Source organism: Microbacterium sp. P26 (assembly GCF_023712585.1).
In the GTDB taxonomy this organism is placed as follows: Bacteria; Actinomycetota; Actinomycetes; order Actinomycetales; family Microbacteriaceae; genus Microbacterium; species Microbacterium algihabitans_A.
The window spans coordinates 454,285-511,955 of sequence record NZ_JAMAXZ010000002.1 but is presented as its reverse complement, the minus strand read 5'-3'; the positions used below and the strand labels follow the sequence as shown (position 1 = coordinate 511,955).

The window sequence follows — 57,671 nt, the reverse complement described above, 5'->3', positions numbered from 1 at the left end:
GGATCTGCTTGCCGGTGAGCTTCTCGAGGTCGGCGCGGATGCGCTCGGCCTCGGCGCCGCGGCGACCGATCACGATGCCCGGACGGGCGGTGTGGATGTCGACGCGAACGCGGTCACGCGTGCGCTCGATCTCGATGTTGCTGACACCGGCGCGGTCGAGCGAGGTGGTCAGCAGGCGACGGATCTTGATGTCCTCGGCGAGGTAGTCGGCGTAACGCTGACCGGGCTTCGTCGAGTCCGAGAACCACCGCGACACGTGGTCGGTGGTGATGCCGAGGCGGAAGCCGTACGGGTTGACCTTCTGTCCCATTACTTGCTCGCCTTCTTGTTGGCGCGAGCCGGGGCCGCCTCAGCGGTCTCGGGCGTCGCGAGCACGACCGTGATGTGGCTCGTGCGCTTCTTGATCTGGAAGGCGCGACCCTGAGCGCGGGGCTGGAAACGCTTGAGCGTCGTGCCCTCGTCGACGTACGCGTTCTTCACGTACAGGTCGGCGTCATCCAGGTATTCGTTCGTCTTGTCGGCGGTGACGCGAGCGTTCGCGATCGCCGAGGCGACGAGCTTGTAGATCGGCTCGCTCGCGCCCTGCGGCGCGAACTTCAGGATCGCGAGGGCCTCTTCGGCCTGCTTGCCCTTGATGAGCGCGACGACGCGACGAGCCTTCTGAGGGGTCACGCGGATGTGTCGCACACGTGCGATGGACTCCACCATTTCTCTCTCCTCCTCGGTCGCCTTAACGGCGACGGCCCTTCTTGTCGTCCTTCACGTGGCCGCGGAAGGTGCGGGTGGGCGAGAACTCGCCCAGCTTGTGGCCGACCATGGTCTCGGTCACGAACACGGGGATGTGCTTGCGACCGTCGTGCACGGCGATGGTGTGTCCCAGCATGGCGGGGATGATCATCGAACGGCGCGACCAGGTCTTGATGACGTTCTTCGAACCGGCTTCGTTCTGCGAGACGACCTTGCGAAGCAGGTGCTCGTCGACGAAGGGGCCCTTCTTAAGGCTGCGAGGCATCTTCCTCTACTCCTACTTGCGCTTCTTGCCGGCGGTGCGACGGCGGACGATGAGCTTGTCGCTCTCCTTGTTCGCGTGGCGGGTGCGGCCCTCGGCCTTACCCCACGGCGAAACAGGGTGACGACCACCGGAGGTCTTACCCTCACCACCACCGTGCGGGTGGTCGACCGGGTTCATGGCGACACCACGCACGGTCGGGCGAACGCCCTTCCAGCGCATGCGGCCGGCCTTGCCCCAGTTGATGTTCGACTGCTCGGCGTTGCCGACCTCGCCGATCGTGGCGCGGCAGCGCACGTCGACGTTGCGGATCTCGCCGGAGGGCAGACGCAGCTGCGCGTAGGGGCCGTCCTTCGCGACCAGACGCACCGAGGCGCCGGCCGAACGGGCCATCTTCGCGCCGCCACCGGGGCGGAGCTCGATCGCGTGGATCACGGTACCGGTGGGGATGTTGCGCAGGGGCAGGTTGTTGCCCGGCTTGATGTCAGCGCCGGCACCCGACTCGACGACGTCGCCCTGCGACAGCTTCGCGGGAGCGAGGATGTAGCGCTTCTCGCCGTCCGCGTAGTGCAGCAGCGCGATGCGCGCGGTGCGGTTGGGGTCGTACTCGATGTGAGCGACCTTCGCGTCGATGCCGTCCTTGTCGTTACGACGGAAGTCGATCAGACGGTACTGACGCTTGTGTCCACCACCGATGTGACGCGTGGTGATGCGGCCCTGGTTGTTGCGGCCACCGGTCTTCGACAGCGGGCGCAGCAGCGACTTCTCGGGCGTCGATCGGGTGATCTCGGCGAAGTCGGCCACCGACGAGCCGCGGCGACCGGGGGTCGTGGGCTTGTACTTGCGAATAGCCATTGTTGTTGTCCTCTATCCCGACCGTCAGCCGACAGACGTGAAGATGTCGATGGTGCCCGACTTGAGCGACACGATGGCGCGCTTGGTGTCCTTGCGCTTGCCGATGCCGAAGCGGGTGCGACGGGCCTTGCCCACGCGGTTGATCGTGTTGACCGAAGCCACCTTGACGCCGAAGATCTTCTCGATCGCGAGCTTGATCTCGGTCTTCGACGAACGGGGGTCCACCAGGAAGGTGTACTTGCCCTCGTCGATGAGCGAGTAGCTCTTCTCGGAGACGACCGGCTTCAGGATGATGTCGCGCGGGTCCTTGTTGACGGCGGTCATGCCGAGACCTCCTCGGTGGCCGCAGCCTTCGACGCGACGAACGCGTCGTAGGCGGCCTTGGTGAAGACGATGTCGTCGGAGACGAGCACGTCGTAGGTGTTCAGCTGGCCGACGGTCAGCACGTGGACGTACGCGAGGTTGCGCACGCTCTTGATCGTGAGCTCGTCGTCGCGGTCGATGACCACGAGGACGTTCTTGACGGCACCGAAGGCCTTCAGCGCGGCGGCAGCAGTCTTGGTCGAGGGCGCGCCCTCGATGGCGAAGCTGTCGACGATGTGCAGACGCTGGCCACGAGCACGGTCGCTGAGCGCACCCAGGAGGGCGGCGGCGATCATCTTCTTGGGGGTGCGCTGGCTGTAGTCGCGGGGCTTGGGGCCGTGGACGATGCCACCACCGGTCATGTGCGGCGCGCGGATCGAGCCCTGACGGGCGTTACCGGTGCCCTTCTGCTTGAAGGGCTTGCGGCCGGCACCGGAGACCTCGCCACGACGCTTGGTCGAGTGCGTGCCCTGGCGAGCCGCGGCGCGCTGCGCCACGACGACCTGGTGGATGAGGGGGATGTTCGTCTTGACGTCGAAGAGAGCGGCGGGCAGCTCGACGGAGCCTGCCTTCTTGCCGTCTGCCTTCACGACGTCGAGCGCGAGAGTCGAGTCAGCCATGTTCAGGCACCCTTCACTGCGTTGCGGACGTAGACGATGCGGCCACGAGCACCGGGGACGGCGCCCTTGACGAGCATCAGACCCTTCTCGGCGTCGACGGCGTGCACCGTGAGGTTGAGGACGGTCACGCGCTCGCCACCCATACGGCCGGCCATGCGCATGCCCTTGAAGACGCGGCTCGGGGTCGACGATGCGCCGATCGAGCCGGGCTTGCGGTGGTTGCGGTGCGAACCGTGCGAAGCGGAGACGCCCTTGAAGTTGTGACGCTTCATGACACCCGCGGTGCCCTTGCCCTTGCTGGTGCCGACGACGTCGACCAGCTGGCCGGCCTCGAAGAGGCCGTCGACGGTGAGCTCCTGGCCCAGCGCGTATTCGGCGGCATCCGCCGTGCGCACCTCGGTGAGGTGGCGGCGCGGGGTGACGCCCGCGGCGTCGAAGTGAGCCGTGAGGGGCTTGTTCACCTTGCGGGGGTCGATCTGGCCGTAGCCGATCTGAACGGCGTTGTAGCCGTCCTTCTCGAGCGAGCGGAGCTGGGTCACGACGTTCGGGGCGACCTCGATGACGGTGACGGGAACGAGCTTGCCGTTCTCGTCCCACACCTGGGTCATGCCGAGCTTGGTGCCGAGGAGGCCCTTGGAGATCTTGGAGTTGATGTCAGCCATGTCGAACCTCAGAGCTTGATCTCGATGTTGACATCGGCAGGAAGGTCGAGGCGCATCAGCGAGTCGACGGCCTTGGGCGTCGGGTCGATGATGTCGATGAGGCGCTTGTGGGTGCGCATCTCGAAGTGCTCGCGGCTGTCCTTGTACTTGTGGGGCGACCGGATGACGCACACGACGTTCTTCTCGGTCGGCAGGGGAACCGGGCCCACCACGGTGGCACCGGCACGGGTCACGGTGTCGACGATCTTGCGCGCCGACGAGTCGAGCCCGGCGTGATCGTACGACTTCAGGCGAATGCGGATCTTCTGTCCCGCCATTGTCTGCTCTCTCTCTTTCTCGCGTCTTACCCGACCTGGGGCATTGGACGCACGGTGGCGCTCTCGCGCCCTGGCACTTCCCCTCGCTTGCGCGAGAGATGCTGCACCGCTGTTCAGCTGTCAAACCGGATGCCATGGCTTCCGGCCCACCCCTCGTGCGCACGCGCACGAATCCCGGGAAGGATGAGGGGTTCGGTGTCTGTTCTGCTGCCCGCGGCCCAGGACCCTGCGCTTCCGCGCCGCCTGTGCACTGCCGAGACAGTGATCCTGGCGCGCGCCGAGCGCGCACCGGAATGTGGAACTGAACTAGTCTACGGACCGCCCGCGCGTGTCGCAAACCCGGGCGTGTCGCGTGCGGCGTATCCTCAGCAATTCTTCCCCGAACGCGACGACGCCGCCCCCGATTCCCCGGGGACGGCGCCGATCGTAGGACGTGACGTCAGGCGTTGCCGATGTTCTTGTCGACGTTCTCGCGGACCTCGTCGACCTTGGCGTGCTGCTCGGCCGGAACGACCTTCTTGATGGCCTCGGTTGCACCGTCGAGGATCTTGTCGCTCACCTCTTCGGCCTTCTCGCTCTTGAGCGCCTCTTCGATTTTGTCGCGGTTCTCGTCGAGCAGCTTCTTGCCCTTGGCGATGATGTCGTCCACACCCATGGTGATCCCCCTCGCTGACGGGGCCGACGGTGGTGTCGGCCGTGCCCTCATTCTGGAGGGACCGCCCGGCGCGGGGAAGCCCCTTCCGGTCAGTGCGCGGTCTCGCCCGGCGCGACGACGGCGCGGAACGTGCGCAGGAGGATGACGATGTCCTGCGTGAACGACCAGTTCTCGACGTAGTAGAGGTCGAGGCGCAGCGAGTCCTCCCACGACAGCGTCGAACGCCCGCTGACCTGCCACAGGCCGCTCATTCCCGGCTTCACGAGCAGACGACGGTGAGCGGCGTCGTCGTAGAGCTCGACCTCGGCTTGGCGCTGGGGTCGGGGACCGACGAGGCTCATGTCGCCGAGCAGCACGTTGATCAGCTGGGGGAGCTCGTCGAGCGAATATCGGCGCAGGATGCGCCCGACGCGCGTGACGCGCGGGTCGTTGGCCACCTTGAACAGGGGCTTGTCGGTGGTGCCCTGCTGGTCGAGCAGGCCCGCGAGCTGATCATCGGCGTTGGCCACCATCGAGCGGAACTTCAACATGCCGAACGGTCGTCCGCGACGCCCGATGCGCTCCTGCGAGTAGAAGAGGGGCCCGGTGCTGGTGAGCTTCACCGCGAGCGCGACGACGATCATGACGGGCGAAAGCAGGAGGAGCAGCAGCGCGGAGCCGACGATGTCGAAGGAGCGCTTCGCCATGCGATTGATGCCCTCGAGCTTGGGGAAGGAGACGTGCACGAGCGGCAGACCCGCGACGGGGCGCGCGTGGATGCGGGGGCCGGCGACGTCGGTCAGTGCGGGCGCGACGATCCATGCCACGTCGCGGTCGGCCATGGCCCATCCCAGCTCGCGCATGGCCTGCGGGTCGAGGTCGTCGGCACCGGCGACGATGACGGTGTCGGCCTTGACGCTGTCGACCGTCTGCTCGGCCTCGGCGTACGAGCCGAGGACGGGGACCGATTCGATCTCCGCCCGGGTCCCGCGCTCGGTGACGGCGCCGACGATGTGGTAACCGGCGCGCGACGCGCGCTGGATGGACCGGATGACGTGCCCCACCTTCGCGCGCTCGCCGATCACGACGGCGCGGTGGACGTCTTTGCCCTGCAACTGTCGGCGGTGCAGCCACCGGCGCCAGAGCGAACGCGACACGATCAGCAGCACCGCACCGATGGGGAGGGCGAGCACGAACAGCGATCGAGCGAGATCGATGCGCAGGAAGAACGCGATGACGAGAGCCAGGCCGAACGCGAGCAGGGATGCCCTGACGATGCGCTGGTACTCGGCGAACCCCTCGCTGACCGTGTGGCGGTCGCGCGAGTCGACGACGTCGAGACAGATCAGCCAGATGACGCCGAGGACGACCAGCGCCAGCGCGTACGAGATGCGCGGACCGCCGTCCCAGGCCACGGGGAGACTCAGCTCGGGCAACGCGAGGAGAGCGTAGATCGAGAACGACAGCGCGATCACGAGGGCGTCGCTGTAGAAGAGCCTGCTCGCGTAGCGCTCGGGCCACCGGGCGACGCGCTTGCCCGACGGGCGGTGCTCGCCCGCCCCGGGGGCGGGATTCCGTGCATCGTCGACCCCGGCGCCGGGTACGGCCGAGGATGGATCTCGATGCTGCATTGCCGGTGCGGCGTGTCGCGTCACGATGGGCTCCCATGTCGTCGGCAGACGTCAATCATACGTCGCGCTAAGCACTCCCCCAGGCTCGCCGCGCGACGGCGGCGGACCAGCCCGCAGAAATACACCTCACAGACGAGGAACCCGCACGTTACGCTCACCCCATGTCCTGGGGGAGAGAAATCAACACGACGCGCCGTCGAGCACTGCTCGGCATCGCCGCAGCGGCCACGGCCGTCACCGTCGCCGCACCCGCTCAGCGCGCATCGGCGGCCGACCCCGCCGACGTCGTGACCAAGCAGCAGGTGCACGGTGTCCGCAACATCCTCGAGTTCGGCGACTCGAGCATGACCGACGAAGCACGCCTGCGCCTGGCGCTCTCGAGCTTCGTCTCGTCTCGCGAGGAGGTGCGACTGACGATCTCGCGCCGCATGGTGATCACCGACACGATCACCGTGGACACCTCCTACGTCTCGCTCGACTTCACCCAGGGCACCGTCGACGCCCGCGGGGTGAAGAACAAACCCGCCTTCGTCTTCACCGGCAGCAGCAACGCCGGCTACCCCAACACCCGTTGCACCGTGACGGGTCTGCGCATCCTCGGCCCGGGCTCGGCGGCGACGACGGCTCCGGGAGTCGTCTTCGAAGGGACAGCCACCACCGACGTGCGCGGGGTCGGGATCTTCGGCATGGAGCTCTCCGGCTTCGCGACGGGGATCGAGTTCCGCTCCAACGCGTTCCTGCTCAGCTTCTTCAACTGCCACGTCTATCGCTGCAACGTGGGCATCTCGATGCCCGGAGGACTGCGCAACTACGGCGAGAACATCAAGTTCATCGGCGGCGGCATCGGCACCTGCGATCTCGCGGTGCAGAACTCCAACCCCGACGGCAATTTCCACCTGATCTCCACCTCGATCGACTTCTGCCGACGTGCCGTCGAGGCCCTCGCCGGCGGTGTCTTCATCGATGCCCCGCACATCGAGTTCAACGAGACGGGGGCGCGGTCCACCGACGCCCACTTCGTCACGGGCTCCGACTCGAGCGCGAAGATCATCCTGACCAGTGGCCACATCTTCTTCCACGAGGACCCCGTGGCCCCCGCGATCTTCGAGACCCGCAACCCCAGCTGGGGTGGCGGCATCCACCTCATCAGCACCGCCCTCATGCGCACCAGCACGACCTCCGGCTTCCTGTGCGGGGGAACGGGTCAGATCACCATCAGCGATCCCGTCGTGTACGACGGAGGCGCGTCCGGCTCCTCCATGGGCGCCCTCATGCCCAGCCCGCAGGCCAACGTCCTCGTCGACGGCAGCTTCGAGCAGAGCACCGTCGTCGAGGCCTACGTCAACAACACCGACCGGACCTCGCGCACGGCCAACCCGGGCATCTCCCTGCGCGTGGCCTCGGGCAACCTGGTCGTCAAGAGACTCAGCACCACCAAGCCCGGCACGGTGGCGTTCGACGTGCCGGTCGCTTACGGCAAGCTCTACGCGATGGCCATCACCTTCGGCTCGACGACCTCGACCGGTTCGCTCGAACTGATCGAGTCGTTCGTCGCCCTGCGCGGCGAGACGACGGCGGGAGTGCCGAACGTGCTGCGAAATCAAGCGCGGGGAGCCACGTCGATCCCTCTCAAGACGATCGCCGGCACGGCCAACTATCGGCGCGTCTTCGGCGCCGGCACGTGGGACCGCCGTGCACCCGCCTGGGCCACGCACTTCCGCCTGCGGTTGCTGTTCGACAAGACCGGGCTGGGTGAGACCCAGATCCAGGAGATCGTCATCACGGCGTTGTGACCGCGAAGCCCCGTTCACTCGGGGCGTCGAGCGGCTGACCTTTGAGCCCGCCCTCGGGCAGGAGATCGGTCGGCGGCGCCTTGGCGGTCGGCGTCGTGGCGAGCAGGGCCACCGCGAACCAGATGGGCAGCACCGTCCACGACGGCGCGGCGTTCAGACCGACGGCGAGGAAGACCGCCATCGCCAGCACGCTGCGGGGCGATCGCAGGTTGCGCAGGATCAGCGTGAGGATGAGTCCGATCAGACACGCGACGGCGACCACGCCGACCTCGGCGAGGACCTGCGCGTAGGCGTTGTTCGCGATACCGCGGTTGCCGATGGCCGCCGCGGTGTCGCTGAACGCATCGTCCCAGTACCCGTACCGACCCGGGCCCACGCCGAGCCACGGGAAGACCTCGGACATGTCGATCGCTCGCTGGATGGACGACGTGCGGTTGTTGAGCGAGTATTCGATGCTCGCGCCGAGTGACGCGTCGCTGATGAGGCCGAGCTTGCCGAGCTGGCGCGTGATGTACACCGCGACCACGTCGACGGTGGAGACCACGATGATCCCGACCAGGGCGACGAAGGCCAGGACGCCGACGACACGACCGGCCGGTCGCAACACCGCGACGGCCAGCACGCCGACCACCACGCCCACGAGGGCGACGGTCGACTGCGAATACAGGAGGCAACCGGCCGCGGCGGCGACGCCCCACCAGTCGCGGCGACGGAGAACGACGAAGAGCGCGATACCCGCGAAGAAGCCGAGGTAGTTGCCCTCGAGGAAGGGGCCGTTGCGCGGGAGGCCCACGCCGTACGCGGCGCCGATCTGTACCGTGGCGTGGACCTCGCGCAGGATCGACGCGGCTCCCACGAAGTAGAGCGCCACCTGCAGCAGGCTCCAGGCCGCGGCGAGCTTGACGGCTACGCCGAAGCCGCGGGCGATCCAGTCCGGTCCGAGTCGCGTTCCGGCGAAGTAGGAGAGGACGATGACGAGCGCCGCATAGACGAAGTACAGCAGCATGTCGGCGTTCATCCCGCGCTCGTACCCGAGTGCGGTCTCGCGGGGCGGTCCCATGATCAGCCACAGCGTGGTGGACAGGTAGACCAGGGCGAGCAGGGCCCACTGCAGCGGCGCGCCGAAGTACCGCCGACGCTCACCCGTGCGCTCACTGGTCATGTAGAGCACGACCGCCAGGATGCCGGTGATCTCACTGATCTTCAGCGGGAATCCGGCGTCGATGGTCAACGCCTGCTGGAAGGGCACCGCGCACACCGCGATGAACATGAGCTTGGACGCGAGAGTCGGGGGAAGGCGCTCCGCCAACGCTGCTCTCACATCACTCACCGCGTCAGCGTACCCAACCGGGCGCGGATCGGACGAATGACGTCGCTCATATCAATGCGCTGACGTCCATTGCTCAGAAAGGCGCCCGACGTGGGAGCACATAGACTGGAGGCCATGACCGAAATGCCTGGCCCCGGCCATTGCTCGGGGACAGATCGGTGAGGGTCGTCTTTCTGAGCCACACGGCGCCCAGTGGTGTGTTCCGTGTCGGAAGCCACCATCTTTCCCGCGAGATCGCGCGTCTCGGACATTCCGTGGCGCACGTCGCGACGCCCGTGTCGCTCGCCCACCTCGGAAAAGCGATGCGTGATGAGGACGTGCGCGCGCGTCTCGAATCGGCGCGCGCCCCTCGGTCCGACGCCGACGGGGTCCGTCAGTTCGTCCCCCTCGTCCCCGCACCACTCGGCTCGGTGCCCACCGCCGTGAACGAGGCGCAGTTGCGCCTGACAGGTCCCTGGCGTCGCCGCCGTCTCGGTGCCTTCCGATCAGCCGACGTGGTGTTCGTGGACCAGCCCCTGCTCGGCCCGGCGATCGCGGACTTCCCCCGGGCGAAGATCATCTACCGCCCCACGGACGCGCACCACGACCCGCGCGCCCGCGCGGCCGAGGTGCGGCTGCTCGAGCGGGCCGACGGGATCTCCGCCGCCTCCGCCTCGACCCTCGAGCAGGTCACCGCGGGCACCGGATGGACGGGACCCTCGACCGTCATCGAGAACGGCGTGGAGTACGACCGGTTCGCTTCCGCGGGCGACGGTGGAGACCGATCAGGTGTCGTCTATCTGGGCGCCCTCGACGCGCGCTTCGACTGGGCTCTCGTGGCCGACCTCGCCCGGGCGCTTCCCGACGTGTCGTTCACCATCGCCGGCCCCCGCCCCGCGGTCGTCCCGGCGCTCCCCACCAACGTCGCCCTGGTCGGTGCCGTCCCGTACGCGCAGGCGCCCGCGCTGCTCGCCCGTCACGCCATCGGACTGCTCCCGCTCTCGGACCACCCTGGGAATGCCGGTCGCAGCCCGATGAAGTACTACGAGTACCTCGCCGCCGGTCTCTCCGTCGTGGCGCGCTCCTCCGACGAGCTGCGCCGCCGCGCCGACACGAACGTCCACCTCTACGACGACGTCGTCGGCGCCGCGCGCGCCGTCACCTCGGCCGCGGCGGCCGGCGAGGCCGAGCGCGCGGCCGGGCGTCGCGCCGCTCAGGACATGGGCTGGGCCGACCGGGCGAAGCGTCTTCTCACCTTCGCGGACTCGGCGCACAGGGGTTCGGCGACGTGAGCACCTCCTCTGCGCCGTTCTCTCGGCGCCGCTCGATCAAGAGCGGCGTCTGGGCGACGATCCAGCAGTTCGTCACCCTCGGCAGCACGGCCATCACCGGCATCATCCTCGCGCGCACGGTCAGTGTGTCGGATCTGGGGGTGTTCAGCTTCGCGACGAACCTCGCCAGCATCGGCACGGCGATCCTGACCGCGGGTCTCGCCGGTATCGCCATCAAGGCGTTCGTCGACAAGCCGGCATCCGCCCATCGCACGATGACGGCGCTGATCCTCATCCGCGAGTTCTTCGCGATCCTGGCGTACCTGGTGCTCCTGCCGATCTCGGCCCTGGTCGGCGACGCCGCCGTCGTCGGTGCCACGGCGATCGCACTGCTGGTGCTGTTCGCCCGCGCCCTCGATGCCAGCGAACTGTGGTTCCAGGCCCAGGCGCGCAGCGGGAGTACCGCGCCGGTGCGCATCGCCGTCGTCCTGGTGATGCTCGGCATCCGACTGGTCCTCGCCTTCACGGGCGCCGATCTGATGACCTTCGTCATCCTGTACGTCGTCGAAGCGGTCGTCGTCTCGAGCCTGCTCCTGGTGCGGTACGCCCGTGACCGCGACTCCCCCAAGTTCGCCAAGCCCGAGATCGAGACCCCGCGCGCTCTGCTGGGCAGCTCGTGGATCCTGATGCTGGCGAGCCTGGCCACCCAGATCAACTCCCGCGGCGACGTCGTGGTCATCCAGGCATTGCTGGGCAGCTCGGCCGTCGGCCTGTACTCCGCCGCGGCACGCCTGTCGGAGATGGCGTACTTCCTCCCCGTCGTGTTCATGACGGCGACCTTCCCCCGCCTGCTGCAGGTGCGGCGGGAGTACGGCCAGAAGAGCCGGCAGTACAAGCAGGAGCTGCAGGCCAGTTACGACCGCGCGTTCTGGGCCGGGGTGCTCATCGCCGTGGTGATCCTGCTGATCGGCCCGTGGGTTCTCACCACCCTGTACGGCGCGAAGTACGAGGCATCCGGTCCCGTGCTGCAGATCCACGTGCTCGCTCTGCCGTTCGTCTTCATGGCGGCGGTGTTCAGCAAGTTCATCATCGCCGAGAACGCCCTTTTCGCCTCGCTGACCAGAAATACGCTCGGCGCCGTCCTCAACATCGCCCTGAATTTCCTTCTCATCCCGCATTGGGGAATCCTAGGAAGCGCGTGGGCGACGGTGTTCTCGTATTTCGTCGCCTCCTATCTTTCGTGTTTCGCGACGAAGACGACACGTGTCGCGGGCGTTCAGATGACGTTGGCGTTCATTTATCCGCTCCGACTCCTCGCCTCCGCTGTGCGCGGAACGCGAAAGAAAGGCAGCCATGAAGAAGAAGCTCCGTAAGGCCGCAGGTCGTCTGCGGGAGCGCCTGCGCGTTCGCCTTCGCAAGGGCAACGCCCTCGAGCGCTCGATCTACTTCACGTTCTGGAGCGACGCCTACCGGCGCGAGCGCCTCGTGGTCGCCCGCGGCAACCAGGAGTACTGGCGCCGCCTCGAAGACGGCAAGCTCGAGTTCCTCCTGCGCCGCAACATCCACATGGCTGAAAAAGGTCTCACCATGCGCCCCCGGCGCGAGACCTTCGCCGTGGCGTACATCGAAGAGACCGTCACCCTCGCCGGCCGTCTGACCCAGGCGATGCCCCCGATCATCTCGGCCGAGGTGGAACTGTGGGCGCGAGAGGTGCTCGAGCGCTACTTCGAGGCGACGGCGTCGAGCTCCGACCCCACGATCGCGCGTGCCCGCGAGAACTTCGGCCGCATCTCGTGGAACATCGAGCGCGACAACACCAGCGGCCCGCACGCCCCCTTCGTGGACGCCCCGCCGGTCGAGATCGAGGCGCTGACCGCTCTCGCCAAGCGCCGCAAGTCGGTGCGGTGGTTCGAGCAGCGGCCCGTTCCGCATGAGGTCGTCGACAAGGCCATGCTCGTTGCCGCCGAGGCCCCCACCGCGTGCAATCGCCAGCCGTTCTCGTTCCGCTTCTTCGACGACCCCGAGCAGGTCGCCAAGGTCGCCAAGGTGCCGATGGGCACCGCCGGATACGGCCAGAACCTCCCCGGCATCGCCGTGATCGTCGGCGACATGTCGGCCTTCATCGACGAGCGCGACCGCCACCTCATCTACACCGACGGCTGCCTCGCGGCGATGTCCTTCATCCTCGGCCTCGAGTCGCAGGGCGTTGCCTCGGTCTGCATCAACTGGCCCGACATCGCCTCGCGCGACGAGAAGATGAGCCGCCTTCTCGGCCTCCAGTCCCACGAACGGGTGGTCATGCTGGTCGGCTACGGCTACGCGGACGAGCAGGGCACGACGCCCTACTCCGCGAAGCGCCACCTCGACGCCCTAAGGAGCTACAACTCGCTATGACCGCTGAGTGGATCGAACTGCGTGGCGTCAACACGCACAACAAGGGTGCCCATCTGATGATGATCGCCGTGGCGAATCGACTGCAGGGTCGGGCGAAGCTGACCGTCTCGCCCAACGGCAGCGACTTCGACGAGCGCGGGGCTCTCGGCTTCCACCAGACCCTCCTGCTGAACCAGCTGCCCGCCGTGTCGGGCGCCGTGGGCGGTCTGATCCCGGCCTCGGTCAAGGACGCGTTCGGCCTGGTCGCCTCGAAGGACGTGGGTGGTGTGCTCGACGCCGCCGGCTTCGCGTACAGCGACTCCTTCAGCATCCAGCGCAGCAAGCGCGAGGCCAAGATCAGCGCGGCCTGGAAGAAGCGCGGCGTTCCGCGTGTCTTCCTCCCGCAGGCGTTCGGTCCGTTCACGAATCCCGAGCAGGCGAAGTGGACCCGCGAGCTGCTCGACGGCGCCGCCCTCGTCTACGCCCGCGACCGGCAGAGCCTCGACTACGTCACGGCCCTCGGCGCCAAGACCGAGGTGCGCCTCGCCCCCGACTTCACCATCGGCCTCAAGCCCGGTGGCATCCCCTCGCCCCTCACCGGCGAGTTCGGCGCCATCGTGCCCAACGCGAAGATGCTCAGCCACACCAAGCTCTCGCTCGAGGAGTACACCCAGTTCCTCGCCGACGGTGCGGCGGAGTTCCGCGCTCAGGGGCTGCGCGCCGTCGTGGTCGTGCACGAGCACAACGACCGCGCCCTCGCCAAGGCGCTGTCCGAGCGCAGCGAGGTCGAGATCTTCGAGAGCCCCGACCCCCTGGTGCTCAAGCGCGTGCTCTCGGACGCGCGGATCGTGGTGGCCAGTCGCTTCCACGCGCTCGTCAGCGCCCTCTCGTCGCGCACGCCCGTCGTCGCGCTGGGGTGGTCGCACAAGTACGCCGAGCTCCTCGAGGACTTCGGGGCCGGTGCGTGGATGACGGACGGGTCGGATGCCATCGCCGCACGCATCCGCCACACACTGACCGACACCGAGACCGCCGCCCGCCTGGACGAACGGGTGCCCGAGCTGCTCGCGCAGAACGAGCGCATGTGGACCGAGGTCGAGTCGGTCCTCGGGATCCGTTCGTGACCGCCGGGAGCGGCTCGTCGCGCCTGCGCGTGCTGATGCCGTCGCGCTTCGTCGACCGTCACGTCGGCGGCAACACGACCTACGCGCGGTACATCGCCACGGGCCTCGAGGCTCGGGGGGTGCCCGTCGGGCGCATCGCTGCCGCCTCGCACCCGGTCGCGACCGCCGCACTCGAGACCGCCGCGGGGCTGCGCCGGCACGCCGCGGGCGATGTGCTCCACTACGTCGGAGACACGGGGCCCCTGCTCGGCACCCGGACCCCGACCGTGGTCACGGTGCACGGCGTCGCCAGTCGATGGATCGACGTCGCACGTCGTCCCGCGCAGGAGAAGGCGTGGCGTTTCCGCGTCGGCCGCGCGATCAGCGCCGCCGACCACGTCATCACGGTGTCGAACTCCAGCGCGCGCGATGTCGCCGAGGTCTTCGGCGTCGAGCCCGAGCGTCTGACGACCATCGAGCACGGCATCGACGTGGAGCGGTTCTCGACTCCCGTGGAGCTGTCAGCCGAGGTGCGCGCGAAGCTCCCCGAGCGTTTCGCCCTGTACCTGGGCAACATCGAGCCGCGCAAGAACCTCGTCTCGCTGGTGCGGGCCTTCGCGACCCCCGAGGTGCGCGCGCTCGGCCTGCCCCTCGTCATCGCCGGCAAGGCGGCGTGGAACGCCGACGACTCGCTCGGCGAGATCCGCGACTCCCCCGACGTCATCTCGCTCGGGTTCGTCAGCGACGAGGACCGCGCCGCTCTCATGCAGGCGTGCGAGGTCTTCCTCTTCCCCTCGCTGTACGAGGGCTTCGGCTTCCCCGTGCTGGAGGCCCTCGCCGCCGGCGCCGTCGTGGCCACCTCGGATCGCGGATCGCTCGCCGAGGTCGCGGGCCCGTCGCTGCGCCTGCCGGGTCTGGAGCCCGAGGCGATCGCCGCCGGCATCGTCTCGGCGGTCACCGACGACACCGCCCGCGCGCAGTGCCGCGCAGAGGGCCTGGCGTGGGCGAGCCGCTTCACGTGGGACGCCAGCGTCGACAAACATCTCGAGGTCTACCGGCGGGTGCTGCGATGAACCGTTCCCCTCGCGTGCTGATCCTGCACGCCTATTCCGCCGACAATGCCGGCGACGGTCTGCTCGTGCGCGAGACGCTGGCTCTGCTCGAGGACGCCTTCGGTGCGGTGGATGCCACGATGCTCGCCTCGCGCCCGGACAGCTTCGCCGACCTGGGCATCCCGACCTTCCCCACCGTGCCGACCCGACGCGGATGGGACCGGCGCACGCGCGCCGTGCTCTCGCGCATCGACGACTTCGACCTCGTGGTCGGCGTCGGCGGTGGATATCTGCGCGCGGGCACCCCCGTCGAGTTGCTGAAGTCCGCACTCGTCATGGGACCGCAGCTGTGGGCGGCCTCGCGCTCGAGCACGCCGTCGGTCTACCTCCCGCAGAGCATCGGGCCCGCCCGTTTCGGCACGCGCCGCGTGCTGACGCGCCTGCTCCGCGACATCGACGTGGTCATGGTGCGCGACGACCGCACCTTCCTCGAGGTCGCGGGACCCACCCTCGTTCGCACGCCCGATCTGGCCGCGGCGTCCATCGCCGACGCCCGCAAGGCCGGCACCACGGTGGAGCCCCGCCCCGTCCTGTCGATCCGCAGCGTCCACGGTCGCATCAACCCCGACATCTACGCGCTGGCCGAGCGCATGACGCCCTACGACGGGTACATCCAGAGCACGATCGGCGGTAACGACGACCGCCCGGCATCCGCGACCCTGAGCCCCGCACGCACCCTCGAGCGCAGCGAGCTGATGGGCGCCGGGAGCGCTCCGCGTGTGGTGGTGGCCGTGCGTCTGCACGCCGCCCTGATGGCTCTTGCCGCGGGTCACTACGTCGTGCACCTCGCGTACGAGCGCAAGGGCTTCGGTGCCTTCGACGACCTCGGGATCTCGCCCTGGGTGCACCGCGTCAACGGCTTCGACGTCGACACCGTCGCCACCCAGGTCGCCGACCTGCTGAACGATGCGGCGGTGCGCGATGACTACGACGCGCGCCTGATGAACTCGTCGGCGCGCATCCGCGATGCCCGCGCGGACATCGTCCTCGCCCTGCAGAACGCGATCGGAGACTAAGTGCGCCGGTCCGACCCGGCCGACCCCTCCTCCGTGCGGCGGCGTCCGCGTACGCGCCTCGCCGCAGCGCTCGGCCTGCTCGCGGCCGTGGCCGTCGGTGCTGCCGGGTGCGTGGCGGGTCCGCCCGCCCCTCCCGAGCCCGCTCCCTCGACCGAGATCGTCGCCACGATCGACGACGCCATCCAGGAATGGTGGATCGGTCCCGTCGTGCAGCAGCAGTCGGACTGGTACTCCACCGCGGCGCTGAGCGAGACCGGCGAGGTGGAGGCCGTCGACATCGACGACACGGGCGCCACCTCCCGCACCGTGGTCGCCACCGCCCCGGTGGACGACCACAACGTGCCGGCGCGCATCATGCTCCCCGGACGCGGATCCCTCGTGCAGTGGACGCACCACGGCACCGAGGAGGGCTTCTACGTGTCCGTCGCCCCCGGGTCGGGACGCGCCGAGACGTTCGCCGACCGTCCGGTGACCGAGATCACCGTGGGCAGCAAGGTCTCGTACGGCCAGATCCTGCATATTCCCGATGCCCAGACCGCCGACACCGACACGTTCTGGGTGCTCCTGCGCAACGACCTCAACTGGGGCATCGCGGAACTGGTCGTGAACTGGTCCACCGGCGAGGCGAGCTACTCCGGCAAGTACCGCCGTCTGGTCACGTTCCCCGAGCAGGCGTACCTCACCTCGACCTTCGACGACACGTCGGCGGGGACCGTGCGCATCGCCGCGGGGTACAACCCCGCCGTCGGTCGCAGCGAGGTCTATCTGCTCGAACTCGACCTGCGCACCGGCATCCTGACGGATCTGATGAAGCCCCGCACGACGCACGACATCACGTCGTCGACCTACCTGTCGGCGGAGGAGCTCACCCCGGTGCTCGGGCAGACCTCCGGCACCCGCCGTCTCCTCGACGTCCGTCCCTCCCCCGCCGCACCCGCGGTCCTGACCGTGGAGTACCCGGGAGACGTCTCCCCCGACGGCGTGTACACCGAGACCGCCGTCGATGAGAACGGCCTGACGACGTCGCGCACCTTCGGGAAGACGGGTGCCCACCTCGAGCGCTATCCGTGCGGTGCGTCCTATGGCGTCGACGGTTCGGTCTGGCACTGCGGCGAGGACGGGGGGACGTCCTCCCTGTGGCGCGACGACCGGAAGATCCTCGACTCCGAAGCGCCGCTGTTCCGTCCGATGCCGACTCCGGGCGGGCCGGTCTCCGTGCTCGTCGGAAGGATCGAGCGGTACGAGGACTACACGAGCTGGAGCGGGAGCTCACTGCTGGCCGTCGCGGTGCGCTGACCGCACGACGAGGGGGGCGGATGCCGCGGGGCTCAGATCCCGCGCCAGACTGCGTCGAGCGCGTCGGCCTGGGTCGTGGGGTTCATCTGCGCGAGCATGCGTTCGCCGCGCTCCTGCGCGTCGCGCAGCGCCGCCGGATCGTCGAGGAGTCGGCGCACGGCGGCCGCCCCGTCGGAAGCGGAATCGAAGGTGAGCAGACCCACCTCGTCGAGCGAGGGGATGCGGCGTCCGAGGACCGGGATGCCGCGAGCCGCGGCATCGAGCACGCTGAGGGGGAAGCCCTCGTACGAGGCCGTGTGCACGTAGAGCGAGAGGGCGTCGAGCTCGCGCGTGACCTCGTCTTTGCTTAGCCACCCGGTGACCCGCACACCCGCCTCCTGCAGACGCTGCGTCCAGGCGTCGTCGCCGCCGCCGATCCAGACCGCCTCGACGGGAGCGGGGCCTGCGGCAAGTTCGCGCGCGAGAGCCATCAGCATCGCCGGGTCCTTCTGCCCCGCGAGGCGCCCGACCATGCCGATGCGTCGGGGAGCGTCCTCCGCGTGCGCACGAGGCGCGCGGGGAGGCACCGAGGCGGTGTTGGGTACGCGCGCCACGCGCGCCCCTGCGCCCAGCTGACGGGCCAGATCAGCCTCGTGCCCGGACAGGACCGCGAAGACGTCCGTCCGGCGCGCCAGGAGGCGCTCAGCGCCGCGGACGGCGGTTCGCAGCGCCCGCGACACGCTCGGGTCGTCGAACTTGAAGCAGTGCGGCGAGTAGACCACGGGGATGCCGGACGGCCTGACCAGTCGCACGAAGGCACCGGGGAAGCTCGAGTGCGCGTGGATCACATCGGCGTCGCTTCCGCGCAGGGCCGCGCGCGTGCGCACCGGCTGGCGCAGACGCGATGCGCCCAGGTCGAGATGCGCCGCGTCGACGTCGTCCCAGATCGGCGACGGCCGGCCCTCGACCCACGGCGACAGGATCGTGTGCCGGATGCCGCGGGGCGAGTTGCGGATGTAGTCGCACACCGCGACCGGGACGCCGCCGGTAAGACGATCGACCACGTGCACGACGGACGTGGAGTGATCGACCTCGGAACTCACTTCGCGGAGACCTTGCGCTTCTTCTTCGGACGCGACGAGGCGCGCTTTCCCGAACGCTTCGACGAGGAGCCCGACGAGGAGCCGGTCTCGGCGTCGCCGCCGTAGGAGTAGGCGCCGTAGCCGTAGCTGTCGGGGCCGCGGGTCGGGAGCATCGTCATGATGACGCCGACCAGGCGGCCACCCGCCGTCTGCAGAGTGCGCAGCGCGCCCTCGAACTCCTGCTTCTTGGCCTTGCCGGACGCGGCGACCATGATCGCCCCGCGCGTGACCTTGCTGAGGACGGCGGCATCGGTGACCAGCAGCAGCGGGGGCGCGTCGATGAGGACGTAGTCGAAGTGCTCGGTCAGGGTGGCGAGCAGCTGCGACATCGCGGCGGAGCCCAGGAGCTCGGCCGGGTTCGGCGGGACGGGCCCCGAGGGGAGCACGAACAGCTGACCGCGACCCCACTTCTGCAGCACGTCCGCGACGTCGACGCGGCCAATGAGCACGTCGGTCAGGCCGACGCCACCCTCGATGCCCATGTAGTCGGCGATACGCGGCAGGCGCAGGTCGCCGTCGAGCAGAGCAACGCGCGCCCCGGTCTCGGCGAGAGCGATCGCGAGGTTGGCCGTGGTGGTCGACTTGCCCTCACCGGGGCCGGAGCTGGTGACGACGAAGAGCTTGGGGCCGCCTTCGACGTTGAGGAACTGCAGGTTGGTGCGCAGTGCGCGGAAGGACTCCGACCGCGGGCTGCGAGGGTCTTCCTGCACGATGAGCGGACGCTTGGTCGCCTCGGGGTCGAACGCGATGCCACCGAGCAGTGGTGCCTCGGTGAGCGACTCGAGGTCTTTCAGCGTGCGCACGCGGGTGTCGAGGGCGTTGCGAAGGATCGACAGCAGCACGGCGACGACGAGGCCGAAGAGGGCCGCGACGACGACGATCACCGGGATGCGCGGGCTGAAGGGGGTCGAGGGCTCGACCGCGGGCTGGACGACCGTCAGACGCACCGGGCTGGCCGCCCCCTCGCTGACCGGCGGCTCGAGCGTGGTCTGGACGGCGTCCACCAGGCTCGAGGCGATCGCGTCGGCGAGCGTGGCGCTCTGCGCGCCGCTCGTGGAGGTGACGGTGATGTTGATGTTGACCGTGTTCAGCGGGGCCTCGGCCGTAACCTTCGAGGCGAGCGCGCCCACCGAGGTGTCGAGGTTGAGGTCGTCGATGACGGGCTGGAGCACGAGCGCGCTCGTGACGACGTCGACGTAGCTCGCGACGATCTGCCGGGCGAACGTGGTGCCCTGCACCAGGTCGCCCGTGGCGGGGTCGGCGCTATCGGCCTGCACCGACACGTACAGGCGCGTGGTGGACTGGTACTGGGGCGTCTGCGTCGCCGCGTAGCCGAATCCGCCGGCTCCGCCGAGGATCGTGAGCACCAGGATGAGCACCCAATTTCGGTGCAGGATCCGGATGTAGTCGCGCAACTCCACGGTGAATTCCCTCAATCACAGTCGTGGGGCACAGCTGTCGCGCCCCTTTTGTATCCTGTCATACCCCCATCGGGCAGACGTCATGCGTCGGTCGGCTGGTGCGTCATGCCGTATGTGTAGGCGCCGTACCCGTAGGTGTCGGGCCCTCGGGTCGGCAGCTTGGTCAGGATGACGCCGAGCAGGCGGACATCGGCCGCCGCCAGCGCCTTCGCGGCATCGGCGAGCTGGGGCTTGCGGGTGGATCCGGATGCCGCGACCAGGATGGCCCCGGTGGCGAAGCGCGCCAGCACGGCGGCGTCGGTCACCGGCAGCACCGGCGGGCAGTCGACGATCACGTAGTCGAAGGCCTGACGCAGCGTGTCGAGCGTCGCCTCCATCGTCGGCGAGCCCACCAGCTCCGCCGGGTTCGGCGGCTGCGCGCCGGCGGGGAGCACGAACAGACGCCCGGAGCCGTACGGCTGCAGCAGGGCGGACAGCGGCGCGGCACCCGCCAGGACGGTCGACAGTCCGGCGCCGCCTTCGATGCCAAAGATCTGCGCGGTGCGCGGCTTGCGCATGTCGGCGTCGACGAGCGCGACGCTCGAGCCGTCTTCGGCGAGGGCCAGGGCCAGGTTCGCGCTGGTGGTCGACTTGCCCTCGCCCGGGTTGGCGCTGGTGACCACGTAGACGGGCGCGCGTCCGTCGAGATTGACGAACTGCAGCGCCGTGCGTGCACGACGGAACGCCTCGGACCGTGGATCGCGGGGCGACTCCTGCACGATCAGGGGCCGCTTGGAGGCGTCGGGGTCGAAGGGGATGCCGCCGAGGATCGGGGCCGACAGGATCGACTCGACGCTGGCGGCCGTGTGGATGCGGGTGTCGATGATCGTGCGGATGATCGCCAGGATGATGCCGGCGCCGGCTCCGAGCGCGAGGCCCAGGAGCAGGTTCAGACGGTAGTCCGGGGCGGAAGGCTCCAGCGGAACGCGCGCGGGGCTGACCGTCTCGACGCGGAGCAGTCCCACGCCCTCGGTTCCGCGAGGAGCCTGGAGCTGTTTCTCGACGACGGTCGTGAAGCTCTCGGCGACCGCATTGGCCAATTGCGATGCCTCGCTGGGAACGGCATCCGTCGCCGTGATGACGATCGTCTGCGTACTCGGCGGATTCTCAGCCGAAATGCGGCTTTCGACATTGTCGTCATTGCCGGAGAGCCCGAGTTGAGCGATGACGGGGTCGACGACGACGGCGCTCGAGACGAGGTCGACGAAGCTCTCGAGCGACTGGCGGACATAGCTGCGTCCCTGGATCAGGCCGTTCGGCGTGCCATTCGTCTCGGCCGCCACGTACAACTCGACCGAGGCCTTGTAGGTGGTGGGCGTCAGCACGGCGAGAGCCGTGCCGGCCGCGGCGCCGATCGCCATGCAAGCGACGACGAGCAGCCAGCCGCGCCGAATAGCAGCGAGCACGTCACGCAAAAGCAAAAGCAAATCCTCCGAGCGCTGAACGGGACCGTCCGCCCCGGTTAGCATTGAATGCCGACGCACGATCTTTTCACACTACGCGCCAAGAAAATTCTCATGACTCGAATGCAGGACCTCTTCGCTTCTCAGCGGCGACGCGACGAACGCGTCCGCACCACTCTCGGCGACCCTGCGACCGATCGGCGCCTCGAGGAGATGTTCGATGGCGCGCCCCGCGTCACCTCGGCGCCCACCGACTTCGCCGACGAGGTGCAGGCGTTGACCTCCCTCATCGGCAGCCGTCGCGTCGCCGAGCCCGAGCTGCGCGGAGTGAAGAAGCCCGGCCGCCTGCGCCGCAGCCGCAGCAGCCGCGACTGGCTGTCGATCGGCGCCGCCGCCCTCGCCATCGTCTCGGTCGTGTCGGCCTCGACCCTGGTGGGCATCTCCGTGGCGTCCGCCTCCCCCGCCTCGGATGCCCTCAACACCCTCACGGCGAACGAGGCGGTGCTGGCCAACAGCATCGAACGGGTGAACAGCAGCATCTCGGCCCTCGAGCAGTCCCGCCAGACGGCGAAGAGCGACGCCGAGGCTCTCGCCGCGCCTCTCGCCTCACTCGCCCAGATCGCCGAGATCCCCGCCGTCGCCACCGCCGAGACCGCGCGTGAGGCGCTGCTGGCGGAGATCGACGGCGTGAAGATGCCCGATCAGCTCGCCGCGTACCGACGTCCCGCGATCGACGGCGACTCGCTCGAGTCCGTCGGAACCGCGATCGACCTCGTCGACACCCGCACGCGCGAGGCGCAGGAGGCGTCGGCGCAGCTGGACGACCTGCGCACGACGCTGGAGAAGACGGTGCAGCCCTTCGAGGAGGCCGTCGCCGGAGTCGGCCGCGAGCTGCCCGCCGTGGCCACCACGCTCGTCACCGAGAACGACCTGGCCGACGAGACGCTGCGCACCAACGTCACCAGCCTCGCCGCGCGCGTGGCCACCGTCGAGAGCCACACCTCGCCCAGCGCCATCAGCGACTTCGTGAACGCCGTTGCCGCGCTGAAGACGGGGCAGCGCACGGCGGAGATCGAAGAAGCCGACCGACAGGCCGCCGCCGAAGCGGAGCGTCGTCGTCAGCAGGAGCTGCAGCGTCAGCAGCAGCTGCGGGAACAGCAGGAGCAGCAGGAACAGCAGCCGCAGCCGTCGACACCGCCCGCGTCACCCGCTCCCAGCCAGCCTGCGCCGGACCCGGTCGAGTCGACGCCGGAACCGTCGCAGCCGTCGACCGACCCCGGCACTGGCACCGGAACCGGAACTGGAACCGGAACGACTATCGGTCAGTAGCCCCCGAACGCCACGCCACTGCGGCCCGCACCCTCACCGAGGGTCGCGGGCCGCAGTCGTCTGACGGTGGTCGGGTCAGCGCGTGAGCGCGAGCCGCACGACGCGGACGACCTGCTCCACGGCGGGGGCCAGCTGCGACGCGGTGAGCTCGTAGGTCTCCCACGACCGGCGGTACGGGTCGACGATGTCGTCGTCGGCCGGGTCCGCGGGAGGAGGCGTCAGACCGCGCACCCCGGTCACCGCGTCGATGGCCGCCTTCAGCCGCCGCGAGTCGTCGTCGCCCGCGGCAGCCGCATCGCCGACGATGTCGGCATCCGGAACCTCCGCCGCGAGCCGCGCGAACTCACGCAGCGTCAGCGTCGACCGCAGCCGTGCCGGGTTGAGCTCGACGATGCGGCGTCGGTGCTCACGACTCATCGCGAGGATGAGGTCGGGGGCGCGCAGGTGGGCTTCGGTGAGGTAGGTCGCCCGGTGGCCCTCGATCAGCGCGGGATCGACGGCCAGCTGCGCCGCGAGGCGCTTCGTCTCGTCGGTCATCGACTCGCCCTGCAGTCCGTACGTGCCGGCGCTGGTGACCTGCACGTCGAGGTCGGCGAGCCGGGTCGCCAGCATCGTGGCGGCCAGGGGCGAACGGCACACGTTGCCCGTGCACACGGTCATGATCTCGATCATCGGAACTCCGTCTTCGTTCGCGCGCGATTCGATCGGCGCGCGGGGATGGGGGTGGGGGAAAAGGCACGCGCGGATGCCGAGAACGAGGCCGTCATCGGCGATCCGCCCGCGGCGCACCGGGGCGGGGGCCCGCGGCATCCGGTCGAGGAGGGACGGCGGCGCGCTGGGCATTCATCATCGCGACGTTGCGTTCCCACAACGCCCGGGCCACGATCTTGCGGTCACGACCCTCGACGAACACGCGCAGCACGATCACGATCGCGACACCGATGTACCCGCCGATCGTGTTGGCGAGCACGTCGAACACGCTCGCGAAGCGCTGCGAGAGGAAGAGCCCCTGCAGCACCTCGATCACCGTGGAGGTCGCCGGCACGATCACGAGCGCGAGCCAGAAGAGCCGGCGCGGGACCAGGAGACCGACGAGGAAGCCCAGGGGGACGAACATGGCGATGTTGGCGCTGAACTCCAACTGCGGGTACCCGAACCACTCCGGCACACCGTTGCGGTGCAGCACGGCGAGGAAGCGCGAGATCGCGCCCTGGTATCCGCGGTCCAACGGCGTGGGCGACATGGTCATCGCCGCCACGACCGCCGCGTAGATCAACAGCAGCACCGACGCGCTCCCCACGCGCGCGTGGCTGCGCGGCGGGGCCTGTCCGGGGAGGGGAAGCAGAGCAGCCTCCATCATTCGGGAGCGGGTCGAAGCTCGCTGGCGTACGAGACAGTCACACTACCGGCCCGCCGGGAGCGACCCGCGCACGCCGGTGCACGCGTCACTGCCCGAACAGCGAACCGCACGAGGCGTCGACGGTCACCGAGGTGTCGGTGGCGGTCGGCGAATGCCGCAGCTCGAGCGGGCCGAGCGGACCGTCGGGCAGCTTCACGGTCGAGGTGAGCGTCCGGGTCTCCCCCGTCGGCAGGACGACCAGTCGATTCACCGCGGTGTTGCCCTTCTCCGTGCCCGACCGGTCGAAACCACCCCGATCGCTCGACGCGGGATCGGTCGAGACGATCTCTCCCCCGGGAGGGGCGAAGAACAGCACGTTCAACATCATCGAGGTCGCGGGCAGACCGTTCGCCGCGTTGCGCTCACCCAGCGTGTAGGCGCTGCGCCCCTCGGTCGGCACGGAGCTCGACAGAGTGGTCGTGGTGGTGATGGTGCGCGCAGCGGGGTCGCAGACGGCGGACACGGACTGGGTGAGGTAGTACTCGAGCTTTCCGACCGAGTAGTCGTTCAGATAGGTCCCCACCTGCGTCTTGACCGTGTTGTCGGTGCGCAGGCCGCCGTCGAGGCCGACCTCGGTGACCAGCTGCTGCGCCTCGGGAGAGGTGAAGGAGAGGTTGATGCGCTTCTCTTCGGCCGACTGCGTGAGTGCGTCGAGCATCTTCGTCGGGTCCCACTTGGTCGACGTCAGATGACGGAAGACCTTGTCGGACACCGCGGCGAAGAAGGCGTCGGAGCTGCGCGCCGTGGGGAACTTCTGGTATGCGTCGCTCAACAGCACCTTCACGGCGTTGTCGCCGTTGATCTGCTGACCCGCGACGTCGACAGGGCCTGCGACCTGGAGCATGTGCGAGAGCACGACGGGGTCGATCGAGATGACACCGTCGAACCGACCCCCGTTCACCTCCGTGTAGGCGTCGCTGAAGAGCTGCGCCGTCGTCGGGAAGTCCGGCGTCATGGTGTTGTCCTGCGAGTAGTGCGCGAACGACGAGGGGTACAGCGACATGGTCTCGGCCGGGAGGTCGGTGAACTGCACGCCGGCGCCCTCGGGACCGTAGAACGTGCTCGGTCCGCCCTGGTCGAGCAGCGAGAACGCACCCTGGTCGACGTCCATGATGATGTTCGCGGAGGGGTTTCCTCCGGTCGCGCGGCTCTCGGCGTTGTTCTGGAAGACCACGAGGTACTTCTTCGGACCGTTCGCCCCCGCGATGTCGAGAAGGGTCGGCAGATACCGGTTCGCGATGTCGAGGGCGGGAGCTGCGCGATCGACCACGTCGCGAATCTCGTCGACGGGACCGCTGACGGGCGAGAGAAGCTGGTCCGAATCGATGCCGTCGGTCTCGGCCTTGGCCGCGCTGAACGCCTGCGACATCGCCGGCAGGGCGTCCTGCGCCTGCACGAAGGGCTGCAGGTTGATGCCGCCGCCGTCGAGGGTCAGCTTCGACAGGTCGGTCTGCGCCAGCATCTGGATGCCGGGCGGAAGGGCGTCCTGCACCAGGATGTCCGCGGCGCGGGTCACGCGGGAGACGGCGTCGATGTTCACGCCGACGACGGGGAACTGCGCCGCCATGTCCCACAGCGGGGTGTTCACGGTGGCTGCCGCACGCGACGTGCGCTCGCTCAGGTCGGCGGCCGCCTGCTGGAGCCCGGCCTCGTCACGGGCCTCGGCGAGCGGGCCGAGGCTCGAGATCGACAACTTCGCCGCCAGCAGGTCGTCACGCACGTCGAGTGCCTGCACGGCAAGGGTGGCGCCCAGGATGCCGGCGAAGGCGGCGGCGCCGCCGACGACCCCGAACACCCCGCCGACGACCCAGGGCCACACGCGGCGTCGGGGGGCGTCGTCTTCGTCGTCGTACCGCGACCGACGCGGGGGGTCGTCCGTCGGCGTCGAGTCGAAGACGTCGAGGTCGGAATCTCCTCGCGTCGCCTGACTTCTCGCATCTCGTCGCAGACGTTCACCCATGGGATGAATTCTAGTTGAGGCTCCCTGGACGTCCTTGGGGCGCGATTGCGCTCCGCGGACACCAGCGGGATCGCACACGGACCGGGCTCGCGTCGGCCTCCCGTTCGAGACGGCTCAGACGAAGGGCAGGGCGATCAGGATGCCGGCGGCGACGCACGCCGACGTGAGCCCGCCGACCACCGGCATGGCCGTGGCGCGTCCGCGGCGACCGACGAAGAACCCGATGACCGCGAGGACCACGCCCACTGCAGCGATCGCGAGGCCGGTGCCCACCGCCTGCGCGACGACGGTGCCCGAGCCCGCGAGCAGGAGCACGGCGACACCCACGACGGGTACCGCGACGGCGGCGATCGCGAGGAGCAGGGACAGCACACCGAGCAGACGGGACAAGGAATTCACCCGAGCGACTCTACCGGGCGGCTCGCATGCGCCCCGGCCGGGATGCTGTAGGGGGAAGCGACGTCCCCCGGGAACGACAAAGGCCGGGCCCGAAGGCCCGGCCTGTGCCGAGTGAAGTCTGGAAGGACTTACTTGACGATCTTGGTGACGGTACCGGCACCGACGGTGCGGCCACCCTCACGGATCGCGTAGCCGAGGCCCTCTTCCATGGCGATCGGCTGGATGAGCTCGACCGACATCTCCGTGGTGTCACCGGGCATGACCATCTCGGTGCCCTCGGGCAGCGTGATGACGCCGGTCACGTCGGTGGTGCGGAAGTAGAACTGCGGGCGGTAGTTCGTGAAGAACGGGTTGTGACGGCCGCCCTCTTCCTTGGACAGGATGTACGCCGTGCCCTCGAAGTTGGTGTGCGGGGTGACCGAACCGGGCTTGACGATGACCTGGCCGCGCTCGACGTCGTCACGCTTGGTGCCGCGGAGGAGCAGACCACAGTTCTCGCCGGCCCAGGCCTCGTCGAGCTGCTTGTGGAACATCTCGATACCCGTGACCGTGGTCTTCTGCGTCGGGCGGATGCCGACGATCTCGACCTCGGAGTTGATCGCGAGGGTACCGCGCTCGGCGCGACCCGTGACGACCGTTCCACGACCGGTGATGGTGAAGACGTCCTCGATGGGCATGAGGAACGGCTTGTCCTTGTCACGCACCGGGTCGGGGATCGACTCGTCGACGGCTTCCATGAGCTCGACGATCGAGTTGACCCACTGCTCGTCACCCTCGAGAGCCTTGAGGCCCGAGACGCGCACGACGGGGGCGTTGTCGCCATCGAAGTCCTGCGACGACAGCAGCTCGCGAACCTCGAGCTCGACGAGCTCCAGGATCTCCTCGTCGTCGACCATGTCGCTCTTGTTCAGCGCGACGAGCAGGTACGGCACGCCGACCTGCTTGGCGAGCAGAACGTGCTCACGCGTCTGAGCCATCGGGCCGTCGGTGGCGGCGACCACGAGGATCGCGCCGTCCATCTGAGCGGCACCGGTGATCATGTTCTTGATGTAGTCGGCGTGACCGGGAGCGTCGACGTGAGCGTAGTGACGCTTGGGGGTCTCGTACTCGACGTGCGAGATGTTGATCGTGATGCCGCGCTGACGCTCTTCGGGCGCCGAGTCGATCGACGCGAAGTCGCGCTGAACGTTGGTGGCCGACGGGAACTTGTCGGCGAGCACCTTCGAGATGGCAGCGGTGAGCGTGGTCTTGCCGTGGTCGACGTGACCGATCGTTCCGATGTTCACGTGCGGCTTGGTCCGCTCGAACTTGGCCTTAGCCACTGGGTCCTCCTCAGGACGTTGGTTGCGACGTCTCGGGCACTGGATTGCGACCGATTCTTCGCGGGGATGGTTCTCAGATTACTAGAGAGTCGGTATTCAGTTTGAGCGGATGCCGGGAACCCGAGCAGAACCCGGGATTCCCGGCATCCGTGAGAGCGGTGTTACTCGCCCTTGTTCTTCTGGACGATCTCGTCAGCGACGGCGCGAGGAACCTCGGCGTAGCTGTCGAACTCCATCGAGTACACGGCGCGGCCCGAGGTCTTCGAGCGCAGGTCGCCGATGTAGCCGAACATCTCGGACAGCGGGACGAGCGCCCGCACGACCTTGACACCCTGGGCGTCTTCCATCGACTGGATCTGCCCGCGACGCGAGTTCAGGTCGCCGATGACGTCGCCCATGTACTCCTCGGGAGTACGGACCTCGACCGACATGAGCGGCTCGAGGATGACCGGGTTGGCCTTGCGGATCGCTTCCTTGAAGCCCATGGAGCCGGCGATCTTGAACGCCATTTCCGAGGAGTCGACATCGTGCGACGCACCGTCGAGCAGGATCGCCTTGACGCCCACCATGGGGTAGCCGGCGAGCACGCCGACGTTCATGGCGTCCTGGAAGCCCTGGTCGGTCGGCGAGATGTACTCGCGCGGGATACGACCACCGCTGACCTTGTTCTCGAACTCGTAGGTCTTGTCGGCCGTGACCTCGAGGGGCTCGAGCGCGAACTGGATCTTCGCGAACTGTCCCGAACCACCGGTCTGCTTCTTGTGGGTGTAGTCGTGACGCTCGACGGTCTTCTTGATCGTCTCGCGGTACGCCACCTGCGGCTTGCCGACGTTGGCCTCGACCTTGAACTCGCGCTTCATGCGGTCCACGAGGATGTCGAGGTGCAGCTCGCCCATGCCCTTGATGACCGTCTGGCCGGTGTCGTTGTTCTGCTCGACACGGAACGTCGGGTCTTCTTCGGCCAGCTTCTGGATCGCGAGACCCAGCTTCTCCTGGTCGGCCTTGGTCTTGGGCTCGATCGCAACCTCGATGACCGGCTCGGGGAACGTCATCGACTCGAGGACGACCTGGTTCTGCGCGTCGCAGAGGGTGTCGCCGGTCGTGGTGTCCTTCAGGCCGATGACCGCGTAGATGTGGCCGGCGGTGACCGAGGGAACCGGGTTCTCCTTGTTGGCGTACATCTGGAAGATCTTCCCGATGCGCTCCTTCTTGGACTTCGTCGAGTTGACGATCTGCGCGCCCGAGTCGAGGTGACCGGAGTACACGCGGATGTAGGTCAGACGACCGAAGAAGGGGTGCGTGACGATCTTGAACGCCAGCGCGGTGAAGGGCTCTTCACGATCGGCGTGCCGCTCGATGATCGTCTCTTCGTTCTTCGGGTCGTGCGCCTCGATGGCCGGCACGTCGAGGGGCGACGGCAGGTAGTCGATGACGGCGTCCAGCATGGGCTGCACACCGCGGTTCTTGAACGCCGAGCCGCAGAGCACCGGGTAGATCTCCGAGTTGACCGTCATCTTGCGGATGGCGGCCTTGATCTCGGCGACGGTGAGCTCTTCGCCACCGAAGTGCTTCTCGAGAAGCTCCTCGTCGGTCTCGGCGACGGTCTCGAGGAGCTCTTCGCGGTACTTCGCGACGACGTCGGCCATGTCGGCCGGGATCTCCTGGATGTCGTACTTGGCGCCCATGGTGACATCACCCTTGGCGTCGCCCGCCCAGACGAGTGCACGCATCTCGACGAGGTCGACGACACCGATGAAGTCGTTCTCGACGCCGATGGGCAGCTGGATGACCAGCGGCTTCGCCTTGAGCTTGTTGATGATGGTGTCGACGGTGAAGTAGAAGTCCGCGCCGAGCTTGTCCATCTTGTTGACGAAGCAGATGCGGGGGACGTTGTACTTGTCGGCCTGACGCCACACGGTCTCGGACTGGGGCTCGACGCCCTCCTTGCCGTCGAAGACGGCGACGGCGCCATCGAGCACGCGGAGCGAGCGCTCCACCTCGACGGTGAAGTCGACGTGACCGGGGGTGTCGATGATGTTGATCTGGTTCTTGTCCCAGAAGCACGTCACAGCAGCGGAGGTGATCGTGATGCCACGCTCCTGCTCCTGCTCCATCCAGTCGGTCGTCGAGGCACCGTCGTGGGTCTCGCCGATCTTGTGGTTGGTTCCCGTGTAGTACAGGATGCGCTCGGTGGTCGTCGTCTTGCCGGCATCGATGTGCGCCATGATGCCGATGTTGCGGACCTTGGTCAGGTCGGTGAGCACGTCTTGTGCCACGGGTGTCTTCCTTACCTGTTGGGAGGTTGATGCCGGGCCCATCGGGGGGTCCGTGACCGGGATGCGGTCACGGACCCCCCGCGGGTTTTACCAGCGGTAGTGCGCGAAGGCGCGGTTCGACTCGGCCATCTTGTGGGTGTCTTCGCGGCGCTTGACCGCGGCACCGAGGCCGTTCGAGGCGTCGAGGATCTCGTTCTGCAGACGCTCGGTCATCGTCTTCTCACGACGACCCTTCGCGTAGCTCACGAGCCAGCGCAGCGCGAGGGTGTTCGCGCGGTGCGGCTTGACCTCGACCGGAACCTGGTAGGTCGAGCCACCGACGCGGCGGCTCTTGACCTCGAGGGTGGGACGGACGTTGTCGAGCGCCTTCTTCAGCGTGGCGACGGCGTCCTGGCTGTTCTTCGCCTCGACGCCCTTGAGGGCGTCGTAGACGATCGACTCGGCGATGGACTTCTTGCCGTCGACGAGGATCTTGTTGACCAGCTGGGTGACGATGGGAGCGCCGTACACCGGGTCGTTGACGACGGGACGCTTCGGGGCGGGACCCTTACGAGGCATTGTTCTCAGCCCTTCTTCGCGCCGTAGCGGCTACGAGCCTGCTTACGGTTCTTGACAGCCTGGGTGTCGAGCGCACCGCGGACGATCTTGTAACGGACACCGGGGAGGTCCTTCACACGACCACCGCGGACGAGCACGAGCGAGTGCTCCTGCAGGTTGTGGCCCTCACCGGGGATGTACGCGGTGACCTCGGTGCCGTTGCGCAGCTTCACGCGGGCGACCTTGCGCATCGCCGAGTTCGGCTTCTTGGGGGTCGTCGTGTACACGCGAGTGCACACGCCGGCCTGCTGGGGGTTCGACTTCAGCGCGGGAGCCTTGGTCTTCGAGACCTTCGGCGAGCGGCCCTTGCGAACCAACTGCTGAATGGTTGGCACGTTCTCTCCTTGATTGGCTGGGCGATCCTCTCGGGCGCCCAGGGTGCTGCACGGTGACAGCGTCGTGTCTCCCCCGTCATGTCGCTCGTCTTGCGATTCGTGACGTGTCGGGCTCACGTGTGATCCACCCCGCGACAGAATGATCTGACGCGATTCGTGGTGGATATGCCGTGGGGGCGACCTGTTCGCAGGCCGATCCCTGAGATGGTGCGAGCGTTGATCCGCACGACCCGCCCGAGGGCATGACGCACGGCGCGCGTGAACGCACACCCGGTCAATGATACGCGTTCTCCGGGGGTGCGGCAAACGTCCGCGGGTCCCCCGGCTGGGAGTGTGCCGGATGCCGCTCCTCAGCCGAGCAGCATCGCCGCACCCACGACGGCCGCCGCGACCATCACGACCACGACGACGGCCAGCACCACGACGCGACCGGCTCCGCGGCGCTCCGAGCGCGGGCGGACGACGGGGGCGTCGGTCGCGGACGCACGGGGAGCCGGGAGCGCGCGTTCGACGCGCACGGGTCCGTCGGTGCGGGGCGCGTAGACGTCACTTCGAAGAGCGGCGGGTACGCGCGCTTCGCGCGACACGACGGGTGGCAGGGGCGCCTCGGAGGGGGCCGGACGTGCCGCCGCCTCGCGCCGACTCCGACGGGACCCCGCGGCGGTGTCGTCGTCGCCGCTCGCGGGCGCGGCGCGCGGGCGGGTGTCCTCCTCGATGCCCGCCGGCTCGGGGCCGGGGCGGAGCCGGGTGGCGTCGTCGAGGTCCGTGGCCGCCGCCGGGGCGGGGCGACGGATGGTCTCGTCGTCGAGGTCCTCGACCTCGGCCGGCGCACGGCGCAGGGTCGCGTCATCGAGGTCCGGGACCGCTGGGGACGCGGGGCGACGGATGGTCTCGTCGTCGACGCCGTCGGCCCCGGTCGGGGCACGACGCACTGTCGCGTCATCGAGGTCCGGGACCGCTGGGGACGCGGGGCGACGGACCGTCTCGTCGTCGAGGTCGGGCGCGGCAGCGGAGGACCGCGGTGCACGCCGCGGTGCGGTCGTGCCGATCCCGTCGTCGTCCGTCGTCGAGACGACCGTGTCATCGGCGGCTCGAGCGCGGCGGGACAGCACCGTGTCGGCATCCGGTTCGGCATCCGGTCCGGCGGCATGCACCCGCACCGTGTCGTCCTCGACATCGACCTCCACCGCAGCGGCGTCGTCGTTCGCCGGTGGAGTCGGCCACGCGCGCAGACGCCCGGCCCAGAGCGTGACCTCGTCGGGATCGTCGGGACGATCGTGCGGGCCGCTCACACGCTGCTCCGCGCGAGCCGCACCTCCGCGTCGCCGAGGAAGAACCGCTCCCCCGCCTCGATCTCCTCGCCGGGAGGGGCTTCGACCTCGGTGCCCATCAGCGTCGCGAACAGAACGCCGTTGGTGGAGTCGAGATCGGTGACGAACCACGTCTCGCCGCGCAGTTGCAGGCGCGCGTGGGTCTTCGAGACCGTTCGGGTCTCGTCGGCGATCGACACGAGCTGCGCGTCGGGGAAGGCGTTGTCGGCAGCGGGGCGGCGCCCCAGGATGACCACGGTCGAGGTCAGATCGATGGGCGCCCCGCTCGGCGGCACAAGGGCCCACGGGATCCGCTTGCGCTTGGTCACCACCGTGCGGTCGAGGGCGTCGAAGTCGTCGTCGTCGGATGCCACGGCCGGCACCTCGGGTCGCGTGTACAACGACGACACCGACGTGCGTGCGGAGCGCGGGGAGCCGGCATCCGGAGCATCGGGAACCGCGGAGACCGCCTCGGAGAGCTCGGGGAACTCGTCCGCCGGTGCGGGTGCCGACGCGCGCGGCGCGGGCACGGGCTCGGGGGCGGGCCGGGTCAACGGCACCTCGGCGATCGGGGCCGCCGCGTCGGAGTGGGTGGTGCGGCGCGCGGGCGTCGCCCACGGGGCGATCGGGTCGGACTGCTCGTCGACGGCCGGGGGTGCGGGCTCGGCCGGCGCGGGAGTCCACGTCGAGGGCGCGCCGGGGACCACCAGCGCACGGGTCGACGCGTCGTCGTCGGCCGCGGACGGGACGGCACGGGCGGCGCTGCGGGACGAGGCGTCGTCGTCGGCACCGTCGCGGAGGGCGTCGAGCACCTCGAAGACCGAGGATCCGGATGCCGCGGCGACGGCCGGCCGCTCGGCGGGCGCGATCTGCTCGTCGGAGACGGCGGGCGTGGGGCGACGGTGTTCGTCGAACTCCGCGGGACGCAGACCGGGCGGAGGGCCCCATCCACCGGACGCGGGCACGGCATCGGCGAGCGAACCGGTCGGAGCGGCGAACGGCACGATCACCGGCTCGGACACCGGAGCGGGCTCGACGGGCGCGTCAGCGGCATCCGGAACGTGGTCTTCGGCGTCGCGGCCCCCGTCACCGGGACGGGACTCGGGCGCGGGGGTCCATCCCCCGACCAGCGGAACGTACGGCCCCTGGAAGTCCTGCCCGCGGCGCACGGGCGCCGACTGCTCGTCGGGACCGCGGGGCGCTTCGCCCTCCCACCGCGCGGAGCCGAAGCCGAGGATGCTCGCCCACACGACGGGGAAGATCGCGCCGACCACGGTCATGCCCGCACCGGCGCCGAAGCCCACCGAGATGCGGTGCACGGCGATGATGAAGAGGATCACGAAGGTGAGCGTTCCGAAGAGCGGAGCCAGGTTGATGAGCACAAACCATGGCGAGAACCCGCCGAGCTTCAGCACGGTGGCCACGTTGACGATCGGGACCCAGGCCTTCCAGACCGGCTCGCCGGTCTTGCGGAACACCGCGGCGAGGGCGAGGGCGAACCACACGTACACGACGACGACGAGAGCGAGAGAGCTCGCGCCGAGAACCACCATGGTCGAATCGGTCATGTCGTGTCGCGTCCTCCCGGGGCGGTGGGACGCTTCCCCCTCTCGTCGCGATGCGGGGATCTCGTGCGCGCGGAGCGCGGAGCGAGGAACCGCAGGAACGATCTCAACGATACGGCCGCGCGCACGCGCCGCCAGAAGCCTCGCTGACGCACCAGCACACGCCGCTCGGCGTCGACGATGCTCCAGAACTCCGCGACCTCGTCGGCCGTCACCGCTTCACCCGCGAACACGGCGCGGTCGGCGTCGGCTGCGAGCCGTGCCCCCGACGGGGTCGCGAACGCGTCGGCGACCTCGCGACGGGTGGGGGCGCGCGGCACGGTGCGACCGGCATCCACCCCGGCGTCGACGTACTCGTCCCATCCGCCCGCGATCGCGGAGCGGGGGTCGGGGTCGCGGCGCCGACCGCGGCGGCGCACGGCCTTGGCGATCACGACGGCGAGGAAGGGACCGAACACGATGAGAAGGGCGAGCAGCGCGAGACCCGTCACGCGCAGGATCGGCCAGAGCCACGCCAGATCGACGCCGTCGTCGGCGCGCTGATCGTCGTCGAGGGAGTTGTCCTCCTGCACGGGCTCGGGCGGAACGACCTCGTCCACCGTGTCGGGGCGCACCTCCGTCACGTTCTCGGGATCCTGCTGCTGGGTGACCTCGAGGCTCGGCGACTGCTCCCACTGCGGGGTCACGTCGATCGGCGTCCACCGACCGTCGTCGCCCTCGACCTCGGTCCAGGCGACGAGATCGCGCGCGCGGCACTTCCCCGCCCCGCACGTCGGAAGCGCGCTGTCCGGCGACGACAGACGCGTTCCCACCACGACGCGGGCCGGGAAGCCGAGTTCGTGCGCGATGAGCGCCGTCGCCACGGCGAACTGCTCGTCGTCGCCGACGGCGGCCACGTAGTTTCCGGATGCCGCGGCCCGGGGGTCGTCTTCGCGTTCGAGCAACCGCTCGAACATGCGGTCGATGCGCGCCAGCGAGTGACCGGAGGCGCTGGGCTGCAGCTGGTACCCGGGTAGGTCCGCGGTCCAGGCCGGGGGCGCGGCCCCCTCCGGCGCGAGACTGTGGCTGAGGTAGCCGCGCTCGCGGAGCAGCTGCACGAGCGCCTGCAGGGCCGCACCGTCGGATCCGTCGGCGTGCTCCTCGACCCAGCGGCGGAGGTTGTCGCCTCCGGCCATCGCGCCGACGGCACCGGGAGGCGTCAGGGAGGCGAGATCGTCGGGTGCGGCTTCGACCGCGTCGATGCGATAGGAGTCGCCCGGTTCGAGTCCGCCGTCGGCCGTCTGCACGCCCGCCTCGGCATCGGCGCTGTAGTAGAAGCGGTCGGCGAGCTGCGCGCGGCGCTCGCCCTCGAAGGTCGCCGCCGCCAGGCTGCCCGCGGTGGGCATCCAGATACCGCCCAGATCGACGATGTCGACGTGGGCGGAGACGGAGCGCCCCGTGCCCGCGTCGCGGGTGGACGGCAGTCGCACGAAGCCCGTCCCCTCGTCTCCCGAGGCGCGGAAGATCTCGCCGTCGTACGCGTCGAGGGTCGCGATGCGGATGCGCTCGGGCAGGGCGCCGTCGTCGCTGCGGACGCGGAACAGCACGTCGTCGCTGCGGGCGTCGGAGAACATCGCCCGGTACTGCGCGAGCGGGCTGACCGCCTCGGCGATCAGACGCTGCGGACCGGCCGCCGATCGCAGCACCTGGCGGTCGGCGTCGCGGGAGGCCCACGGCACCACGGCGACGGTGGCGACGATCGCGACGACGATCATCGCGACGCCGAGCGCTCCGCGCCGGGAGTCGGTGCGCGAGCGACCGCGCGACACCTGAACGGCGGTCACGTCGGCGGCCCTCCGCAGCGCGCGGGCGCGTTCGTCGCGCGCACGCCAGGCGAGCCAGAGCACGGCCGACAGCAGAGCGCCGAGTCCGACGGCGGTCTCGACGGGGGCCGGCAGCGACAGCGCCCCGATCGAGAGCGGAGCACTGGTGGAGGTCCGGCCGAAGAACAGCCCGAACCCGGTCATCGCCAGGCCCGGCACCACCGCCGCCGGAGCGCGACGGTCGGTGCGAGCCGCGAGGGCCAGCGTGAGCGCGGTGCCCACGAGGAACACCACGAGCGCCGGGACGAGCAGATTGCGGTACGCGCCGACCGGCAGGTCGACGGTGACCAGGTCCTTCCAGGCGACGATGACGCCGGCGAACGCCTCACCCAGCCCGCGCAGCACGTCGAGCGGCGAGCTCAGTCGCGAGGGGACGGCCAGCGGCACGGCGAGCACGGCGAACGCGCCGACCAGCCCGGCGGCGAGCACCCACCCTCCGGCGCGACGCCACGCGGCGAGCGCCACGACCGCCGTCGCCACCAACGAGGACACCAGCACCAGCAGCAGGAACGACCCGGAGGCGTACACCGGCCACGCCGCGACGGCCGCGAGGGCGACCGACACCGCGGTGTACGCCGACGCGGCCACCCACCGGGGCACGGAGGACTCCCGCGTGCGCGCCGGGCGCTCGCGACGACCGGCGCTCACGAGGTGGCTCCGCGCACGAGCAGGCCTGACAGGTCGTCGAGGGTTCCGATGGTGAGGACGGTGAGTCCCGCGATGCTCTGCATGCGCGGGTGCGCCCGTTCGTCGCAGATCACGGCGGCGACGGCGGTGTCGACGGGGAACGCCAGGGCCGCCTGGCGCAGGCGGGCGAGGGGAACGGCAGATCCGACGACGACGAAGGCGATCGACAGGCGCTCGTTGGCCTCGGCGGCGAATCGGCAGACGTCCTCGACCGGCATGGTGTTCTCGTGCCGCTGGACGGCGCTGAATCCGTCGAGCATCGCCCGAGGCGAGACGATCGGCACGTGGCGGATGGCGCGCAGGCGCCCCTTGACCACGCGCGGGATCTCCGAACCCGTGACGATGTCGATGTCACGGGCGTCGCGCACGGCACGCAGACCCAGCGAGGCCGCGGCCGACACGGCGAGCTCGTACTCGTCGGCATCCGCGTACTCCTGCGTCGCGGCGGCGAACACGACGGCCATGCGCGAGCGTCGCGACTCCTCGTACTGCCGCACCATCAGCCGGCCCGTCTTGGCCGTCGACTTCCAGTGGACCTGACGACGGGAGTCACCCGGGACGTATTCGCGGATGGCGTGGAACGACATGTCGGCGTCGACGAGGCGACGGGTCGCATTGCCCTCGAGGTCGCGGACGAGACCCGCACTGGTGGAGGGCAGACCCACCGTGCGGGGGTGCACGAACAGATCGTGCACGTCGTCGAAGGCGTGCTCGCGGCGGAGCAGCCCCACGGGGTCGCTGCGGACCGTCGTCACCGGCCCGACGCGCACCACACCGCGGGGCAGGGGCGGGATCTCGAGCGGCTCGGTCGTGCTCTGATCGGGGCGCAGCAGGGGCACCCCGAACTCCACGAGCCCGCGGCCGACGGGGATGTCGAGACGACCGGGCAGGGCGGGACGCGCGCTGACGTTGCGAACGACGATCTCGCCGGTCACCCCCGTGCCCGCGACGACCCGCTCATGGGTGAGCGAGAGATCGACCTCGTACGCACGCGCACCGAAGAGGAAGGGCACGGCCATCGCCAGCAGCAGCAGCGCCGCGGTGCCCGCGACCATCCACTCCACCCATCCGAAGACGATGCCCAGCAGCAGACCGATCGTCGCGGCCGCGACGACCACGGCTCCGGCGGGGCGCACGGTGCGTCCCGCCCAGCGGACCGCGGCCCGCACGGCATCCGTCGCCACCCGCCACCACTCGGCGATCCGCACCACCGTCCGCACGATGCGACGCTGACGGCGCGCGGCCGTCGAGGTGATCGAGGTGCGCGAGCCCGTGGCCATCGTGGTCGCGGAGGCGCGCGTCAGACGGGACTCGGTGAGGTTCACATCGGGCACGGGTCACCTAGCCGGCTCGCGGATGCCACGGCGACGGTCACGTCAGGCGCTCTCGCGCTGCGAGGGCGGAACCGTGTCGAGCAGGACCTGGCCGATGACGGCCTCCTGCGTCACCCCGTCGAACTCGGCCTCGGGGTGCAGGATGAGGCGGTGGGAGAGCACCGCCACCGCGAGCGCCTTGACGTCGTCGGGGGTGGCGAAGGTGCGTCCCTGGGCGGCCGCGCGCGCACGGGTGGCGCGGGTGAGCGCGAGGGCCCCGCGGATGGACACGCCCAGACGTACCTCGTCGGCCGTGCGCGTGGCGTCGACCAGGCGCGCGATGTAGTCGAGCACGAGGGCGTCGACGTACACGGATGCCGCGAGGTCGGCCATGCCGACGAGGGCCTGGGGCGTGATGATCGGGCGCAGGTCGGCCGTGGCCGTGGCCGCGCCGTCGAGGATGCGGACCGTCGCCGCATGATCGGGGTAGCCGAGCGAGGTGCGCAGCAGGAAGCGGTCGAGCTGCGCCTCGGGCAGGCGGTAGGTGCCGGCCTGCTCGACGGGGTTCTGCGTCGCGAGCACGAGGAAGGGCACGCCGACCTCGCGGGAAACGCCGTCGATGGTGACCTTGCCCTCCTCCATCACCTCGAGCAGGGCCGACTGCGTCTTGGGGCTCGCCCGGTTGATCTCGTCGGCGAGAACGATGTTGGCGAAGATCGGGCCGGAGTGGAACTCGAACGATCCGGTCTTCTGGTCGTACACGGTGATGCCGGTGATGTCACCCGGCAGCAGGTCGGGGGTGAACTGGATGCGGGTGTTGGTGCCCTGCACGGTCTGCGCCACGGCCCGCGCGAGGGAGGTCTTGCCCGTGCCCGGCACGTCTTCGAGCAGCACGTGCCCGTCGCTGAGCATCGCGGTGAGCACGAGCTCCACGACGTGACGCTTGCCGAGGACGGCGCGCTCGACGTTGTCGGCGATCTGCGAGAAGGTCTGGGAGAACCAGGTGGCCTGCTCCTGGGTGATCGTCATGGCGGTGCGTTCTTCCTGTCGGGGGATGGACGGGTGGCGGCGCTCAGCCGTCGCCCTTCGGCGGTTGCGAGGGCGAGGTCTTGCCCGGGTCGCAGCCGCCGCTGGTGACGAGCGTGGCCGGGTCGAGGTCCCACCCCTGGTCGCCCCAGTGCACGGCGATCTTGGCGTTCTCGACGCGGGTCGCCCCGTTGGGAACGATCGAGGGGTCGGTGGTCGCGATGGGTCGGTCGTTCTTGTCGAAATAGCGGACCCCGCTGATGTCGACCGTGGTGCGGCCGGCGTCGTTGGTGGTGTCGCCGCGCACGGTCAGGGGGTTCCCCGCGACGCACGACCCGATGCGCGCCGATGCCCGCACCTGGAAGGGGGCGCTGCCGGCCGCCGCCTTGACGGTGCCGCGGTCCGACCTCGTCTGCCACAGATTGTGCTGGAAGAAGACGCCGATATCGGGGTCGCGTCCGAACACGTCGGTGCCGGGCCCCCACCCGTCGTAGACCACGCGGTTGTTGCGCGGGGGCTTGTCGCCCTCCTGGATGTCGCTGATCGTCCAGGTCGCCTTGTCGCCGTTCACGGCGGGGCGCGAGTCGACGCGGAAGGTGTAGCCCTGGGGAGCCGCGGAGTCCTGGGTCGCGTCGATGCTCTTCTCCGTGGCATCCGACCCGAAGACCGTGCCGTCGTACACGGAATCGACGCACATGCGCACGGCGTAGGTCTCGCCGTCGTCCTGGTTCGGGAACTCCGCGCGCGCCTGCGACCCGCTGGTCTTGCACGATCCGTTCAGGGCGAAGCCGTAGCGCAGCTCGGAATCGTCGCCGTTCTTCGACGCCGACCCCTCGGCCACGATCGTGACCTTGCCGTTCCCGGTGGGCTTCGAGGTCAGCGTCAGCGCGAGCTGCTGCGGCTTGCCGACGCCGTGGGCGGTGAAGGTGAGGGTCTGCCCGGTCTGCGAACCGCCGAGCCCGGGCGGCACGGTGAAGCGCGAGATCGGCGTCACCGAGATCTGCGTCGACGAGTTGCTGCCGACGCCGAAGCCCTTCAGCGAGACGGTGTCTTGATTGCGACCGATCGAGACGGTCTTGGTCTCGCCTGCCGCGCTCTTGACCTCGAGGGTGCCGGTCTCGGCCGAGTCGATGCCGCGGATCGTCAGATCGGCGACGCCGCCCTCTCCCCCGTTCGAGACGGGGGCGAAGTCGCCTCCCGACGGGCGACCGGGGGCGTTGTACGACCACGCGGTGGTGCGCACGGCGCCGCGGGACTCGCCCACGCTGTTGACCGCGGTGACGACGTACTCGCGCTGCTCGCCGTTGGGCGCAGAGATGGCCGGGCACGAGCCGTCGGGGGCGCACCGGGCGACGACGTCTCCCCCGTACCGCACGACGAAGCCGCTCAACGCGGGGTAGGCGCGACGCGCCTCGCCGGCGTCGACGCGCAGTGTGAGGGAGCCGTCGGCGTACGCCGTCTGGCGCACGCTCGCGGGGGCACGGGGGTAGCCGAGCAGGTCGAGCACGACCCGGGCGTCGCGGGTGGATGCCGTCGTGCGGCCCTGCGCGTCGCGCAGGGTGACGCTCGCGCTGCAGGTGCCGCCCGGGGTGTCGTCGCTCCACGAGGCGACGACGGCGGAGTCCGAGGCGACGGCGAAGCTCACGCCCGTGCATGCCGCCGCGGCGCGCACGCCGACGACCTCGAGCGGGGTGCGCGGCAGGGGGTTCACCTCGCCGCTGGCACCGACCACGTCGATCGCGCAGCTCTTGCCGGACGCTTGGGAGCACTGCTCCGACGTCGTACCGCCCTGGGGAAGCGTCGAGGGGGCCGCGCCCACGCGGATGACGAGCCGGGCGGGGGCGACCGCATTGTGGCTGGTGACCGAGATCACGGCCGCCTTCTCGGTGCCCGGGACCGCCCGGTCGTCGCCGACGACCGTCACCGTCGAGCCGTCGAGTCGGACGTCGAACGCGGAGCCCGAGTAGTCGACGGCGTACCGGATGCCGTCCCAGTCCTCCCGACCGAGCTGCCACGTGGTCATGTTGCGCAGATCGAACGTCTCGGTCTCACCGGGGCCGACCGTCAGGGCTCCCGGGCGCAGCTCGGGCTGAGGGTCGCGCGCGACGACGCCGATCGGCACCGAGACGATGGTCCAGTCCTCGGTGCCGGCCACGCGCACCGGCACCTGGCACGAGTCGGTCCAGGGCGAGCCGGTCCCCGCGTCGTAACGCACGACCGAGCCCGACACCGAGCACTTCCCCTCAGCCCGCGCGCCCGACGACGCCACGTCGGGGCCGACCTCGAGCGTCGCCCGCCGCGGCACGGCGACGAGCGAGGCCATGTCGAATTCGACCGAGGCGAGCTCGTCGACACGCTGCGCCGAACCCGGGCGCAGCGACAGGCTCACGTCGTCGTCACCGGGCACGCGCAGGAAGGCGTAGGTCGTGACGTCGGTGTCGCCGGTGCGCCCGGTGACGGCGAAGGGGATGACCCGCCGGGTCGCCGGGAGCTCGCCGGAGATGCGGCGGCCGTCGAGCTGCACGCCCTGCGGCGTGCCCCACAGCGACACGTCGAGGTCACCGACCTCGCCGCCGGCCCAGGCCGCCCGACCGGCGAGCACGTCGACGCCGCCGGTGAAATCGTCGCGATTCTCGACCGTCAGCACGGTGTCGGTCACCACCGGGTAGTCGGGCACGCTCTCGCGGACCACCTTCACGACGATCAGGCCCCGACCGGTGTTGCCGGAGTCGCTGGCGACGTCGTAGAGGAACGACATCGTGCCGGGCTGCTCGCCCGCACGGAGCACGACGCCGGTGTCGGTCACGGTGTCGATGAAGCCCGCGATGCGCGCGTATTCGGGGTTGGCGCTGTCGTCGACGAGGGTCTCGGGCAGGTCGGGGCGCACGCCCGTGAGCGTCAGCCGCCCCTGCGTCGGGTCGATGTCGTTGGCAAGGGGGCTCACCCGGATCGTGCGGTCGGCCCCGGCCTGCACCTGCACGTAGTCGGTGAAGGTGACGGGGCTGGGGTTGGCCTCGGCGTTCAGGATGCCGATGCGCACGGTCCCCTCGCCGGTTGCGCCCGCCGAATCGGACACCCGATAGCGGAACGACACCTGCCCGCGATCGCCGGGGATGGAGGAGTAGACGATCGACGATCCGTCGGGCGCGACGGTGGCGGTGCCGCGGTCGGGCTGGGCGACGATGCGGTCGAGGGTGACGGCGTCGCCGTCGGGATCGACGCCGAACGCCGAGAAGTCGACCGTGGTGGTGCCCCCGCTGAGCACGCGCCCCTCGAGGGTGTCGGGGAGCGGCGCGCGGTTGGCCTCGTCGCCGAGCACGGTGATGCGCACCGTCGCCTCATCCCACAGCGCCGGGGTGCCGGTCGTGTAGACGCGGTAGGTCACCTCGTACGAACCGGGTGCGGTGGGCGCGAGGTAACGCAGCACGCCGCCCGAGGCGAAGGCGAGCGCGTCGCTGGCGGGCTGGGCCTGGATGCTCGCGGGATCGAGCGTCGGCCGCCCACCGGCGGGCGAGATGTCGTTGTCGAGCACGGGGATGTCGATCTGCGCCCCCGCGCGCACGGTCACGGTGTCGTCGACGGCGATGGGGGCGATCTCGGGGGCCGGAGGGAGCAGGTACACCGTCGCCTCGCCCACCACGCTCGAACCCTCGTCGTCGGTGCCGTCGCTGACGGTGTAGCCGACGGTGCCCAGGAGCCCCGCGCTCCCGTCGGCGGTGCTGCCCGAGACGCGCAGGTCGTTCTGGGCGACCGTGTCGACGGTGAGCGACGCCCCGTCGGAGGCCGCGGGGGTCACGTCGCTGAGCAGCAGCACGCGACCGGTGGGGTTCGACACCGCGCTGAAGACGTCGAGGGTCGCATCTTCTTGCGGGCGCACGAAGGCCACGACCGGGGAGGTCGACAACTGCGCCGGCGCGTCAGCGGGCAGGAGTGTGATGCGCGCGGTGCCGGTCGCATCACGCCCTCCGCCGTTGACGGTGAAGTCCACGCGGTAGACCCCGGGGGCGGATGCCGTGAAGTCGAAGGTCGTGCCGCCGCCGACGACCGTCGCGGTGGCGGCGGCGTCATCGAGCACGCGAACGGAGGTGAGCGAGACGTCGCCGGCGGTCCCGGTGACGTGCGGGCCGACGTCGACCGCGAGCGAGGTGCCCACGGTGTCGATCCGCGCGAACGACTGCACGGCGAGCGCCGGATCGGGCAGGACACGGATCACGAGGGGCTTCGTCGTGACGGCGCCGTCGGTGTCGGCGACGGTCACATCGAGCTGCACGTTCTGCTCTCCGCCCGAGCCGTCGTCGGCGTGCTGGTAGACCACGTCTCCGCCGGGGGTCGAGGCCACGGTGCCGACGTCGCCCGGGTTGTCGACCGACAGCAGCAGCAGGGGGTCGCCGTCGGGGTCGACCCACCCGGGGAGCACGGGCACCGTGATGGTCCCGCCGCGCTGCACCTCGGGCGTGGGCCACTGCTGCAGGCACCCCTCGACGCCGCACCAGGCGGGCGCCGCGTTGGTCTCGGGGGGTGAGACGGTGAGGGTGACGGTGGTGGGCGCCGACGTGAGCCCGTCGACGGCGGTGCCGTCGGTCACGGTGTAGCTGAAGGTCGCGCTGCCGGTGGCGCCGGCGGCCACGCGCACCGCGAGTCGTTGGCCGGAGTCGGTGACGGTCAGCGTGCCGAAGCCGGGGTCGAGACCGGTGACGCTCTCGGCGACGATGCTCAGGACGTCTTCGTTCGGATCGTGGTCGTTCAGGAGCACCGGCAGAGTGGTGAGGCGTCCGGCGCGCACACCGAAGGCGTCGGGCTCGGCGATCGGCGGCTTGGGATCGAGCACCACGCTCAGCTGCTCGTCGCTCTGCACGGCGGTCTGCTCGGTGCGGTCGTCGAGCGACCAGTTCTGGCTCGAGGCGACGAGCGCACCGTCGGGCACCGTCCACACCCAGCCCGTACGGGTCTCGTTGAGGATGACGGCGTGATCGGTCGCGACGAACACCGGGCGACGCTGATCGGGCATGGTCTGGCCGGCGTAGTCGAGTTCGGTCTCGCCCTGATCCGAGCGCCACAGCGTGCCGCGCGCATCGCCGGGCAGAAGCCAGGCGGCGTATGCGACGCCCTCGTGCGACAGCGGCCGCGCGGGCTGACCCAGCACGTTGCCGCCGCCGCCGACCTCGCGCCGCGGCTCCGAGCCGTCGGCCGGGATGCTCCACAGCGACTGGTCGTCGGCGACGTAGACGGCTCGGGCATCGGCATCCGCGTCGGAGACGACGAGCTGTTCACCGGCGTCGACGTCGACGGGATCCGCGCCGCGTCTCCAGGTGCGGCCGGAGTCCGCGTCGACGAGAACCCAGGTGTCACCCGCCGCCGAGAGCAGCGGCGTGGTCACCTGCGCGTCGAGCGCATCGCGGCCGCGGAGCTCATCGGCCTCGATGTCGTAGCGGATGACGGAGCCGTCGGCGGACGAGTAGGCGAACAGCATGCCCCGCGCATCGAGCGCCATGGCATCGGCCGTGTACGCCGGCGCGTCGTCGTCCGACGACGTGTCGAACGGGTCGAGCTCGGTGGCCGCCTGCCCGGCACGGCTGAGTCGGCTGGCGAACAGCGTCCCCGAATCGGTGCGGTAGACGACGTAGTCGCCCGCGGTGACGACCGAGGTCGTTCCCGGAGGGGTGTCGGGGGCGGCCTCGAGCTGGTCCTCCTGCAGGTCGACGGGCTGGGCCTCGTCGATGCGGGTGAGTTTGCTGAAGCTGTCGGTGAAGAGGAACGCGCCCTCGGGCGACTGCGCGACCTGACTCGGGTTGCCGGCGCTGCGCACGGTGTCGAGCTCGCCCACGGCGGTGTTCACCCGCGCGTAGCGCTGCCCGTCTCCGGTCTGCAGGGCCCACACCGAGGTGTCGACCTCGGGCGTCTGCTGCGCGTCGAGACCGGGCCAGACGATGCTCGCCGTCACCACGAGCGCGGCGGCGGCGATGGTGGCCCCGAGGCCGGCGATCGTGCGGCGCTTCACCGCAGCACTCCCGTCGCGAACAGCGCGGCGACGACGACCGCTCCAGCGGTGACGAGGGTGGCGGATGCCAGGATCCACGGCAGCGCGCGCGAGGCGCCCGCGTTGCCCGAGGCGATGTCGGTGTCTTCGTCGCGGGCATAGCCGGTGATGCCGGACGAGCTGCGCAGTTTGCGCGAGCCCTCTCGCTCGATGCGCGAGCGGGCGGGACCGCGCAGCGTGCCGTCGGCGAAATCGACGGCGCGCGCCGTGGCCGTCCATTCCGCGGCGGGCACCTCGAGCGGTGTCGCCGACAGCCCCACCTCGGTCTGCACGGCCTGGAGCGCCTCGCCGAAGGCGCGGGCGCTCGCGTGGCGGTCGGCCGGATCGCGCGACATCGACCGGGCCAGCACCGCCTGAAGCGAAGCAGGGACGTCGCCGCGGCCGATGTCGGTGTACGAGGCGCGGGCGATGCGGCGGCGCAACTGCTCGCGGGAGTTCTGGCCCTTCTCGCGCCGCTCGAACGGGCTCTGTCCCGCGAGCAGCGAGTACACCGTCGCGCCCAGGCTCCACACCTCGCTGGCGACGGTGCCGGCGGTCTGCTCGGCGACGACCTCGGGAGCGCTCCACGGAACCGACATCGCGAGCATCTCGTCGGCACCCTGGCGCACGAGCGACGACGAGATGCCGAAGTCGGCGAGAACCGGCGCCCCGAAGGTGGTGACGAGGATGTTGCTCGGCTTCACATCGCGGTGGATGAGGCCCGCGTGGTGCGCGGACTCGAGCGCGCCCGCCATGCGCACCCCGATCGACAGCACCTCGGCCACCGGCATGCGCTCGACGCGATAGCGCTGCGAGAGCGAGCCCGGGCAGAACTCCATGACGATGTAGGGCCGACCGTCGGCGGAGATCCCCGCCTGATAGACGGTGACGATCGACGGGTGCGCCGACAGGTGGGCGAGCACGTCGGCCTCGGCGTTGAACATGCGCAGAAGATCGGGGTCGCGCACGTCGCTCGGCAGCACCTTCACCGCGACGTCGCGACGAGGCATGTCCTGGCCGTACAGGAACACGTCGGCGAACCCGCCGGAGCCGAGGGGACGGATGTAGGCCAGCCCGGGCAGGATGGGCGGCGACGACGGAAGCCGCTGCGGCATCGAGCCCCCTCCCCCGCACGACACGCCCGCACCGACGCGGCGGACAACCCGTCGATGCTAACAAAGCAGTCGATGAGACCCGCGCGACCGTCCACAGGGGTCAGGTCGCCGACGGCCCCGGTTCGCGTGGATCGAAGGGAGCGTCGAGAGAGCGCGTCAGTTCGTCGAGGAGGGCCGCGATCTGCGGCTCGACGTACTCGGCGACCGCAGCCTGGATGCGGAGTCGGTGGTGCAGCAGCACCGTGCACACCTCTCGCCCGATCATGTTGGCGTAGTCGTCGGCGAGACCGACCTCCTGCCGGAGCGCGGCCTTGGCGGCATCCGACAGGGGAGGAAGGGCGGGGAGCGCCGCATCCTCCTCGGCGGCGAGACCCGACAGGGTGAACAGGAACGGCGAACCGGGCTCGGGGTCGGGGTCGAGCGGCATGCCCTCGAACTCCGGCTCGAGGTCTTCGGCGGGGCGATAGGTGCGGCGGCGGTTGCGCTCAGCCTGCTGGTCGAGCTCGGCCTGCAGCATCGGCAGGTTGCGCGAGGTGTACTCGGCCACGGCGTGGTCGACGATGCTCTTCACGCGCGTCGACAGACCGTGCTGCACACCGTGCGGCACGTCGGCTCCGAGCCCCGCCGCCGACAGGACCGGCGAGCCGAAGCACCGGCGGCACGGGGCGATGCGGCCGCGGTGGTTCGCGGGCTCCCAGCGCGGCAGCCAGCGCAGCCAGGCGTCGACCGCCTGGCTCACCTGCGACTCGAGGGAGCGCTCCACGGCCCTAAGGCTAGTGCGACACGCCCGGAAGTACGCGGATGCCGTGCTGCGCGCCGTGCCGGCGACACCGTTTCACGCGGAGATCAGGGCGCGTCGTCGTCATCGTCCTCCCAGCGCCAGCGCGGGCCGCTGGTGCGGGAGCGCACGAGGAAGACGCCGAAGAACGCCGCCAGGAGCGCCGCGAGGGCGACGACCGGCCCGGCGAATCCGATGGCCACGCTCCCCGCCGCCGAGAGCCCCCGCGCCGGATCGGCTCCGCTGACGAGCGCTCCGACGACGATGCCGAGGATCTCGCCCACGTAGGCGCCGATCGCGCACGGCACCGCCGTCAGGTACGACGGCGGGTCGGCCCGGACGCCCCACAGCAGCACGCCCGCGAAGGCGGCGAAGGCGAACACCTGCCCGATGACACCCGGAACGACGCCCAGACCCCGCACCGGGATGACGTCGGCGTCGAGCACGAGACTCGCCACCCCGAGCCCGCCGATCGACAGGGCGACGCAGACGACCGTCGCGAAGACGACGGCGACCGGCGGGGTGACCCCCGCCGGTCGCGGCTCGTTCGTCATGGCATCCGGTCTCAGCGCTGAGAGAGCTGAGGGCCGGCCTCGAGGGTGCGCTCGTACTCGCGCTGCGCCTCGGCGTTGATCTCGGTGACGCGGCGACCGCGGGCCGACACCCACGCGCCGAACCAGATGGTGAGCTCCCGGCCGAGGACGAAGGCCACGATTCCGAGCGGCGCGAGGAGGTTGTCCTGCAGCAGCTCGAACGACTGACGCGCGGTGATCATCCAGAACGGGGCACCCAGGAGCACACCCAGCAGGTGACCGGCCCAGGCGACGACGCCTACGAGTAGGCCCCAGACCACCCAGTGGCCCCAGCGTCCGCGGTTGATCAGCGCGCCGAGGAACCAGAAGCCGAGGTAGAAGGCGACCGTCGGCACCCAGAGGCCCGCCGTGGCGAGGGTCGCGAGCGCCTCGCGACCGAGGTCGGCCGCGGCGAAGTCTCCGGAGAGCAGGCCCAGACCGAGAGTGGCCGCGAGGTACAGCACGGCGAAAACGAGGGCGGCGAGCAGACCGATGGCGCCGGCCGCGCCGCGGTTGCCGCGCGGACGGGGTGCCTCGGGCGCCTGCACGAAGATCGGCTGCGCTCCGCCGCCGACGCGAGCGGGTTCGTCGTAGACCGGCGCGGTCGACGCGGTGGCGGCACCGTTACCGGCGGCCGCACCGGCCGCGGCTCCGGCGACCGCGGGAGCGGCGGTGGTCGCCGCCGTCTGGTCGACGTGGTCGGTGTGCGCGACGGGTGCGGCGTACGCGGTGGTGCGCGGCGCCGCGTTCTCGGACTCGGCGGAGGCGGCGTAGGCGGCCCAGCGAGCGTCTTCGTCGTCGAGATCCGTCTGCGAGGTGGACTGCGGCGGCACCGGCGAGGCGTCGTGGACGACGGGAGCCGTGTGCTCGCTGCGCGCGGCGAGCGGGGCCGCTGCCTCGCGCTCGTGGTCTTCGCGCTCGTCCCAGGCGGCCTGCGCCTCCTGCGGGTCGACCGCATCGCGGCGCGCCGCCTCGGCGTCGGCGAGTCCCTCGTGGGCTCGGCCGACGACGTCGTGCCCTTCGTCCTTGGGTTCAGCGACGGGGTCGCCGTACGACTGGTGGTCGCTCATGGGGTCTCCTCACGCGGTGCTTGCGGCGCAAGGCTATCCCGGGTCGTGCGGGCCGCCGCGCAGGCGTGCCGGGCATTGTCGTCTCGACCGTGTCGGCGGTGGGCGCTTAGGGTGTCAGCATGGCTCGTCGACCGCTCCGCCCGGCCCTGATCGCCGTCGCGCTCGGCGCGGCGATGCTCGCCCTCACCGCGTGCGCGCCCGCCGCGGACGAGGCCGCTCCCGCGCCGTCGGCGACCGTCTCCTCGTCGCCGACCCCCATTCCCACGATCACTCAGACGGCGACGGCCGTGCGCATCCCCGCGGACTGCCGGTCGATGCTCACGACGGACGTGCTGGCGCAACTCGGCGACACCCCCCTGAACGATCCCGCGATGGGCCCCTCGGGTGCGCAGTCCGACGGCTCGCTCACCTGCATCTGGCGCGACCCCGCCGCCGACACCACCGGACTCGTCACCCACATCACGCGCATGGACCGCGGACCCGCCCTCGACATGCTCAACGACCTCGTCTCTACGCAGGGGTTCAGCTGTTATACCCCCGACGCGGGCACGCGCTGCGAAAAGACGTGGATCAACGACACCTACCCCGTCAACGACGGGCGCACGCTTTACTGGCGCGACGACGTGCTGATCGACACGCAGTACTCGAACCTGGCGCCCACGGGGTACACGGCCAGCATCATCTCGTCGATCTTCGGGTCGTAGTCCCGCCGCCGGCCCCCGGACTGCTCACTCGCCGAAGAAAGCGTGCGATGCCACGATCGCGGCGTAATCCCGGGGTTGCCAGTCGACCAGAGTGGATGACACCCATCGGTCGGCCCGCAGGTCGTGGATCTCGACCACGCCGCCCGCATCGCGCTCGCAATGGACGGTGTCGGCTTCCGTCGCGCATGTGAAGCCCTGAGCGGCCAGCGTCGCCTCAACGGCCGCGGATCCCTGCGCCGACACCGTGGAGACGGTCGTCTCGAGCGAGCGATCCCCCTCTCCGCGCCAGTGGCACGTCACGACCACCGTCGCTCCGGCGGCGGCGACGGCCTCCGGCGTCGAGGCGGCGGACGTGTGTCGCTGCGAGAGCAGGGCCCCCGGCGACCACACGAGCGACGACCAGAGCGGCTGGGAGTAGAGGTGCCGGCAATCCGAGGCCGGGGTCGGCGGCGGCTCCCCCGTGTCGGACGTGACCGTCGAGGCGGCGCGCAGGGTCTCACCGACGAAAGAGACCGCCACCGGCACACCGGGCATCGCGAGCACGACGAGTCCGCCGACGGCGGCCGCGCACAACAGCCCCGCCGGCCAGGCCAGCCACAGGCTGCGTCCACCGATCCGGGCCATGCGTTCCTCCGCATCCACGGTAGGCGCACCACCCCTCGCCAGCGGGTCCCCGACACGCCGCAACCCCGGCTTGATACCTCGTCGACACCGGCGTGACACGACGAAGGCCCCCGGCGTGAGCCGGGGGCCTTCGGGGTGATCGTCTCGGGTGAGCGAGCGAACTCGCTCACCCGAGACTCGATCAGTTGTACGTGCCGGGCGTGAAGTCGTCCGTCGAGAAGCTGTCGAAGTCGACGTAGCTCAGGTCGGCGTCGCTGTACGCGCCGTCCGAGGCGAAGATGCGGTTGGGGTACCGCTCGCTCTTGGCCTCTTCCGTCGCCTCGACCGTGACGTTGCGGTACTTCGCAAGTCCGGTTCCGGCGGGGATGAGCTTTCCGATGATGACGTTCTCCTTGAGGCCGACCAGCGGGTCGCTCTTGCCCTCCATGGCCGCCTGCGTCAGGACGCGGGTGGTCTCCTGGAACGACGCGGCCGACAGCCACGACTCGGTCGCGAGCGACGCCTTGGTGATACCCATCAGCTCGGGACGACCCGACGCGGGGCGCTTGCCCTCGCCGACCGTCTCGCGGTTGATGGTCTGGTAGCGCTTGAAGTCCACCAGCTCACCGGGCAGCAGGTCGGTGTCGCCGTGGTCGACGACGGTCACCTTGCGGAGCATCTGTCGGACGATGACCTCGATGTGCTTGTCGTGGATCGGCACACCCTGCGAGCGGTACACGCCCTGGACGCCGTTGACGAGGTACTTCTGCACCTCGCGGGCACCCTGCACGCGCATGACCTCCTTGGGGTCGAGCGTTCCGACCAGGATCGGCTCGCCGACCGAGACGTGCTGGCCGTCCTCGACCAGGAGCGTCGCGCGCTTCAGGACGGGGTAGACCACCGGCTCGTCGCCGTTGTCGGGCGTGAGGATGACCTTCTTGGCCTTGTCGGTCTCGTCGATCGTGATGCGGCCGTCGGCCTCGGCGATCGGCGACGCACCCTTGGGGGTACGGGCCTCGAAAAGCTCCTGCACACGGGGAAGACCCTGCGTGATGTCATCCGCCGATGCCGAACCACCGGTGTGGAAGGTACGCATCGTCAGCTGGGTACCGGGCTCACCGATCGACTGGGCCGCGATGATACCGACGGCCTCGCCGATGTCGACGATCTTGCCGGTGGCCAGCGAACGGCCGTAGCACTTCGCGCAGACACCCACGGCCGAGTCGCAGGTCAGCACGGAGCGGACCTTGATCGACTCCACGCCACCTTCGACCAGCTTGTTGATGAGCACGTCGCCCACGTCGTCGCCGGCCTCGGCCAGCACGGTGCCCTGCGCGTCGACGACCGCCGTGGCGAGCGTGCGAGCGAACACCGAGTTCTCGACGTTGGCGTCCTTGACCAGCGAACCGGTCGAGTCGGCGGCGGCGATCGGGAGCTCGAGGCCCTTCGACGTGCCGCAGTCCTCTTCGCGGATGATGACGTCCTGCGAGACGTCGACGAGACGACGCGTCAGGTACCCCGAGTCGGCCGTACGGAGGGCCGTGTCGGCCAGACCCTTACGGGCACCGTGCGTCGCGATGAAGTACTCGGCGACCGACAGACCCTCGCGGTACGAGGAGATGATCGGACGCGGGATGATCTCACCCTTGGGGTTGTTCACCAGGCCTCGCATACCCGCGATGTTGCGGATCTGCAGCCAGTTACCACGGGCGCCCGACGAGACCATGCGGTTGATGGTGTTGTCGGCGGGGAAGTTGTCCCGCATCGCCTTCTGGACCTCGTCGGTGGCCTCGGTCCAGATCTTGATGAGCTCCTGACGACGCTCGGCGTCGGTGGTGAGACCCTTCTCGTACTGGCCCTGGACCTTCGCGGCCTGCTTCTCGTAGCCCGCGACGATCTCCGCCTTGTTCGGCGGGGTGAGGATGTCGCTCAGCGCCACCGTGACACCCGAACGGGTGGCCCAGTAGAAGCCGGCGTCCTTGATGCGGTCGAGCGAAGCCGCGACCTCCACCTTCGGGTACTCCTCGGCGAGTTTGTTGACGATCTGCGACAGCTTGCCCTTGTCGGCCTGCTCGCGCACGAACGGGTAGCCCTTGGGGAGCGTGTCGTTGAAGATCGCCTGACCGAGCGACGCGTCGACCAGACCGTGCTTCTCGTAGCCCTCGGGCGCCTGGCCCTCGAGGAACGTGAGGCCGGGGATGCGGATGCGCGCCTTGGCCTGCAGGTCGAGGGTGCCCTCGTCCTTGGCCAGGATCGCCTCGCCCACCGAACCGAACGCACGGCCTTCGCCCTTCGCACCCTCCTTGAGGGTGGTCAGGTGGTGCAGACCGATGATCATGTCCTGCGAGGGCAGGGTCACCGGACGACCGTCCGACGGCTTGAGGATGTTGTTCGAGGCGAGCATTAGCACGCGCGCCTCGGCCTGAGCCTCGACCGACAGGGGAAGGTGGACGGCCATCTGGTCACCGTCGAAGTCGGCGTTGAACGCCGCGCACACGAGCGGGTGCAGCTGGATCGCCTTGCCCTCGACGAGCTGGGGCTCGAACGCCTGGATGCCGAGACGGTGCAGGGTGGGTGCACGGTTCAGCAGCACGGGGCGCTCACGGATGATCTCCTCGAGCACGTCCCAGACCTCGGGACGGTAGCGCTCGACGGCGCGCTTGGCGGCCTTGATGTTCTGCGAGTGACCGAGGTCGATCAGGCGCTTGATCACGAAGGGCTTGAACAGCTCGAGGGCCATCTGCTTGGGCAGACCGCACTGGTGGAGCTTGAGCTGGGGTCCGACGATGATGACGGAACGGCCCGAGTAGTCCACGCGCTTTCCGAGCAGGTTCTGGCGGAAGCGACCCTGCTTTCCCTTGAGCATGTCGCTCAGGGACTTCAGGGCGCGGTTGCCGGTACCGGTGACGGGGCGACCACGGCGACCGTTGTCGAACAGTGCGTCGACGGCCTCCTGCAGCATGCGCTTCTCGTTGTTGACGATGATCTCGGGGGCACCGAGGTCGATCAGGCGACGGAGGCGGTTGTTGCGGTTGATCACGCGACGGTAGAGGTCGTTCAGGTCGGAGGTGGCGAAACGGCCACCGTCGAGCTGGACCATCGGACGAAGCTCCGGCGGGATCACCGGGACGACGTCGAGCACCATCGAAGCCGGGCTCATGCCGGTCTGCAGGAACGAGTTGACGACCTTCAGGCGCTTGATCGCGCGGATCTTGCGCTGACCCTTGCCCTCGGAGATCTGCAGGTGCAGGTTGTCGGCCTCGGCCTGCAGGTCGAAGGCCTCGAGACGACGCTTGATCGACTCCGCGCCCATGTGGGCCTCGAAGTACTGACCGAAGCGGTCCTGGAGCTCGTGGAAGACGTCGTCTTCGGGCTTCAGGGCACCCACCTCGAGCGTGCGGAAGTCCTCCCACACGCGCTCGAGCTTGGCGATCTGCTCGTCGGCGTTCTTGCGGGCCGCCGTCATGTCCTTCTCGGCGGCGTCCTTGACCTTCTTCTTCTGGTCGGCCTTGGCACCTTCGGCCTCGAGAGCCGCGAGCTCCTCCTCCAGCTTGGCCATGCGCGCCGCGATGCGGGCGTCACGACGGTCGCCGAGCGTCTTGAGCTCGAGACGGATGTTGTTCTCCTGCGTCGCCAGGTCGCGGTGACGAGCATCCTCGTCGACCGAGATCACCATGTAGGCGGCGAAGTAGATGACCTTCTCGAGGTCCTTCGGCGCCATGTCGAGCAGGTAGCCGAGGCGCGAGGGCACGCCCTTGAAGTACCAGATGTGCGTGACGGGCGCGGCGAGCTCGATGTGGCCCATGCGCTCGCGACGGACCGAGCTCTTGGTGACCTCGACGCCGCAGCGCTCGCAGACGATGCCCTTGAAGCGGACGCGCTTGTACTTTCCGCAGGCGCACTCCCAGTCGCGGGAGGGTCCGAAGATCTGCTCGCCGAAGAGGCCGTCCTTCTCGGGCTTCAGCGTGCGGTAGTTGATCGTCTCGGGCTTCTTGACCTCACCGAAGGACCAACGACGGATGTCGTCGGCGGTGGCCAGACCGATACGGATCTGATCGAAAGTGGTTGATTCGAGCACTGGTTCTCCTGTGTCGGAATTCTCTGAAATCTGAGCTGGGTCGCTGAGCTGGGAGCTCAGATCTCGTCGATCGACGAGGACTCGAAGCGGCTGGAGATGTTGATGCCGAGCTCCTCCGCAGCGCGGAAGGCGTCGTCATCCGTGTCGCGCAGGTTGACAGCCGTGCCGTCGGCCGAGAGGACCTCGACGTTCAGGCAGAGCGACTGCATCTCCTTCATGAGCACCTTGAAGGACTCGGGGATGCCGGGCTCCTGGATGTTCTCGCCCTTGACGATGGCCTCGTACACCTTGACGCGGCCGAGGATGTCGTCGGACTTGATCGTGAGGAGCTCCTGCAGCGCGTACGCGGCACCGTAGGCCTCGAGCGCCCACACTTCCATCTCACCGAAGCGCTGACCACCGAACTGCGCCTTACCACCGAGCGGCTGCTGGGTGATCATCGAGTACGGGCCCGTCGAACGCGCGTGGATCTTGTCGTCGACGAGGTGGTGCAGCTTCAGGATGTACATGTAGCCGACCGAGATGGGCGCCGGGAACGGCTCGCCGGAGCGGCCGTCGAACAGCAGCGTCTTACCCGTGGAGTCGACCAGGCGGTCGCCGTCGCGGTTCGGGATCGTCGAGTCGAGCAGACCCGCGATCTCGGCCTCGAACGCACCGTCGAACACCGGGGTGGCGACCTTCGTGCCGGGAGCCGCCTCGCGGGCGACCTCGGGCAGCTGGGCGGCCCACTCGGGGGTGCCCTCGACCTTCCACCCCTGCTGGGCGATCCAGCCGAGGTGGAGCTCGAGGACCTGACCGAAGTTCATTCGACCCGGGATGCCGAGCGGGTTGAGGATGATGTCGACCGGCGTGCCGTCGGACAGGAAGGGCATGTCCTCGATCGGGAGGATCTTGGCGATGACACCCTTGTTGCCGTGGCGGCCGGCGAGCTTGTCGCCCTCGGTGATCTTGCGCTTCTGGGCGATGTAGACCACGACGCGGCGGTTGACGCCCGAGCCGAGCTCGTCGTCACCGTCTTCGGCGTTGAACTCCTTGACGGCGATGATCGTGCCCTGCTCGCCGTGGGGCACCTTCAGCGAGGTGTCACGGACTTCGCGGCTCTTCTCGTTGAAGATCGCGCGGAGCAGGCGCTCCTCGGCGCTCAGCTCGGTCTCGCCCTTGGGCGTGACCTTGCCGACGAGGATGTCGCCGGGACGCACCTCGGCACCGATGCGGATGATGCCGCGGTCGTCGAGGTCCTTCAGCAGGTCGGGGCTGACGTTGGGGAGGTCACGGGTGATCTCCTCCTTGCCGAGCTTGGTGTCGCGCGCGTCGACCTCGTACTCCTCGATGTGGATCGACGACAGCGTGTCGTCCTTCACGAGGTCCTGGCTGAGGATGATCGCGTCCTCGAAGTTGTGGCCTTCCCAGGTCATGAACGCCACGAGGAGGTTCTTGCCGAGGGCGAGCTCGCCGTTCTCGGTCGCAGGACCGTCGGCGATGACCTCGCCGGCCTCGATGCGCTCGCCGGCCGAGACGACCACGCGCTGGTTGTACGACGTGCCCTGGTTGGAGCGGTCGAACTTGCGCAGGAAGTAGTCCTGCGTGCCACCCTCGTCGAGCTGGATGGTCACGACGTCGGCCGAGACCTCCAGGACCACACCGGCCTTGTCGGCGGTGACCACGTCACCGGCGTCGATGGCTGCGAAGCCCTCCATACCGGTACCCACGACGGGCGACTCGCTGCGCACGAGCGGCACGGCCTGGCGCTGCATGTTCGCACCCATGAGGGCGCGGTTGGCGTCGTCGTGCTCGAGGAACGGGATGAGCGAGGTCGCCACCGACACCATCTGGCGCGGCGAGACGTCCATGTAGCCGATCTCGTCGTTCGGGAAGAGGTCGACCTCGCCACCCTGGCCACGACGGGCGAGGATGCGGTCCTCGACGAAGTGTCCGTCGGCCTGGAGGGCGACACCGGCCTGGGCGACGATGTGGTCGCTCTCTTCGCTGGCGGTGAGGTAGTCGATCTGGTCGGTCACCCGGCCGTCGACGACGCGACGGTACGGGGTCTCGATGAAACCGAAGGCGTTGATGCGGGCGAACGAGGCCAGCGAGCCGATCAGACCGATGTTCGGGCCTTCAGGGGTCTCGATGGGGCACATGCGGCCGTAGTGCGACGGGTGGACGTCGCGGACCTCGACGCCGGCGCGCTCACGCGACAGACCGCCGGGGCCCAGGGCCGACAGGCGGCGCTTGTGGGTCAGACCCGCGAGCGGGTTGTTCTGGTCCATGAACTGCGACAGCTGCGAGGTTCCGAAGAACTCCTTGATCGCGGCGACGACCGGGCGCACGTTGATCAGGGTCTGCGGCGTGATCGCCTCGATGTCCTGCGTGGTCATGCGCTCGCGGACGACGCGCTCCATGCGCGACAGACCGGTGCGGACCTGGTTCTGGATGAGCTCGCCGACGGCGCGGATGCGACGGTTGCCGAAGTTGTCGATGTCGTCGGTGTCGAGACGGATCTCGGCGGCCTGGCCACCGCGGACACCGTCGAACGTGACGTCACCGCGGTGCAGGCGCACGAGGTACTTGATCGTGGCGACGATGTCGTCGACGGTCAGCACCGAGTCGCTCAGCGGCTTGTCGAGACCGAGCTTCTGGTTGATCTTGTAGCGACCCACCTTGGCCAGGTCGTAGCGCTTGGAGTTGAAGTAGAAGTTGTCCAGCAGCGCACGGGCGGCCTCGGCGGCGACCTGCTCGCCCGGACGGAGCTTGCGGTAGATGTCGCGGAGGGCGTCTTCCTTCGTGAGGATCGTGTCCTTGGACAGCGTCTCTTCGATGGAGTCGAAGCCGGAGAACTCGGCGAGGATGTCTTCGCTGGTCAGGCCGAGGGCCTTGAGGAAAACGGTGACCGACTGCTTGCGCTTGCGGTCGATGCGCACGCCGACCTGGTCGCGCTTGTCGATCTCGAACTCGAGCCAGGCTCCGCGCGAGGGGATGACGCGCGCCGACACGATGTCCTTGTCGGAGGTCTTGTCGGGCGTCTTGTCGAAGTAGACACCGGGCGAACGCACGAGCTGCGACACGACGACACGCTCGGTGCCGTTGATGATGAACGTGCCCTTGTCGGTCTGGAGCGGGAAGTCGCCCATGAAGACCGTCTGGGTCTTGATCTCACCGGTCTGGTGGTTCATGAACTCGGCCTCGACGTACAGCGGGGCGGCGTAGGTCTTGCCGCGCTCCTTGCACTCTTCGATCGAGTACTTCTCGGGCTCGAGGTACGGGTTCGTGAACGAGAGCTGCATCGTCTCGCTCAGGTCTTCGATGGGAGAGATCTCTTCGAAGATCTCCTCGAGTCCGCTGATCTCGGGGACGTCGGTGCGCCCCTGTTCCTGGGCCTCGGCGACGCGCGCCTTCCAGGCCTCGTTACCGACGAGCCAGTCGAACGACTCGGTCTGCAGTGCGAGCAGATCGGGAACGGTCAGCTTGTCGGAGATCTTCGCGAACGAGAGGCGGGATGCTCCGCGTCCGCTCTTGGGGGTGGTGGTGGTGGATGCGTTGCTCGCAGCAGCCAAGGGAATAACCTCCAGAAGCCCGGGCGAGGGGCTCGTGATTCCTTGTCGTCAGGTGGAGTGCGTTCCTGCCCCGATAACCTGCTCGCCGCACACCGCGATGAAGCGGGGACGGGCAGGCTCAGCCGACCACCATATGAGGGCAGGGGGAATCGAGGAGCGCAAAGTCCAAGCATACGCGGGAGGACTCGCCGTGTCCAGTCCAATTCTTGACGCGTCTGCGGACCTGCGGTATAACCGCGTGCGCCCGTCCGGCATTCCCCTCGCGGGCGCCGTTCAGCCGCGCCGGAACCGCACCCGATCGCCCGGCCGCACCTGCGCGAGCGCGTCGAGAGCGGCATCCGGAACCACCCCGATCACCGGGTAGCCGCCGGTCACGGGCCCGTCGGCCAGCAGGATCACCGGGCGGCCGTGCGGGGGGACCTGGATCGCCCCGGGGCGCATGCCCTCGCTCGG

At 69.5% G+C, this 57,671-nt stretch carries 46 protein-coding genes (2 of these 46 only partly in view); 10 read left to right on the top strand and 36 right to left on the bottom strand.

What is annotated here, in order from left to right; genetic code table 11:
* The 10 genes from rpsC to M3667_RS05940 form a co-directional block, all read right to left on the bottom strand.
* Window positions 1-310, bottom strand: the 5' end (the start) of a protein-coding gene (rpsC, locus tag M3667_RS05985) for a 30S ribosomal protein S3 (RefSeq protein ID WP_058230882.1). The gene continues 449 nt to the left of window position 1, outside the view; 310 of the gene's 759 nt are visible here — the first part of the coding sequence; it begins with the start codon at window positions 308-310; its stop codon lies off the left edge, out of view.
* On the bottom strand, window positions 310-708 hold the full coding sequence (gene rplV, locus M3667_RS05980) for a 50S ribosomal protein L22 (RefSeq protein ID WP_013584010.1): 399 nt from the start codon (window positions 706-708) through the stop codon (window positions 310-312). Before rplV ends, rpsC begins: the two co-directional genes overlap by 1 nt.
* A 22-nt stretch (window positions 709-730) precedes the next feature.
* Window positions 731-1,012, bottom strand: a complete 282-nt coding sequence (gene rpsS / locus M3667_RS05975; protein ID WP_013584011.1) for a 30S ribosomal protein S19 — start codon at window positions 1,010-1,012, stop codon at window positions 731-733.
* 12 nt (window positions 1,013-1,024) lie between these two features.
* Window positions 1,025-1,864 (bottom strand): 50S ribosomal protein L2, encoded by an 840-nt coding sequence (rplB, locus tag M3667_RS05970; protein WP_013584012.1) that lies wholly within the window; start codon window positions 1,862-1,864, stop codon window positions 1,025-1,027.
* A gap of 24 nt (window positions 1,865-1,888) precedes the next feature.
* Window positions 1,889-2,188 carry a 50S ribosomal protein L23 gene (gene rplW / locus M3667_RS05965; RefSeq protein ID WP_144829723.1) on the bottom strand — a complete coding sequence of 100 codons (300 nt, stop codon included), beginning with the start codon at window positions 2,186-2,188 and terminating at the stop codon, window positions 1,889-1,891.
* The gene (gene rplD, locus M3667_RS05960) at window positions 2,185-2,847 is read right to left on the bottom strand and encodes a 50S ribosomal protein L4 (protein ID WP_251506274.1); all 663 of its coding nucleotides are present in this window, start codon (window positions 2,845-2,847) and stop codon (window positions 2,185-2,187) included. Before rplD ends, rplW begins: the two co-directional genes overlap by 4 nt.
* 2 nt (window positions 2,848-2,849) lie before the next feature.
* Window positions 2,850-3,509, bottom strand: coding sequence for a 50S ribosomal protein L3 (rplC, locus tag M3667_RS05955; RefSeq protein ID WP_251506271.1), 660 nt, complete (start codon window positions 3,507-3,509; stop codon window positions 2,850-2,852).
* An 8-nt stretch (window positions 3,510-3,517) separates the two neighbouring features.
* Window positions 3,518-3,826, bottom strand: a complete 309-nt coding sequence (gene rpsJ, locus M3667_RS05950; RefSeq protein WP_013584016.1) for a 30S ribosomal protein S10 — start codon at window positions 3,824-3,826, stop codon at window positions 3,518-3,520.
* A gap of 439 nt (window positions 3,827-4,265) precedes the next feature.
* Complete coding sequence (locus M3667_RS05945) at window positions 4,266-4,481, bottom strand: hypothetical protein (RefSeq protein ID WP_251506267.1); 216 nt, start codon at window positions 4,479-4,481, stop codon at window positions 4,266-4,268.
* 89 nt (window positions 4,482-4,570) lie between these two features.
* Complete coding sequence (locus tag M3667_RS05940) at window positions 4,571-6,115, bottom strand: sugar transferase (protein WP_251506263.1); 1,545 nt, start codon at window positions 6,113-6,115, stop codon at window positions 4,571-4,573.
* Between the two features lie 137 nt (window positions 6,116-6,252).
* Here M3667_RS05940 and M3667_RS05935 point away from each other — a divergent pair, with 137 nt between their 5' ends.
* A complete protein-coding gene (locus M3667_RS05935) occupies window positions 6,253-7,884 on the top strand; it encodes a hypothetical protein (protein ID WP_251506259.1) in 1,632 nt (543 codons plus the stop codon).
* On the opposite strand, the gene M3667_RS05930 is transcribed toward M3667_RS05935, so the two are convergent.
* Window positions 7,871-9,214 carry an O-antigen ligase family protein gene (locus tag M3667_RS05930; RefSeq protein ID WP_251506258.1) on the bottom strand — a complete coding sequence of 448 codons (1,344 nt, stop codon included), beginning with the start codon at window positions 9,212-9,214 and terminating at the stop codon, window positions 7,871-7,873. The two genes, M3667_RS05935 and M3667_RS05930, sit on opposite strands and share 14 nt — an antisense overlap.
* A gap of 302 nt (window positions 9,215-9,516) precedes the next feature.
* On the opposite strand from M3667_RS05930, the gene M3667_RS05925 reads away from it, so the two are divergent.
* The 7 genes from M3667_RS05925 to M3667_RS05895 are packed head-to-tail and all read left to right on the top strand — an operon-like array spanning window position 9,517 to window position 17,364.
* On the top strand, window positions 9,517-10,485 hold the full coding sequence (locus M3667_RS05925; protein ID WP_251506255.1) for a glycosyltransferase: 969 nt from the start codon (window positions 9,517-9,519) through the stop codon (window positions 10,483-10,485).
* Entirely contained in the window at window positions 10,482-11,837 is a 1,356-nt protein-coding gene (locus M3667_RS05920) for a flippase (protein WP_251506252.1), read from the top strand. The genes M3667_RS05925 and M3667_RS05920 overlap by 4 nt, the downstream gene beginning before the upstream one ends.
* Window positions 11,818-12,858 (top strand): nitroreductase family protein, encoded by a 1,041-nt coding sequence (locus tag M3667_RS05915; RefSeq protein ID WP_251506249.1) that lies wholly within the window; start codon window positions 11,818-11,820, stop codon window positions 12,856-12,858. Before M3667_RS05920 ends, M3667_RS05915 begins: the two co-directional genes overlap by 20 nt.
* Window positions 12,855-13,961, top strand: coding sequence for a polysaccharide pyruvyl transferase family protein (locus M3667_RS05910; protein ID WP_251506245.1), 1,107 nt, complete (start codon window positions 12,855-12,857; stop codon window positions 13,959-13,961). The genes M3667_RS05915 and M3667_RS05910 overlap by 4 nt, the downstream gene beginning before the upstream one ends.
* Window positions 13,958-15,013 (top strand): glycosyltransferase family 1 protein, encoded by a 1,056-nt coding sequence (locus M3667_RS05905; protein WP_222123892.1) that lies wholly within the window; start codon window positions 13,958-13,960, stop codon window positions 15,011-15,013. The genes M3667_RS05910 and M3667_RS05905 overlap by 4 nt, the downstream gene beginning before the upstream one ends.
* Complete coding sequence (locus tag M3667_RS05900; RefSeq protein ID WP_251506242.1) at window positions 15,010-16,068, top strand: polysaccharide pyruvyl transferase family protein; 1,059 nt, start codon at window positions 15,010-15,012, stop codon at window positions 16,066-16,068. The genes M3667_RS05905 and M3667_RS05900 overlap by 4 nt, the downstream gene beginning before the upstream one ends.
* Window positions 16,069-17,364, top strand: a complete 1,296-nt coding sequence (locus M3667_RS05895) for a BNR repeat-containing protein (protein ID WP_251506239.1) — start codon at window positions 16,069-16,071, stop codon at window positions 17,362-17,364. It abuts the gene before it with no gap.
* Window positions 17,365-17,396: 32 nt separating this feature from the next.
* Here M3667_RS05895 and M3667_RS05890 read toward each other — a convergent pair whose 3' ends face one another.
* The 3 genes from M3667_RS05890 to M3667_RS05880 all read right to left on the bottom strand — a co-directional run bounded on the left by M3667_RS05890 (window position 17,397) and on the right by M3667_RS05880 (window position 21,366).
* A complete protein-coding gene (locus M3667_RS05890; protein ID WP_251506236.1) occupies window positions 17,397-18,446 on the bottom strand; it encodes a glycosyltransferase family 4 protein in 1,050 nt (349 codons plus the stop codon).
* Window positions 18,443-19,906, bottom strand: a complete 1,464-nt coding sequence (locus M3667_RS05885) for a polysaccharide biosynthesis tyrosine autokinase (RefSeq protein ID WP_251506233.1) — start codon at window positions 19,904-19,906, stop codon at window positions 18,443-18,445. Before M3667_RS05885 ends, M3667_RS05890 begins: the two co-directional genes overlap by 4 nt.
* Before the next feature lie 80 nt (window positions 19,907-19,986).
* Window positions 19,987-21,366, bottom strand: coding sequence for a polysaccharide biosynthesis tyrosine autokinase (locus M3667_RS05880; RefSeq protein ID WP_251506227.1), 1,380 nt, complete (start codon window positions 21,364-21,366; stop codon window positions 19,987-19,989).
* A 96-nt stretch (window positions 21,367-21,462) separates the two neighbouring features.
* Here M3667_RS05880 and M3667_RS05875 point away from each other — a divergent pair, with 96 nt between their 5' ends.
* On the top strand, window positions 21,463-22,677 hold the full coding sequence (locus tag M3667_RS05875) for a hypothetical protein (protein ID WP_251506224.1): 1,215 nt from the start codon (window positions 21,463-21,465) through the stop codon (window positions 22,675-22,677).
* Between the two features lie 75 nt (window positions 22,678-22,752).
* On the opposite strand, the gene M3667_RS05870 is transcribed toward M3667_RS05875, so the two are convergent.
* The 18 genes from M3667_RS05870 to M3667_RS05785 form a co-directional block, all read right to left on the bottom strand.
* Entirely contained in the window at window positions 22,753-23,349 is a 597-nt protein-coding gene (locus tag M3667_RS05870; protein WP_251506221.1) for a low molecular weight phosphatase family protein, read from the bottom strand.
* A 91-nt stretch (window positions 23,350-23,440) separates the two neighbouring features.
* On the bottom strand, window positions 23,441-23,977 hold the full coding sequence (locus M3667_RS05865; RefSeq protein WP_251506218.1) for a VanZ family protein: 537 nt from the start codon (window positions 23,975-23,977) through the stop codon (window positions 23,441-23,443).
* A 145-nt stretch (window positions 23,978-24,122) separates the two neighbouring features.
* Window positions 24,123-26,036: a DUF4012 domain-containing protein gene (locus M3667_RS05860; protein WP_251506215.1), complete on the bottom strand. Its 1,914-nt coding sequence runs from the start codon at window positions 26,034-26,036 to the stop codon at window positions 24,123-24,125.
* Between the two features lie 114 nt (window positions 26,037-26,150).
* Window positions 26,151-26,435 carry a hypothetical protein gene (locus M3667_RS05855; RefSeq protein WP_251506212.1) on the bottom strand — a complete coding sequence of 95 codons (285 nt, stop codon included), beginning with the start codon at window positions 26,433-26,435 and terminating at the stop codon, window positions 26,151-26,153.
* 128 nt (window positions 26,436-26,563) lie between these two features.
* On the bottom strand, window positions 26,564-27,757 hold the full coding sequence (tuf, locus tag M3667_RS05850; protein ID WP_144829775.1) for an elongation factor Tu: 1,194 nt from the start codon (window positions 27,755-27,757) through the stop codon (window positions 26,564-26,566).
* 161 nt (window positions 27,758-27,918) lie between these two features.
* Window positions 27,919-30,033, bottom strand: coding sequence for an elongation factor G (gene fusA, locus M3667_RS05845; RefSeq protein ID WP_144829778.1), 2,115 nt, complete (start codon window positions 30,031-30,033; stop codon window positions 27,919-27,921).
* Between the two features lie 87 nt (window positions 30,034-30,120).
* The gene (gene rpsG, locus M3667_RS05840) at window positions 30,121-30,591 is read right to left on the bottom strand and encodes a 30S ribosomal protein S7 (RefSeq protein ID WP_144829781.1); all 471 of its coding nucleotides are present in this window, start codon (window positions 30,589-30,591) and stop codon (window positions 30,121-30,123) included.
* A gap of 5 nt (window positions 30,592-30,596) precedes the next feature.
* A complete protein-coding gene (gene rpsL / locus M3667_RS05835; protein ID WP_013584051.1) occupies window positions 30,597-30,965 on the bottom strand; it encodes a 30S ribosomal protein S12 in 369 nt (122 codons plus the stop codon).
* A gap of 350 nt (window positions 30,966-31,315) precedes the next feature.
* The gene (locus M3667_RS05830; RefSeq protein WP_251506210.1) at window positions 31,316-32,257 is read right to left on the bottom strand and encodes a hypothetical protein; all 942 of its coding nucleotides are present in this window, start codon (window positions 32,255-32,257) and stop codon (window positions 31,316-31,318) included.
* A complete protein-coding gene (locus M3667_RS05825) occupies window positions 32,254-33,843 on the bottom strand; it encodes a DUF5684 domain-containing protein (RefSeq protein ID WP_251506207.1) in 1,590 nt (529 codons plus the stop codon). Before M3667_RS05825 ends, M3667_RS05830 begins: the two co-directional genes overlap by 4 nt.
* Window positions 33,840-36,350: a transglutaminase domain-containing protein gene (locus tag M3667_RS16985; RefSeq protein WP_251506204.1), complete on the bottom strand. Its 2,511-nt coding sequence runs from the start codon at window positions 36,348-36,350 to the stop codon at window positions 33,840-33,842. The genes M3667_RS05825 and M3667_RS16985 overlap by 4 nt, the downstream gene beginning before the upstream one ends.
* The gene (locus M3667_RS05815) at window positions 36,347-37,723 is read right to left on the bottom strand and encodes a DUF58 domain-containing protein (RefSeq protein WP_251506201.1); all 1,377 of its coding nucleotides are present in this window, start codon (window positions 37,721-37,723) and stop codon (window positions 36,347-36,349) included. Before M3667_RS05815 ends, M3667_RS16985 begins: the two co-directional genes overlap by 4 nt.
* 42 nt (window positions 37,724-37,765) lie before the next feature.
* Window positions 37,766-38,731, bottom strand: coding sequence for a MoxR family ATPase (locus M3667_RS05810; protein WP_251506198.1), 966 nt, complete (start codon window positions 38,729-38,731; stop codon window positions 37,766-37,768).
* 43 nt (window positions 38,732-38,774) lie between these two features.
* The gene (locus M3667_RS05805) at window positions 38,775-44,726 is read right to left on the bottom strand and encodes an Ig-like domain-containing protein (protein ID WP_251506194.1); all 5,952 of its coding nucleotides are present in this window, start codon (window positions 44,724-44,726) and stop codon (window positions 38,775-38,777) included.
* Entirely contained in the window at window positions 44,723-45,859 is a 1,137-nt protein-coding gene (locus M3667_RS05800; RefSeq protein WP_251506177.1) for a serine/threonine-protein kinase, read from the bottom strand. The genes M3667_RS05805 and M3667_RS05800 overlap by 4 nt, the downstream gene beginning before the upstream one ends.
* 100 nt (window positions 45,860-45,959) lie before the next feature.
* Window positions 45,960-46,622, bottom strand: coding sequence for a spermidine/putrescine ABC transporter substrate-binding protein (locus tag M3667_RS05795; protein ID WP_144829799.1), 663 nt, complete (start codon window positions 46,620-46,622; stop codon window positions 45,960-45,962).
* 83 nt (window positions 46,623-46,705) lie between these two features.
* Entirely contained in the window at window positions 46,706-47,191 is a 486-nt protein-coding gene (locus M3667_RS05790) for a hypothetical protein (RefSeq protein ID WP_251506174.1), read from the bottom strand.
* Window positions 47,192-47,202: 11 nt separating this feature from the next.
* Window positions 47,203-48,279, bottom strand: coding sequence for an ABC transporter (locus tag M3667_RS05785; protein ID WP_251506170.1), 1,077 nt, complete (start codon window positions 48,277-48,279; stop codon window positions 47,203-47,205).
* Window positions 48,280-48,398: 119 nt separating this feature from the next.
* Here M3667_RS05785 and M3667_RS05780 point away from each other — a divergent pair, with 119 nt between their 5' ends.
* A complete protein-coding gene (locus M3667_RS05780; RefSeq protein WP_251506167.1) occupies window positions 48,399-48,983 on the top strand; it encodes a hypothetical protein in 585 nt (194 codons plus the stop codon).
* A gap of 24 nt (window positions 48,984-49,007) precedes the next feature.
* On the opposite strand, the gene M3667_RS05775 is transcribed toward M3667_RS05780, so the two are convergent.
* From M3667_RS05775 to M3667_RS05760, 4 genes are all read right to left on the bottom strand, one after another.
* On the bottom strand, window positions 49,008-49,607 hold the full coding sequence (locus tag M3667_RS05775; RefSeq protein WP_251506164.1) for a hypothetical protein: 600 nt from the start codon (window positions 49,605-49,607) through the stop codon (window positions 49,008-49,010).
* Window positions 49,608-49,788: 181 nt separating this feature from the next.
* Window positions 49,789-53,664: a DNA-directed RNA polymerase subunit beta' gene (gene rpoC / locus M3667_RS05770; RefSeq protein ID WP_144829814.1), complete on the bottom strand. Its 3,876-nt coding sequence runs from the start codon at window positions 53,662-53,664 to the stop codon at window positions 49,789-49,791.
* Window positions 53,665-53,720: 56 nt separating this feature from the next.
* Window positions 53,721-57,218, bottom strand: a complete 3,498-nt coding sequence (locus tag M3667_RS05765) for a DNA-directed RNA polymerase subunit beta (RefSeq protein ID WP_154096198.1) — start codon at window positions 57,216-57,218, stop codon at window positions 53,721-53,723.
* A gap of 273 nt (window positions 57,219-57,491) precedes the next feature.
* On the bottom strand, window positions 57,492-57,671 hold the end of the coding sequence (locus M3667_RS05760) for an urea amidolyase family protein (protein ID WP_251506161.1). 1,362 nt of this gene lie beyond the right edge of the window; 180 of the gene's 1,542 nt are visible here — the last part of the coding sequence; the start codon falls outside the window, past its right edge; the stop codon is at window positions 57,492-57,494.

Coding starts and splice junctions, on each gene's coding strand:
- rplV (WP_013584010.1), bottom strand. CDS start 708: ATGGTGGAGTCCATCGCACGTGTGCGACACATCCGCGTGACCCCTCAG.
- rpsS (WP_013584011.1), bottom strand. CDS start 1,012: ATGCCTCGCAGCCTTAAGAAGGGCCCCTTCGTCGACGAGCACCTGCTT.
- rplB (WP_013584012.1), bottom strand. CDS start 1,864: ATGGCTATTCGCAAGTACAAGCCCACGACCCCCGGTCGCCGCGGCTCG.
- rplW (WP_144829723.1), bottom strand. CDS start 2,188: ATGACCGCCGTCAACAAGGACCCGCGCGACATCATCCTGAAGCCGGTC.
- rplD (WP_251506274.1), bottom strand. CDS start 2,847: ATGGCTGACTCGACTCTCGCGCTCGACGTCGTGAAGGCAGACGGCAAG.
- rplC (WP_251506271.1), bottom strand. CDS start 3,509: ATGGCTGACATCAACTCCAAGATCTCCAAGGGCCTCCTCGGCACCAAG.
- rpsJ (WP_013584016.1), bottom strand. CDS start 3,826: ATGGCGGGACAGAAGATCCGCATTCGCCTGAAGTCGTACGATCACGCC.
- M3667_RS05945 (WP_251506267.1), bottom strand. CDS start 4,481: ATGGGTGTGGACGACATCATCGCCAAGGGCAAGAAGCTGCTCGACGAG.
- M3667_RS05935 (WP_251506259.1), top strand. CDS start 6,253: ATGTCCTGGGGGAGAGAAATCAACACGACGCGCCGTCGAGCACTGCTC.
- M3667_RS05925 (WP_251506255.1), top strand. CDS start 9,517: ATGCGTGATGAGGACGTGCGCGCGCGTCTCGAATCGGCGCGCGCCCCT.
- M3667_RS05915 (WP_251506249.1), top strand. CDS start 11,818: ATGAAGAAGAAGCTCCGTAAGGCCGCAGGTCGTCTGCGGGAGCGCCTG.
- M3667_RS05910 (WP_251506245.1), top strand. CDS start 12,855: ATGACCGCTGAGTGGATCGAACTGCGTGGCGTCAACACGCACAACAAG.
- M3667_RS05900 (WP_251506242.1), top strand. CDS start 15,010: ATGAACCGTTCCCCTCGCGTGCTGATCCTGCACGCCTATTCCGCCGAC.
- M3667_RS05875 (WP_251506224.1), top strand. CDS start 21,463: ATGACTCGAATGCAGGACCTCTTCGCTTCTCAGCGGCGACGCGACGAA.
- M3667_RS05870 (WP_251506221.1), bottom strand. CDS start 23,349: ATGATCGAGATCATGACCGTGTGCACGGGCAACGTGTGCCGTTCGCCC.
- M3667_RS05860 (WP_251506215.1), bottom strand. CDS start 26,036: ATGGGTGAACGTCTGCGACGAGATGCGAGAAGTCAGGCGACGCGAGGA.
- rpsG (WP_144829781.1), bottom strand. CDS start 30,591: ATGCCTCGTAAGGGTCCCGCCCCGAAGCGTCCCGTCGTCAACGACCCG.
- M3667_RS05825 (WP_251506207.1), bottom strand. CDS start 33,843: ATGACCGATTCGACCATGGTGGTTCTCGGCGCGAGCTCTCTCGCTCTC.
- M3667_RS05810 (WP_251506198.1), bottom strand. CDS start 38,731: ATGACGATCACCCAGGAGCAGGCCACCTGGTTCTCCCAGACCTTCTCG.
- M3667_RS05800 (WP_251506177.1), bottom strand. CDS start 45,859: ATGCCGCAGCGGCTTCCGTCGTCGCCGCCCATCCTGCCCGGGCTGGCC.
- M3667_RS05790 (WP_251506174.1), bottom strand. CDS start 47,191: ATGACGAACGAGCCGCGACCGGCGGGGGTCACCCCGCCGGTCGCCGTC.
- M3667_RS05785 (WP_251506170.1), bottom strand. CDS start 48,279: ATGAGCGACCACCAGTCGTACGGCGACCCCGTCGCTGAACCCAAGGAC.
- M3667_RS05780 (WP_251506167.1), top strand. CDS start 48,399: ATGGCTCGTCGACCGCTCCGCCCGGCCCTGATCGCCGTCGCGCTCGGC.
- M3667_RS05775 (WP_251506164.1), bottom strand. CDS start 49,607: ATGGCCCGGATCGGTGGACGCAGCCTGTGGCTGGCCTGGCCGGCGGGG.